This window comes from Escherichia sp. MOD1-EC5495 (assembly GCF_002965965.1).
GTDB lineage: Bacteria > Pseudomonadota > Gammaproteobacteria > Enterobacterales > Enterobacteriaceae > Escherichia > Escherichia ruysiae.
The window spans coordinates 1-51,604 of sequence record NZ_PTRI01000028.1 but is presented as its reverse complement, the minus strand read 5'-3'; the positions used below and the strand labels follow the sequence as shown (position 1 = coordinate 51,604).

Genomic DNA, 51,604 nt, shown 5'->3' with positions numbered 1-51,604 from the left:
CAGCGATACCCAGGGAATGCTGGGCATGAAATATCTCTTTTAATGCCACTTTGCCGCCCGTCACGTGCGGGTGGCACTCTTTTTAGATCAACGTTCTTTGTGATCGCGCTCGCATTCAGTCATTTTTACTATAAATATGATGAAGTTAATTCAGCTTATTTATGGATGAAATCACTATGGATCCTTTGCACGCCGTTTACCTGACCGTGGGACTGTTCGTCATCACATTTTTTAATCCAGGCGCAAATCTCTTTGTCGTGGTTCAAACCAGTCTGGCTTCCGGTCGTCGTGCGGGCGTACTCACCGGGCTTGGTGTGGCGCTGGGCGACGCCATCTATTCCGGGCTGGGATTGTTTGGGATGGCAACGCTCATTACCCAGTGTGAAGAGGTTTTCTCACTCATTAAAATCGTCGGCGGTGCTTATCTCTTATGGTTTGCCTGGAACAGTATGCGCCGACAATCAACACCACAGATGAGCGCGTTACAGCAGCCCCTTAGTGCCCCCTGGTATGTATTTTTCCGCCGTGGACTCATTACCGATCTCTCTAATCCACAAACAGTTTTATTTTTTATCAGTATCTTCTCAGTGACGTTAAGTGCAGAAACGCCGACCTGGGCGCGTTTAATGGCCTGGGCAGGGATCGTGTTCGCGTCTGTTATCTGGCGTGTATTTCTTAGTCAGGCGTTTTCTTTACCTGCCGTGCGTCGCGCATATGGACGTATGCAGCAGGTCGCCAGTCGGATTATTGGGATGATTATTGGTGTATTCGCGCTACGGCTGATTTATGAAGGGATGACGCGGCAATAAGCTGATGATTGGTAATTAATATGATTGAAAAGTTGGACCGCCATCGAGGCCTCGAACCCCGTACCATACAACAATCCTGGTTGTCGTCTGCTCTTCCTGATGAGCTAATGGCGGTTTTTTGATACGAACCTTACAGCATATTTTCTGTCAGGCCCTGGTGCGATGCATAAGATACAGAAAGTGCCCTACGCAAACATGACGGAATTATGATTTTTTTCATATGAATGTCAACTCATACATTCACAAAATATCTTTGTTGTTCATTAATAAAGCAATAACGAATCCCTGTCGATTTACTCGCCCGGTTATAGCGAAGACAACTCCGCACGCTTTTTTGAGTCTTAGCATCACCCATTGCATTCCCTACGCCTGCGGTGTACCCGCCAGCACCGCTTCAAAATCTGCGGCGGTCAGATCGGTTGCCCCTTTGAGCATATCTCTCGCCAATGCCCGGCGTCGGTTCAGTAATTCATCCAGCGTTTCTTCAAAAGTCATTAACTGGCTATCACGCACCGTCGGATAATAGACGTAAACATCTTTCTGCTGCCCGATACGGTAGGCCCGATCGGTCGCCTGATCTTCCTTCGCCGGATTCCAGCAACGGGTAAAGTGGATGACATGATTTGCTTTTTGGACATTGACGCCAAACCCAACCGCAATGGTGGATAAAATAATGACGTTAAAACCGGGCGTTGACTGAAATGCATCGATCAGGCTCTGACGATTTTGATCGCTGCCAGATTTGGTGCTGGTATCACCATTAATAATAAAAGGCTTAAAGCCAAAGTGCTGCGCAATCAGATGTTGCAGTTCTCGTTGAATATCGCGCAGTTCTGTAAAAATAATCACTTTGTCATCGGATGACTGGCGAATCGTATTTAATGTCTCCAGCAGCCATTTTACTTTCGGGGCATCGTTCCGTAAGCGCAAATCTGCACTGACGGAATAAGGCCATGCGCAAATAAGTTTCAGGCGATGCAGTAACCCCAGCATACCTGAGCCTCGTTGATCCAGCCCTTCGCTGATCTCCTGTTGGTTTTGCCAGCTTGCAACCGAGTGGGTATAGAGATCCCGTTGCAATGGCAGCATATTCAACTGTTTACAGCGTTGATCTTCAATCTTATCCGGCAGGTCTTTCGCCACTTCTTCTTTGGTGCGGCGCAGCGTCTGCGGTTCTATTAATTTACGTAGCGATTCGAGGACAGCATTATCATTCTGTTGCTCAATGGGGCGCAGATAATCTTTACCAAAATTATTTAAAGCCCCCAACAAACCAGGCTGAACGAAGTCAAATAAACACCACAGATCGACAAGGGTATTTTCGACTGGTGTCCCGGTACATGCGACTTTAAATTGTGCCTGAATGGCTTTTGCCGATTGGGTAATTAATGCCGCCGGATTTTTAATTTTCTGCGCTTCGTCGCACACCATTATGGACCAGGGTTGGCGAGCCAGCGAAAATTCCTGATCGCGCAACGTCTCATAGGTGGTAAGAACAATATGCGCGTCCCCCACCCAGTCACTTTGCAGTAAGTTCTTAATCCCCTTACTTTTAAGCGCCTGAGGAATGCTCTCTTTCGCGCATTTCTTCGCCTTAAGTTCATTACCGTAGAGTTTTAAAATCGACACCTGCTCGCGCAGGAAGAAATTCCCAACCTCACGCTCCCAGTTATCGAGTAACGACACCGGAGCAACAATCAGCGAAGGAGGCGCATCCGGGAAACGTTCACGGTGCCAGATGAGAAAAGTTAGAATCTGTAAGGTTTTACCCAGCCCCATATCGTCTGCCAGTAAACATCCCGCCGTCTCGGTTGGCGACTTTAGATACAACTGCTGGAGCCACGCTACCCCTTTACGCTGGTGTTCACGTAGCTGAATGGACGTTTTGAGGATCATCGGTAGTTCGACTTCTGCCTGATGTGCACCGAGCAAAGAATCCCGCCGTTGTTTAACATACAGCGCCTGCTCGATATTTTGTTCTATCAGCAGAACGGCGCGACTGACCGGCTCACTACTGACACCATCATTTGTTTCGCCATCGATTTTCTTTTTCCATTTATCGTGGAAAATTTCTGCTTCTTCACGGGGCAAAAGGTTGTCGTTCCAGGGCATGGCGACTTCCGGCGCATCCGTGGCTTTTGCCTCTTCCAGCCGCTCTTCCAGTTCCTGAAAATGTTGATGATTATCGAGATCCCAGCCAGAGAACATGGCCTCGCACATCTCTTGCGCAAGGTTCTCCGGAAGCCATTTTTCACTTTCACTTTTGACCAGATAAGGCGAACTTATTTTTTCAAATTCACCGATCCCGATAACCCGGTCGCTGTATTTGTTCAGATCGAGGACGTGGGAAAAATTCATTCCCGCCGCCTGGTGCTGCCAGTTTTCAAGCAACGCCTGATAACCTTGCAGTTCTTCCTGGCTGAATCTGGAAAGCTCCAGATCGTAACCCTGCCAGACTCCGGCGGGCAGTTGTGCCGCTAACTTTTGATCCAGTTCAGAGAGCAACGCCGCCAGTTCACCAGGTCGTTTAAAGATATAGGTTTCATCCGCCACAGATTGCTCAGTTCTGGGACTGAGAAGAAGCGTTACCGACGCAATTTGCCTGTTTTCATCAATCTGCGGTTCCAGGCGGAAATCATAAAAGTAGATCCCGGCGTCCTGTAAATTCTGCTCATAAACGTCAGGATCGAGCACCTGGCTCGCCTCTTCACCAATCCAGGTATAGGGGTTGCGAACAAATGAGAGCGCATCATCCCCCGCCACGCGACGCCCTGTAATAGCGTGCACGGAGGTCAGGACGTCTTTGACTTCAGGAGAAAGAATGACATGGTTTAAGACACCATCGTCCCCTAAAACACGGTAACGATCCTGCACCTGTTGCGTGCGGTCAAAACTCTGTAACCAGTTGGCAGGCTGCTCATCAAAAACAGGTTCAATTTCCAGCACCGGAGTATCCACCACCAGCGATTTCCGCAGTTTTAACTGCAACGATTCCGGCCTGATGACGATCGTTTTCGCGAGATAGTCATCCAGTTTTGCCCCTGCTTTTTTGGCCTGCCGCCGTATTTTGGCCCAACTGGTTTGGTTGACCGTTTCGCCCGGCGTCTGTCGCTGCTGCAACCTGAGTTGCTGTAGTGCGTCCAGAAGTTGCCAGTTCTCTTCACTTAACACAAAGGTGCCTTCCGCAGAGGAAAAGCTGGCGCCTGTGCAAGTTATCTCAACAGGGCGATAGTCGTCAGGCAGAGTCCATTTATCAATGAAAACGCGAAAAGTGTCATCGCTAATGCTTCCTGTTGCAGCAAGATGAGCCGTCAGATTGCGCTGTGGGGGAAAAGCGAAAATCGCCAGGCTGCTGGCATAGTCGTCATTTTTCCGGATGCGATAAAAATCATCCCAGCTAAGAAACCAGCAATCAGACCAGTGAGAAACATAATCTTCCTCATGAAGCTGTTCCAGGCATGAGGCGACAGGCCAGTTATCTTCGCTATCGGCAAGACTAAAGGGGAAAGCAAAACCCTCTTCTTTCATCACATACAACGGCACAAATGAAGCGGGTAGTGAGGTATTCTCTTTAATAAATTTACCCAACAATTTTTTGAACACTATTTGCTCCAGTAAGTAAATTTACCCAGCACCGGTTTAAACCCAAGGCTGAGTAATTTTTGTGCCGCTTCATGGTCAGGTTCATTGAACTGAATGTGGATTGCGCCCCCCAGCCCTCGTTTATCCATCACTTTGCAATCGACCGAACGAATAATCTCCCGGATTTGCTGTTCCCGGCCAGGGAGCTCTTTTTTGGCTTTTAACGAGGAGGCGATGATTTTGATTTGCTCTTCCCGGTCTGGCTTTGCATCACTGACTTCATGTTCAGGTAACGATGCAGGTTCAGGCCGACTCACGGTCTTTGACGCATTGAAACGAGAGATATCCAAAGTGACAGAGGACTGATTTATATCTTCCGCAACGTAATCAATACCCAGCTTACGAAGTTCTTCATCATATCGGCTCATCCACCCCTCAATTCGGTTGAGTGAGTAGAGAAATACCGGCGATAAATGCGGTAAACGCAACCGGACTTTACGGCGGTTATTCCGCTTATCTTTCAGATCATAATCAATATCAAGAATGCCGGTTTCCGGATTAAAGGGAGCATTCCCCATATGGTAGGCATACATCGCACCCACTTTCGAAAATTCGACAAACAGATAATCGCCAATGCGCATAATCATGGCATTGTTATCGCGTGAACCAGAACCTTGCAGGCGGCTTAATCGCCCTGCGTTTTTCGCCCTGAATTCAACATAATCGGCATCTTTGGATCGCAACGCATCTTCGCCCAGCACAATGCGCGTATAGCTCATTTGATTGGCAAAACGTAGCCAGTAGAACAGGCGCGCATGGTCAACATCCCGATTGCCTTTCAGCAATTCAAAGAACAGTTTCAGGTCGTCTTTGGCGAACCATCCTTGCACCATCAGTAATACGGGATTTTCAACGTGAACCTGCCAGCTTTTATTACGGCTGGTTAACTGTGGATTTCCCCAATATTCCAGGGCTAATTGCTTGAGTTCGAAATGCGTTTGATGTTTAAAAGCCGACTGATAATAACGGGTCAGCGTGGCTGCCAGAATATTATCTTTAAACCGCGTAAGCTGGCGGCTTAAGGCGATAAGAGAATGAATTTTCTGCTGAAAATCATCGTCAGTCAGGCAAAAAATCTCATTGACCAGGTGGTTAACAATTTTGCGCCATAACCAGCTGGTTTGCGGAATTTGCGCGACTTTCTCCAGCACCGAAATATCCGTGATTTCTCCACGCCCAAGCTGTTGTCCGAGAAGAAAACCTGCATTATCGGTAAAAATATCGCTATAGGTGTCAATGACCGACATCCAGGACATCTGACGCGGCGCACTCTCTTTTAGCTGTTGAAAGCCGCGAGCAATTTGCGTGCGTAGCTGAAGCCACTGTGGATTCTTTTCCGGCGTATCGCTGGAATGACCAAAGTAGCTGGTACATAACGCCAGCCATTCGCGGCGTGTTAACCGCTGCTGCGCAATTTTTTGTTCAATTTCAGCGATAATCCTCGCGAAGTTTGTTGCATCATCAATCAATGCAATTTCAAACAGATCGCCTTCTGCCACGTCATTAAGGCCAAAAAAAATCATCTTCCACTCGAAGGGCCCTGGCATCTCCCCCGCACGCAGTCGGGCAATGGCCTGACGGCGTTTCTCCAGAGGGGGAACCATCTGCACTGCACGAGCATCTACCTTCCTCTCAAGTTGCGCGATAACGCGCTGAAGATAGTGAAAAGCGTGACTTACCGTCGGCTGCACGTTCTGCTCCCGGTAGGGCAGCAAACGGGTTTTCAGTTTTTCAATAGCGGAAGTCATTACATGGCTCCCAACTGACAGGTTTCCTGACTAATGCCAGGAACAACATCCATGCTTTCGTCGTGCTTTTTGTCTTTCAGGCCAAAGAATTGCATCCGCAGTTCTACGCGACGGCTGGCTTCTTTACTCTCTTTCGCATTGTTGAACGAAACCCCGCCCGCCAGAAATAATTTGCGGATCTGGACTTGCTGTTCCGGGGTTATTTTTTGCTGTAGCGCGCTTCTGCTATCCAGCAAACTGCACATCACCCATTCCGAGCGTTGCAACGAAAGGTGCAAGTTATAGAGATAAGAACCGTCGGTATCCGTAAAACCTTCTATAACAATTTGCTTAAACCATTTTTTGCCTTCATCGCTATTTGCCGCCTCCAGCACTAACGGCACCACATCCTGTAGCGCCTGTAATCCTTCAGCGTTAAGCGCAAAGCGATTGTGCTCAAAACGCCCGGCTTCACCAAAGCTGATACGGTTGTCATGGCAGTCAACCTGAATCGTCTTGTTGAGATTTTTCGCCTGAAGCTCAAGTTTTTCACACAGGCGAGCGATATCATGCCCGCGCGATTTCTCCCCCGCTTCCGCCTGCTGGATCCGCTGCGTAACAGAGCTAAGTGACGCCACCATCACCACCAGAAACAGCACCATCATGGCGGTCATCAAGTCTGCATAGGAGATCCAGAAGGGTTTTTCCGCTTCATCGCTGCGCCGTTGCCTGCCATTAAATACCCGGTTAAACATCAGCCTGTTCCTTACGCGCGACGATGACGGAGTACTGTTTCCAGCGTATCCACGCTTTCACCGATAATCTCAACCGAAGAACTTAAGGCTCCCGCCGCTTTCGTCAGTTGCGTATCCATCTCTTGCAGTGAACGATTCAGGCCGTTTTCCACTCCGGTCGTAAAGGATTCAAAACTGGTTCCCATTACCTCGGCAATGTTATGCAGGAACTCCTGAGCCTCACGGTTATATTGTTGCAGGCGTTCAGAGTACGCCTTCAGATCGTCAACAAAACGGCTGCGCGATGATTGTTCATCATGGCTACGGTTAATCAGCGTTTCGAGTGCCGTTATGGCATTCGCCACGACTTCGCGGGTATTACGATAATCAGCAATCAATGCCCCCAACTCCGCGCTGGCACTGGAAAGCGTGCGTCCCGCCTGTTGCGTGCCATTGAGCACCTCGGCGGTCAACTGATTAGCCTCGGCGACACGATCGCCCGCAGCTTCAAAGCGGTCTGCAGCCACGCGCATTTTATCGGCTCCTGTTTGTATCTCTTCCAGATGGCGCGTGGTGTTTTTCGCCATCCGTTGCAGCAGCTCGCCTGAAGCCGATTGCTGTTCACGCAGCATCTGCATCAGCGACTCAACCTGACTTTCAAGCTGACCAATGATTCGCTGCGCTTCCTGTTGTAACGCACTCTGCGCTGATTGCTGTTGCTGACTGAGCGACTTCTGGCCTTCTTCCAGTTGTCCAAACAGGTTGCCAAGTTGGCTACCCAGGTGATCGATACCGCTGGTCATTTTTTCTCGCAGGGCATCCTGACCGGAATGCATGGTTTGCTGTAACGACGTCATAAACTGTTGTTGTTGCTCAGCCGCCGCCTGCTCACGTGCTTCGCTACGTGCCAGAAGCTGCTGAGTCTCTTCATGCAGCACGCGTTGCCCCTGTTCCTGAGTCTGGCTCATCTGTTTTTGCCCGGACTCCAGCTGGCTGAATACGCCCGCCAGGTTTTGCGTCAGCGTTTCGACACCTTTGCTCATATTGCCCATCAGCAGATTTTGCGCCTGATTTTGCTGCTGATTAAGTTGCTGCTGACCATTTTCCAGCTGTGCAAAGAGCGTCGCCATATGGCTGCCAAGCGTATCCACGGAAGCTGCCATTTTCTCCATGGTTTCATTTTGCCCTTGCTGAACACTGGACTGGATAGCCTCAATAAACGCGCGCATCTGTTCCGCCATCGCTTTTTCACGCGCTTCGCTGTCGGCAAAGATTTTTTCCAGTTGTTGCGCCATCCGTTCGCCCGCGCCTTCGCCTTCTGCGCCAATACGGGCAACGGACTCCTGCAAGCTGCGCAGCATCTCATTCATCCCTGCCTGCATCTCCTGCTGACCGCTTTTCATTTCACTTAACAGTTGAGAGATCAGTTGCGCGCTGCCCTGACGTGAGTCATCCCCGGCCTGACGCATATCCTGCAACAACGTTGAGAAGCCGCTTTGCATAGACTGAATGGCTTCCACTGAACGCCCCATCATCTCCTGCATGGTGGTGAACTGCTGACCAAAGGTGTTATCCATTTTGCTCATAAAGGCGGTCAGGACGTTCTCCAGCATCGACTGCACACGATGACTCTGATCGCCGGAGGCGGTTTGCACCACGCCAGCAATTTTATCCAGCGGATTTTTCAGGCTGGTTTCGATAGCGCCACTGACCTGTTCAGCAAACTGTTGGCCTGACTCGCGGTATGTTGTTGATAATGTCTCTGCCAGCTTTTGATTTTCCCGCATCTGGCTATCCACCAGATTTTGCAGCATTTCGCGCAGGTCAGTGACCAGACCATCCTTAAGTTGCCGCGCATGGGTGGTGTTTTCTTTAGTACTGGAAAGAAGTTGCGAAAGGTAATCTTCACCGACGCCGCCTTCAAAAAGCTGGTCAATGCTGGCGGTAAGGAGTTCAAGGTTTTTATAGCATTGCGCCAGTCGCCATTTTTCAAACATGGTGACCAGAATGGAAAACGTAATAGCAAACGCCGAACCTAAAAACGCATACAGAACGTCGCGTAAAAGGTTAGCAACGCTGGCGCTGACCTGCTCTGGCGTGCTGGGGTCAAAATGGTGCAAACCAATCATCAACCCCGAAAAGGTGCCGATGATCCCAATTCCGGTCAGGATGCCTGGAAGATGTTTAAACGCTTCCGTATAGAGAGGAATTTCGACTAATAACGGTTCCGTAAACCATGCTGACGCTGGAGCCGTTGAGCGAATGGCGCTAATTTTTTTTTGCCCGCTATTTTCATCAAACTCAAACTGGCGATGTAGAGACTCTTTAAATTCGCTCCAGGGGTGCGCAAAAAATTTATCAGAGAATAACGCGTCTAATTTTTCGAGTTGTTGTGCCGGTTTTTCATTGCCAAGTCCCCGAATTGCTTTCGCTTTTTGTTTAAAGCGCGCTGAAACCCTAAATGAAGGAATAGCGTAACGGACAATGAAACCCAACAACAAAACCCCAACCACAATAGCGACATAAATCGGCACATTTTCTGGATTAACAGAGGTTAACGTGTCGAGGAACGAAGTCAGCGAAAACATCTAAATACCTTGAGTGAAGGAAAAGAAATTTGCAGGGCAGAACATCACCAGCAAGGAAAAAAATCGCCCGCTCATTATAGGAAAAGTCTCGATTTTTACATCAATAAAACGTTATATATCTCACAAAAACATTGATCACACGCATACGTAAGAAATTTAAATCGCTTGGTGAAAATAATTCACAGAATTTATGCTTTATGCCACAAAGATTGGGGATTTTATTTTTTCGCCGCCAGACTTACGTATGAAACTTTTTCATGGGGCGCGCTGCTTCTAATAACGTCCAGTCACTATTCAACGAGACAATTAAATGAGTGAGATTGACATTAAGGGCGATGAAACGCTGGTTGCTCTGCTACTGAACGCCGACAAAAACGATATCGATCTGCTGATTGATTACATTACGCCAGACGGAAAATTTAATTTTTCCCAGTCTGACCGCGTTAAAAAGGCCTTGCGCGATGGTAAAAATAGCGAAGCTATTGATGAGGAGACATTGCGTTTGCTGATTCGCGAACTGCAACATTTTGGCGGTAACACCGTGATTAATCTGTTCCGAGGCAATGGCGTTAGCTATAGCGAAATTGTTGACGATGTCGCCAGCCATCTGAAAATTAAAGTCGCGAAAAATGCCCCGGTAAAAGAAAAAGAATCACTGATTATTGATGCCGTTTTCGCTTCATCCTGGAACAAAATGTCAGATGACGATCGCCGTCAGCTTCTCCGCGATATGGGAATTAACACCAGTATCAGCCTGGATAAGCTGTCACGTATGGAGCTGCCACTTTTGCAACGTGCGGCAATGGTAGCAAGCGGTCTGGCGCAGATCGCCACGGGGAAGGCACTACCGTTAATTGCGGGTCTGGGGATAGGTCGCGTGTTGGGCGTTCTCACCGGTCCTGTCGGGTTAGCCCTCACCGGCTTATATACCGCTTATGATATTTCCAACCCGGCGTTCCGAATCACCTTGCCCTGTGTGGTGCAAATTGCCTGGATTCGCTTAAAAAATTCCCGCCATCACCGTCTGAGCGAATCGGTATCATCAACGACAATTTCAACCGCAAACTATGACAATCGCTGGGTGTTTGAAAATGAAAAGTCGCAGCGCGTTTTAACTGTATCGTCTATCGCTTTAAATAAAATTACCCATCCCGACACTCTGGTACGGCATGACATTACTGAAATTTCACGGTTAGGCCCACTCTTACAGACGCTTCCTTCGCTCGCCACCGCCGCCCATATTGCCAGTCATCACTATATGGAAGTCATTATTGATGGCGCACTGGCGAAAGTGAAAGATGGCTCAGGATATCGTGGCTTCAGCCTCGGGGAAAAAGGGATTAAAGCGCACGCAGTTTTGCTGAACCCTGACAAACTGAATCAATTGGTCAATGCCGGCATATTACTGAATGTCGCCTCGGCGATACTGGCGCAAAAACATCTGGCAGATATCAGCAACAAACTAACGCAGATAATTGAAACTATTCGGGAGATTTCTGCATTCCAGAACAATGCCCGCAAATCTGAAATTGTCGGCGCTATTCAGTATTTACAGCAAATCACGCCTGTCGTCATTGAGGGGCAATCTTCGCCAGAAATACGGCAAATGCTTGAAGCTATCGAAAAGGATTTTTCAACACTCCAGGATCATCTGCTGACGGATATTGCCTTTGCTGGCGAGAAGGTAGCCTCTATAAATGACGGCAGTTTTTTCAGTAGCGCAACAATCACCAGTAAAATTCAGGCGCAACAAAAAATTATCGAAGAACGGACGATGGAGTGGGATTTAGCGATGAAGGTACGCGGGCAAGCATTGCATCTGGTCAGCCATAGTGAGGGTCAGACGATGCTGGTAGAGCGCCGCCAGCAGGCTATAGAACATCATTACGCGCAGTTCGATACGGTTATCAGCAAGGTAGAAAAACAATTACAGTCACGAATTGATAGCATCAGCGCCGTAGCGGAACAGGCGAATACCACCAGCGCCAATAAAGTCATTTTGCGAAAATGGTGCAACAACCGCCTAATGCCGCAAAAAGTTGCAATTAAGGAAGCTAGCCAGGCGTTCGACCAATTCCAGCAAAATATGCTGGACAAGCCGTTGCAGACCAGCCGCATGTTGGTGGAAATGAAAGACGGTAAACCAGTGAAGTGTTATGCGTTGCCGGATGCTTAAGGCGGCTCGCAATATTTGCGGTGTGGTTAGCGGTGTCATTCATAATTTCTCCGGCTCAGGAGAATCAAGGCTAACAACCCCGTATTCAGGCTGCCCCACTCCCTGGGGCTATAAATCTCTTACGACTCACCGTTGCAGACATTTCAAATGCATATCACTCTGCCACACTCCCCCACACCAGTTGCCCTTTATGGAACGTCGCCGTTCTCGGCGAGATACGCGCCACCGCCTCGGCAGAACAGGAGGCGTCCACCAGCACAAAGCTGGCGTCATCCTGCGCTTTGGGCCAGACGCGCTCGCCTTTTTCGTTGAGCGGCAATACATCGCCAGTGGCTAAAAACAGCGAGCGGGAGAGGTTCTGTTCGTTAGGACGAATATAGAGCTGCGCGTACAGATTGGCTTTTTCCAGCATGTCGCCCAGGCCGTAAGGCGACCAGTGGTCGATAACGCTGTCGGTGCCAGTCATGACTTTTACGCCTTTGTCGTGCAACTGTTTGAGCGGCATATGCAGCGTGCCAATCGGCACCGTCGAGGCGATTGAAATTTGCTGCGCCGCCATGCGGTGCGCCAGTTCATCTACCTGTTGCTCGTTGAGCGTTGCCAGCGCAAAGGCGTGGCTGATGGTCAGCTTGCCCTTCAGTTGCGGCGTTTTCTCTACCGTTTCAACCATATAATTGATGGCTGCCACGCCTGCCGGAGTGGTTTCGTGCAGGTGAATATCGACGCCTTTGTCGTAGTCCAGCGCAATCTGGAACATGGTGTCGAGGGATTTTTCCATCGCGCCATCAACACTGGTCGGGTCCAGCCCGCCGACGTAATGCGCCCCCGCCTGCATCGCTTCGCGCATCAAAGGCTCCGATTTCGACAGCAGCAAACCGTGCTGCGGGAAGGCGACAATTTCACACTCGAAGCCCGCCTGACGTCGCGCCAGCACCGCCTGCAAATTTTGCAGATTTTTCAGACCGGATACCGGTTCGATATTGCAGTGGCTGCGGGCAATGGTGGTGCCTTTCGACTGCAATAAATCGATCAGTTTTTCCGCCCGCTCCTGCGTGTAGGGTTGCAGCTCCGGCAGCATTTTTTGCTCGAGCTTAATCATGTCCTGGATAGTGGTGCCTGCCGGGCGATTGAGCGAGCGCCACGGCCCGCCGTAAAAGGTTTTGTCGAGATGAATATGCATGTCGCGGGTGGTGGGCAGCATCAACTTACCGCCAGCGTCATAGTGCGGCAGCGTGGCGTCCGGATGCTGCTTGTTCTCGCGCAGGGCAACAATTTTGCCGTCCTGAATTTCCACGGTCTGGCGCGCCGTGCGGGTCTGCACCGCTACGCCATTTTCGTAGTCAAAACCGGTTTCCAGCAGCACGTTGTCGAGATAGTAGTGCGGGTCAGTGATTTTCATGGTGTTATTCGCTTCGCAGTTTGTGGTGCCAGAAACCGCCGCATGGGCGAGCGGCACAGACGTACCAAACAGCGCGGCGGCGGTGACCATCTTACCGCTCTGGCTCAGAAACTCACGACGGCTATTGTTTTCTTTCATCTTACGTCCTTACGTTTTAATAATATGGGTGCCCGTTTCACCGCGCAGCGCCGCTGGCAGGCATTCCGGCGTGGTGATAATCACTTCTTTGCCGCCCTGTTCCAGGAATGTCAGACTGGCGATGATTTTTGGCAACATGCTGCCAGGTGGGAAATGCCCTTCCTGCATATAGCGGGTCATGGTGGCAATATCTACGCGATCCAGCGCCTGCTGCTGCGGTTTGCCAAAGTGAATACACACTTTTTCGACGCCGGTGGTGATCACCAGAATGTCGGCGTAAATTTCACGGGCCAGTAGCGCGGTAGAGAGATCTTTGTCAATAACCGCGTCCACGCTTTGGTAATCCCCCGCTTCGCTGCGCACCACCGGAATTCCGCCGCCGCCCGCACCAATCACAACAAAGCCTTGTTGGATCAGCGCCTTAATAGCAGGTGCTTCGACAATACGTTTCGGTTCCGGCGAGGCGACAACCCGGCGATAGCCCCGTCCGGCATCTTCAACAAAACGCCAGTCAGGGTTTGCCTTTTGTAATTCGTCACGCTGGCTTTCATTGAAGAATGCGCCAATGGGCTTGGTGGGATGAGTAAATCCCGGATCGTTTTTATCCACTTCCACCTGAGTCACCACGGTGACGGCTTTTTTCTCGCCGTGGCGCGCCAGCCGGTTGTTCAGCGCCTGTTGGATCAGATAGCCAATGCCGCCTTGCGTATCCGCCACACAGTTCGCCAGCGGCGTTAAGGGCAGCCCTTCGCGCTCGTGGGCAATCTCCGCACGGCGTAAATCCAGCCCGACCTGCGGCCCGTTACCGTGGGTCAGCACAATGTCGTAATCGGAAGCCAGCATTTCCAGCACCGTATCGGCGACGGCTTTCACCGCCTCCGCCTGATGCTCAATCGACTGGCTGGCGTTATCTTTGATAATGCTGTTGCCACCAATGGCAACGACCACAAGTTCTTTCATGTTGTTATGTCCGCTACAGAGGGTGATGGGGTTATGACCAACGCCAGACTGCCTGATGCGCTACGCTTATCAGGCCTGGAAATTCTTGCGCCACTTGTAGGCCGGATAAGGCGTTCACGCCGCATCCGGCATAAACACGCAGGTCAGACGCCGTAACGTTCGCACCAGCCAAGAATGGCTTTTTCGAAACAGGCGAATGGTGGATGCACAATGCCCGCGCCAATCATGCCGACGCCCGCATCTTTATGGGCGATGGCGGTGTTGATCACTGGCAGAATGCCGCTGCTGCCCACGCGGGTGATGTCGATTGCCGACGGCACGCCCATAAAACCGAGCAGCGGAATGGTGACGTTGGGGTTTTCGCCGAGGGTGATTTCACGCATCTGGCGGGAGAAATCGATAGCCTCTTCCACCGTGCCGCCCACCAGCGCGACGATTGCAGGCGCGGTCGCCATAGCAAATCCGCCAATACCGTAGGTTTCGGTGATGGCGCTGTCGCCGATATCCAGCCCCGAATCTTCCGGCTTATAACCGGCAAACATCGGGCCGATCACCTGCTGCGCCGGACCAGTAAACCACTGCCCTGGTAATCCGCTGACCCGCAGGCCGAACTCGACGCCGTTACGCGCCATCGTGGTCACCACGGTGCTGTATTCGATGCCGTGCGCCGCATCCATCGCCGCTTTACACATCGCCATCCACGTCGGGCCGGAGAAGTAATCGCTGCTGGCGACAAACTCAAACACTTCGCGCTGTTGCTCCACGGAATAACCTGCCTGAATAATCCCCGGCGTTAGCGCCTGAATCAGTAACGTCGTCCCGGCGTTATTGCGGTTATGGCATTCATCGCCCATATGCAGCGCCTGCGCCAGCATTAAGCGCAGATCGATTTCGCCGATAATTTTCATCGCGTCGCGCAACATTGGCCCCTGCACATCGCGCATCCAGTTGAGGCGGTCAATCACGCTCTGGTCGTTGGCACCCATACGCAAAATCTTCGCCATCTGCTCGCTCATATTGGTGTAAGCGAGGTTGCCGTAGGTTTTGTTTTTCACGATGTGCATAAACATCGAGGCAGAGGTAACGCCCGCCATCGAACCTACGCAGTCATGTTCGTGGCACGGCGAGAAGGTGATCTCCCCGGAGGCCGCCAGTTCAGCCGCCTCGTCGAGATCTTTCGCCAGCCCTTCGAACACCAGCGCCCCGGTGACCGCGCCTTTCATCGCGCCGCACATTTTTTCCCAGGTAACCGGCGGCCCGGCGTGAAGAATGGTTTTCGCCGTCATGCCCGGCACCACGTTAATCGCCTGATCAAAACCAATCAGCACCGGATGCGACTGAATAATGCGCTCCAGCGCCTGCTGGTTAGCGGCAGCGATTTTGTCTGCCAGCGGTGAATCGGCAATGTTGTCCAGCGCCTGCACCACCTGCATATTGCCCTGCCCCGGCGGCGTCCAGTCGAGTTGAGTCACTTCTACATGCTGCTTTTTCAGATCATCGCTAAACATGGCGATACCGACGTTAATAACGTTCAACGGTTGGCTAAACAGTGACTGGCTCATCAGGCTTCCTCCCCTTTGCAGATAAATTCACGCGCCAGCAATCCGGTATTGGTGCTGCTGCTCGCCAGAATCACGCCGGCATCAAGCAGCATCTGGCTTTGTTGTTCTAATGATGGCGTATCGAGATCGGTGCCCAACACATAGGCAAGAATGATCAACTCGCGCCCTTCGGCAGCGGCGATCGCTTTCGCTTCTTTGATCGCCTCGATAGTGGAGCCGACCGGATCTTCATGCGATCCAAATCCGAGCACAAAATCCATCACGATCACTGCCACTTCTGGATCGCGCGCTTCTTCGATCAACCGGCTGATGCGATTGGTGGGGTCAATCATTGGATGCGGCTTGCCGTTGGTGAAGTCGTCATCGCCAAAGTCGAGGAAGGTGTGTTTGATGCTGCGGTTGATATCTTTCAGGCGGAATTCAGGATCGGGCTGAATGTTACTGTAGACATCGCCGTGTTTTTCCATCACCACGAACATGGTTTCGTCACACAGCGTGCCGCCGCAGAACAGGCCACGAATGTACTTCTGCTGTGGTTGCAGACGCGCACGTACATCAGCAATTAACGGCTGGTTAAGCGTATGCAGGTCGAGATGTTCCTGTTTCACGCCGGAGAGCATCACCGCTTTCAGCGCCGCTTCTTTAGTGCCGCGAGCAAACTGTAACCCTGGTTCATCCACAGGCGTTTCGCCACGACCGAGGAAGCAGACCACTACCGGTTTACGGCAGCCGCGCGCGCGTTCCAGCACTTTGCGAGCCACCGCAGGCGCTGGCGGTTTAGAAATCAGCGCGATGATTTCAGTTTGCGGATCGTTTTCTAACATGCCGATGGCGTCGAGCATCATCAGGCCGCCAATTTTCTCGCTCAGGTCACGCCCGCCGGTGCCGATCAGTTGTGAAACGCCGCCGCCAAATTCATGAATGCGGACGCTCAGTTCCTGGCTGCCGGTGCCGGACGCGCCAATAATACCGATGTTGCCGCGACGCACGGCGTTACCAAAGCAGAGCGCCGCGCCGTTAATAATCGCCGTGCCGCAGTCTGGCCCCATCATCAGCAGCCCTTTTTCGTGAGCGAGCTGCTTGAGCGCCAGTTCATCTTCAACCGAGACGTTATCGGAGAACAGCATCACGTTGAGGTCGTTTTGCAGCGCCTGACGCGCTTCGCGAGCGGCAAACAAACCGTTGACCGAAATCACCGCCAGGTTACTTTCCGGGATATGCTTTTTGGCGCTGGCAAGGGTGGCATAGCGTGCTTCATGCGAGCCACTTTGCGCTTTGGTGTTGAACAGTTCTTCAATCTCCACCAGCAACTGCTCGTTGTCCGCGCCCGCTTTGCCGTTAATAACGATCATCAGGTCGCCGTTTTTCGCCTGCTCCAGCTCCGGCGTCAGCAGCCCTAAATTGTTCAGCACGCCTTTGTTCATTTCGGTCGCCATCGCCACAAATGCCTGCTCGACGCCGTCGAGTTTATTTGCACGCGTGGAGATGGACATCAGCGAGACAGAATCAAAATAGGTATTCGGTTTAATGACTATTTTAACTGACATAATTCCCTCCGTAGGTTTGGCTCAGTGCACAACCATCGGCCATGCCATACAGCATGTCGCAGCCGGAACTGGAGCCAATATGTTTAATTTTTTCTATTGCCTGAGTGGCGTTCTCAGGGATGTCATTAATGATGCCGTGGATAAAGTGATAAATATTTTCCCGACAGCGTTGTTGTAATGCGGCTTCCAGCGTTATGGCACTTAATAACGTGGTATTATTTCTGCCGCGTTGCAGACCGAGATAAAATTCCTCTTTGCATTTTTCTACCGGATGCCCGGAAATAAATAAAACAAGCACCAGACCTGTTAAATAATCATCGGCTGAAGGTGTCAGACCAATCCCTAACCCCATCATATTAGCGACCGCTGACGCGATATTTTGTTTATCGTTTAATGCCTGAATAACAGCACATCGCCTGATATGTAATTCTTTATTTAACGCCTGATAAAACGGATTATCACCGCGATAATTAAACAGGGTTTCATTTTCCCCCAGATGCTGATGAATAATGTCGTGCCACTGTTGCCAGGCGATAAGGTGAAAATTCTCAGCGGTCATTTGCAAGGTTGGGGACAGCCAACGCTGGCAACGACGCTTATCTATATGAATATATTTACCAATCGTAATTCCGTGCTCGTCAAACTGAACTTTTTCGCCATAATGGAACAGGCCATCAAAGTGAGTGAGTGCCAACCGACAACTGTTTGGCGCATTGTCGTATTCTTCACAAAGCAGCGTCAGCAACTGCTGGCGAGCCGGGAGTGCGATATTTACCGCTCTGGCAAAGACCTGTTCAACCTGTCCTTGCCCCCGCTGCGCCAGAAAATCCACATCCGCAGTTAGCGCCCACACACACCGTCTTTCTGGTGTGTCGATAGCAAGCCTCCCGGATTATGCACCTGCGGAAATCAGCAATTGCGCAATCTCTTCAAAACCGCGTTCCCGCGCCAGTTCCAGCGGCGTTTTGCCATATTTATCGGTCATGTGCGGGCTGGCCCCGTGTTCCAGCAATAACTGGACAATTGCCTGCTGTTTAATACCGCCATCATTAAGCACAATAGCTTCCAGTAGTGGTGTCCAGCCAACATGGTTGGTCTGGTTAACGTTAATTTCCGTATGCGCCAAAAGCTCTTTCACAATACTTAAATGACCTTTTTCACAGGCAGGCGTCAGGCCAACGCCGCCAAAGCGGGTTACGCAATTAAGATCGGGTTTAGCCGGTAAAATAATTCGTAACAGGGTTAAATCACCGGTCAGGCAGCTAATTAAAAAAGGGTTTGAACATATCTGATCTTGCTTATTAATATCCGCTCCGGCATCAATTAATGCCTGAACGCAAGCATATTGCTGATATAAACTTGCCAGCGTAATTGCCGTTTTCCCCTGACGATCGCAGGTATTAATATCGACACCCAGCGCAAGGCAGGTTTTTACTTTATCGATATCGCCCTGTTGTGCAGCCAATAAATAGTCGGCAGGCAGATTTTTTATACTCATTAACATTCCCCTGGTTTTTGTGGCTGTTTTCGATGAATTGAGAATAGCAACGAAATTCAGCTAAAAGAACCCGCTTAAATTTAATTCGCCGTATTTCGCCTTTTTGTTGAATGATGTTCAATAATCTTTTCGCAGTGTGCGGTAGTGCAATATTTGTCTCTTTCTCGCCATACCCTTTCACTCAATCCGGTTTTATTTCTCTATAGTCTGCACATGTAAGAGTAGCTATCGTCCATGTCTAACCAGAGGGGAACAAGATGAACGGACTCACGGCAACGGGTGTCACCGTCGGTATTTGTGCAGGGCTTTGGCAGTTAGTGTCTTCACATGTCGGGCTCTCTCAGGGATGGGAATTATTAGGAACGATTGGCTTCGTCGCCTTTTGCAGTTTTTATGCCGCAGGCGGCGGTAAATCGGGGTTTATCAGAAGTCTGGCGGTTAATTATTCCGGGATGGTGTGGGCGTTTTTCGCCGCGCTGGCTGCCGGCTGGCTGGCTTCTGTAAGTGGGCTTTCTGGATTCTGGGCAAGCGTGATTACTACCGTGCCCTTCTCGGCGGTGGTGGTCTGGCAAGGACGTTTCTGGTTACTGTCATTCATTCCCGGTGGCTTTCTCGGCATGACGCTATTTTTTGCCAGCGGGATGAACTGGACGGTAACGTTACTGGGTTTTCTGGCGGGTAACTGCGTGGGGATAATTTCCGAATATGGCGGACAAAAATTAAGCGAAGCGACGACTAAAAGCGACGGGTATTAAAAGTTATTCAAAAATGATTATCTATCTTTAATCGATACCTCTACAGTTATGCCTGGAGAAATTCATATTAGATAATGGCGGAAATGGTTTAATGAACTCAATTTTTACCGAAGAAAACCTGTTAGCGTTTACTACCGCTGCGCGTTTTGGCAGCTTCAGTAAAGCGGCAGAAGAGTTGGGTTTAACCACTTCCGCCATTAGCTACACCATCAAGCGAATGGAAACGGGGCTGGATGTGGTGCTGTTTACCCGCAATACCCGCAGCATTGAGTTAACGGAGTCCGGGCGTTATTTTTTCCGCAAAGCTACCGACCTGCTGAATGATTTTCACGCCATCAAACGCAGCATCGATACTATTTCACAGGGCATAGAAGCACGGGTTCGTATTTGTATTAATCAGCTACTTTATACCCCTAAACACACCGCACGCTTATTACAGGTGCTGAAAAAGCAGTTTCCTACCTGCCAGATAACCGTAACAACTGAAGTGTATAACGGCGTCTGGGATGCGATTATCAATAACCAGGCGAATATCGCCATCGGCGCACCCGACACGCTGCTGGACGGTGGCGGCATTGATTACACCGAGATTGGCGCGATTCGCTGGGCTTTTGCTATCGCCCCGGATCACCCGTTAGCCTTTGTACCGGAGCCAATCGCTGAAAGTCAGCTACGTCTCTACCCTAATATTATGGTGGAAGACACCGCGCATACGATTAATAAAAAGGTGGGCTGGTTGCTGCATGGGCAGGAGTCGATTCTGGTGCCAGATTTCAACACCAAATGTCAGTGTCAGATTCTGGGCGAAGGGATTGGTTTTTTGCCAGATTACATGGTTCGTGAAGCGATGGAACAATCACTGCTGGTTATCCGACAAATTCATAACCCACGCCAGGATTCACGCATGTTACTGGCAACCCAACACTCTGCCACCGGCCAGGTGACGCAGTGGATTAAAAAACAATTTATGCCTAAAGGGATATTAACGGAGATTTATCAGGATTTACTGCATCGGGAGAATTGATACCAGCCAACCTCCCGACGCACCCTGAATAGCGGCTTACATCAACCACCGGCTTTCATTACCCAGTCAGAGACAAATTTATTACCCGGAACCGGCGGAGAGTACAAATAGCCCTGCAAAAAGTGAACGCCTTTACCGATCATTAAGTCCGCCTGTTCCTGGGTTTCTACCCCTTCCGCCACGATACTCAAACCGGGCTTACGCGCCAGTTCGACAATATTGTCCACAATATGGCCGGAGATTTCGTCAACACTCGCCATTTGCACAAACGACTTGTCAATTTTAATAAAATCGACCGGAAACGCCTGCAAATAACGATAGGTTGCATAACCAGTACCAAAGTCATCCAGCGCAAAGGTAATGTTGTGCTGATGAAGGCTATCAAATATCGCTCTGGCTTCTGGCGTTACCGGAATGGGGTTACGTTCCGTCAGCTCAAGAACCAGCTTGATTTTATCGTTGCCTAATTTCTTGACCAGGTTCAGGCACTCTTTTTCAAATCCCGCAGCCAAAAAACAGCCCGCCGAGACGTTGATACCAATATGGAAATTGTCCGGCAACAAATGTTTTACCGGCAGCAGAATATCCGCAGTCTGTTTCATCAACTGGCGGGTCATTATGACAATAAGACCAGATGACTCCACCAGAGGAATAAACTGATCCGGCGGGATGATTCCCGTTTGCGGATGCTCCCAGCGAACAAGCACTTCACAGCCTGTCAGTACCCCTGTCTGTGCGCAGAAAACAGGTTGGATCCATGGTTTAAATTCATGGTTTTCCAGCGCCAGGCTGATGGCTTCAGGCGTGACAATATGGTGACAACGGTTGTCAGGGATATAAAATTTATTTGTATTACCTGTGGCAGTGACTACCTGTGGATGATATTGAAAAAAGATATCCCGCCAGAAGGTAATATCACTCTGAATACCGAGTTTTTCGTACAGTTGTTTCTTTTGATGTGAAATTGTTTTTGCGCTGCGGTTTCTATATTGTGATATTTCTGTAACCGACATCCCCTCCATCAGCAGCTTGAGTAAAAGCCGTTCTTTCTCGGACACAATACCAGGCAACGTCAGATTAACGGTTGCCCCGAACTCTTCAAGAAAAACACTCAAATCATGCGAAGCCATTTAACACACCTTGCTTAAATCATGTGCGCCAGCTAAATCCGCTTGTCTCCTTTCTGGCAGAAAAAGCTGACTGCAAGAAAATAATACAGAGAGTCGAATTGTCACTCATCCGACTCCCTCTCCTTTTACGAATTATTCAGTTCAGAATGACCACTTAACGCCAATCATCGCGGAGGTGTCATTATATCCCTTGTCCGCAACCTGAACGCCCACATTTCCCCAGACATTCAGGTTGGCATTTAGCTGTCCTTCCACCCCGGTTTTTATCTCGGCAATATTTCGGGCTCCATCCTGAGAGACTGACACGCCATCCATGCGAGTGCTGAAATCCTTACTGTTATGTAGCCAGTTCACTTCCATAAATGGCTGGAACTCGCGGGATTTACCTTCATCCATTTTATGGTGGCTTTTAAGCCAGGTTTTCACGCCCAGTCGGGTTTGAATGTTACCGTCTCCTTCGCTTCGCACCAGAGTACCGTTGCTTTCGCGATGCTTATCAGCTTTTACGCCCATCCAGGTAATCTGTGCTTGTGGCTGGATATACCATTCGTTCCGCGTTCCCTGGCTGCCATTAAATTCAGCTAATTTGTGCTTGTATCCAGCCTCCAGTGAAGCAGTAAATCCTTTTGATTTATAAGATTCGCTCTGTAAATCATCACCTTTCACTGTGTTATCAAACCAGCTGTACTGCGCCCAACTGTCGAGATACGCCCCGTTATGTGACTCATCATCCGCATACCAGGTCGCATATAACCCCGTGCTGTAACCATTTACGCTTGCTTTAGTTCGATAACCGGTGCGCGATGAGATAGTCTTGCTGTCACTGTTGCCGTAACCGGCCATGACGCCCAGACGCCAGCGGTCGTTGCCACTTATACTCCACTGCGCGATATCGCCCCCCAGTTGCAGAACATAGCGATTGCTTTGGGTTTTCAACTGACCACTTGCATCACGCCATTTGTTGTGCCCCCTTCATGACGCATCCACATGGTGGTTTGTTTCTGCTCACCCGTTACCAGATCGGTATAGTATGTGCTCCCCAGACGTTCATGCAGTCGGGAGGTAAACATTGTGTTTGCTGCCGCAAGGTTCGCGATGTAACCACCAGCCTCCGGGCGCAGGTCATTATCCAGATTCTGGTCAGGAACAGGCGTTGGCTCTGGCGTCGGATTCGGTGTCGGATTCGGCTCCGGATTCGGCTCCGGCTCCGGATTCGGCATCGGCTCTGGCTCCGGTTGCGGTTCAACTGACTCACCACCGCTGGTCAGATACCAGTTACCGCTGTTTGCCCCCTGACCACGTGCGAGAGTGTAGTCATACGCGCCCGCAACGATACGCCCCTCCTGAACAAACTCCCCCTCGGACTTACCACCTACATGGATAAGTTCGATACCGTTAAGGGTTTTAGCGCCTGTACCGCCAGCGTTATTCACCGTAACGGACGTCATGCCGCTGGTATCGCCCTCAACAACCAGTTTATCAGTCACTGAATCATCGCCATTCAGTACCGTATTCATAACCAGTTGACCGTTATTACCGTGGTAGTTCCCCTTCACCACTAACGCATTGCCCGCTTGCTGTCCTGACATCCCGGTCATCAGCGTGCCGTTGTTGGTCAAATTGCCACCCAGGCTGTAGCTCACAGGCACAGCCGCTCTTTTTTCACCGCTATTATTCAACACCAGGGTGCCGTTGTTCTCAACGTTTGCGCTACCCAATCCCTGCGCGTGACTTACCAGGACATGAGCTGAGTTAGCAATATTCATATTCGCCGTCAGACTGCTGTTATCGCCCGCGATATCCAGCGTGCCGCCCTGAACATTCAGCTTCCCGCTTCCCGTTAATGAACCGGTTGCAGTGCCCCCGTTGGCAAGAGTCAGAGTTCCGCCGTTTAAGTTCAACAGCGAATCGGCGCTACCATTGAGCGTACCCACAGTCTGGCTATGACCATTCATATCCATTTCAGTTTCTGCCGCCAGACGCAGTTCCTGGGTATTACCCAACACATTATCGTTATTCAGCAAGAGCGTCCCGCTACGCAGATCGGTAACACCGGTATAGTCGTTGTCTTTGTTAGAAAGCGATACAGTCTGGCCTTTCTGGCTGCTGAATGCCAGGTCACCATTACCGGTAATTTTTGCGCTGAGATCGGCGGCATTCTCACTTTCACCATTGGCACTCAGCACCAGCGCATCGCTGTCAGTAGCCTGCAAATCAAGCTGCGTCAGGCCATAGCCGATATACAGGCCGTCATTATTTACTCCACTCGTCAGACGATAGTCATAAGTGCCAACGGCAGCTTTTTTCCCATTCTGCTGAATATCACGTTGCGCACTGCTGGAGAGAGTTTGTCCATTTTTATCCTGCAATTGCAGATTGCCCGCATCCCCCAGCACCTCCGCACCTTGCGCATCAACCAGCAGAATGGCGCTGTTATCATCATCAACTTCAGTGAGCGATAATGCAGAGTCAATATCACGAGATACTGAGCTTACAACGTCGCGGTCGGCAACCTGAATAACCCCCTCGCCCCGTAGATCCAGCGTTTTGCTAACTTTGACGGTTCCTTCTGTCATCTGTGCATCAGTTGTCAGAGCACCAAAATCAACGGTTCCGCCGGAGAATCCCAGAGTGCTAATGGAGTGAGTACCATTACCCACCGTTATCTGACTTCCCTGACCCGCAGTGATCCCGCCTCTCTGCAGAAACTCAGCATTCTGTTCCAGGTTAAATGTCGTGTTCTGGAACGCCAGTGAACCCTGGAACCAGTCGGTGTAAGCAAACTCATCGAAGGAGAATGCATGATTCCCCATGTTTATTTCAACAATGCCTTTACCTTGAAGATCGTTATCAAATACCCAATCTTTGTTGGCATTAATTTGCAATTTGCCATCGACATCCAGATCCGCATTACCGATGTTCTTTTCTTCAGTAATAACAGCTACAGCATCGGAGGCAACATCAATATATCCGCTAAATGCATAATTATTACCGGTCAAAGCAACCGTCCCACTGTCGATACTGATTGTACCGTTGCCGGAGATCTTATTGGCAAAGGTCATGCTATCGTCAGCCTTCAGGTGTAATTTTCCGCGATTAGAGATATCTGCCGTGCCTATATTTTGAGTGATCCCCAAAGCTCCATTCTGGCCAATCGTTACTTTGCCACTAAATGCAGAATTGTCACCGGTTAAGTAAGTCGTGCCACTGAGCGCATTGATATTACCCAGGCCCTCACTACCACTGACAATGTTAGCGGAAATAATCGCGTTATCATCCGTGTGGTTTAATGTGATTTTCTTTTCGGATGTCGAAGCCCACACAAACTCAATTTTTTCGGCATCAATAATCCCTGCCGCTTTCGCATCACTCCCTTCCTGTGCACCTAACGCCAACTCCGAATTAGTGCTTAAACTAATTTTCGGTGCAGAAATTTTGCCGCCTTCTGAAACAGCAAGTGTGGTATCGGAGTTTTGATTATAATAGCCCAGACTAATTTGCTCACTGGCATTAACTTCACCACCGTTATTAACAGACAGGTACTGATCTCCGCCGTAACTGCTGTAAACGCCCATGAAGAAAGTTTTGGAATTTACCTGGCTGCCTTCGCCACTGACATTTCCCTGCGTATAAGTCAGACGACTGGTGCCCTTAACATGAATTTTGCCGCCGTTGGAGACATTAAAATAGCCGCGATCGTGCCAGGAGCCGGAGTTTGAGTCATAGAGATCATCAGCATACAATTCACTACCGGCATTTGAAACGTTTAGAAATCCCGTCCCTTTCAGCAGTACATCAAGCTGACCATTGATATACACTTTGCCTCCGGTGATATCCAACCCACCACCAGAATTGAGCGTAAAACGTGGACGAGAAGTGTCTGTAACGTCGATAACCAGATTAGCATTATCAGTAACCGTAATACGGTAATCGATGTTCTGATCGGCCTTGCCAAAATCAATAGTCTTGTCCTGGTTCACGGTGACATCACCAGAGAACGCCAAAGATGAATATAAACCTATCGCACTAATTAAAACGGCCCTTGCCTTCTTTCCTTTTATTCTACTTCCCAGCTCAGAGCAAACGCACCAACAGTTACGGGACCTGTTCCACTTTAGCCGATATATTTTATTCATGAGACTCTCCAGCAATGCATCCAGACAAAACCAAGCTCTCATACACCGAGGTGAATTAAATTCCGTACCTCGGACCATGAGAGATATAAAAATTCAAAAAGACTGCATAATATCGAAAACTGTATTATTCAGGCATACAGTTCAGAGGGTAATATAGGGCTAACTCTCCACTGGACACGTTTTACAAATTAACAACCGCAACATCATCCTTACATTAACTTCCAGTTTTGAACACAGGCGCATTATATGTATCTACGAATGCAGATCAACTCAAAATATAGTCCAAAGCAAAGCATTGAGACCCCATATTAATATAAGAAAAATTGGTAACACTAAATGAGTATATAAATATAAGACTTGTCTTATTAAAAATAATATACTGCTTTAGGACTGAATCCATTCAGCAAAAATATAACATCTTATTAAGAAAAGAAAAAATCTCAGCGGGATTTGACTGTTATTACAAGGAAAGCATCTGAATGCTGTAAATATATAAGCGTGGATTTTCACACTAAATCTTTACAACGTAAAACTATAATGACACAAACAGTCGACGTTCGGTTTATTTTTATCCACCAAACATAACACAAATGAACGGGTGTTTTAACTGCCTGTTTTTTCATCACTCTGGTATATGCGCTCCAGTTTCTGAACGCCCAGATAGAGCAGTTATTCCTTTCAATATGACAGCGCCATTCTGGATGTTCTTACCAGAATGGCCGCCAATCTCTCTCAACAATCCTCAATAATCAGGTACACCGCTTTCACCGGCCCGTGAACCCCAACAACTTTGATAAGCTCAATGTCCGCTGTTGAACTGGGGCCACTGATGATGTTAATGCAGGATGGCATACGTTCACCGGCCTGCGCTTTCTGGTGCAATTTTTCTGCCAGCTGCGCCACTCGGGGCAAAATAGTGCTTTTACGCAGGATAAAAATAGAGGACTCAGGTAGCAGACTCAATGAACGTCCGCGCTCGGCGGCGGAAAAAAGCACCACGCCTCCCGACTCTGTTAAGCCATATTCAGCATACACAACGCCAACTTTCGCCTGCTCCGCCAGAGCGATATTCTCGACACCTTTCGCCGGATCCCACACGACGGCATTGCATTCCTGCTGTAAACGCCCACAGATCCCCAGTTCCTTCAGTCGCTTGTCGCCACTGACCACGACCGACTGATCTCCCAGCTCTTTACACAAACGTAATGCCGCTTCTGCCGCCTGCGCCTCGCTGGTCAGTTCACAACGCGTCAACATGACATCGCTGGCAAACTGGATAAACGCATCACAGTGCTGCTGTTGGTTAAGTTCGGTAAGCCGCTCGTTAGCATAATTGTTAAGCGGCGCATCTGCTGCTTGCGGTTCAAGTCGCAGCGGACGACCCAGTGCCTGAGCAACGTTGTTCAAAAATTCGCTCCGATTATCCATTCTTTTTCTCCTGCGCCTTATGTTTCTTAAACCAGCTACGGAAACTCTCTCCGTCAGCTTCAGGAAGATCGCGTGCTTCCATCCAGTCGCTAATTGCGCCGATCCTGAGTGGTGTTTTGCCGCCATTGATAAACCAGCTTGCCGCATGGGCGCCAGCCATCATTCCGACTTTCCACAACCCCGGATGACTATTGGCATAAGCAAACATTTTGATCGCCCGTTGCTCTGCTTTTGCTGTTATCCCTTTTTCAGCCATCACCCGACGATGGCGTAAAATCAGTTTCGACAGCGGAATACGCACCGGGCAAACGCTGTCACAGGCTGTGCATAGAGAACAGGCGTAGGGCAGATCTTTAAAATCTTTATAGCCGCCAAGCAGTGGAGAAATCACCGCGCCGATTGGTCCTGGGTAAATAGAGCCATATCCGTGACCGCCAATATGGCGATATGCCGGGCAGGTATTCATACAGGCTCCGCAGCGAATACAGCGCAGCACATCACGAAATTCAGAGGCCAGCACCTCAGAGCGTCCGTTATCGACAATAACCAGATGAAACTCTTCAGGGCCATCAACGTGTCCCGCTTCGCGCGGCCCTGTCAGCCAGGTGTTATATCCCGTCAAACGCGCACCAACGGCACTGCGCGCCAGCATGGTGATCAATACATCAACCTCGGCAAACGTGGGGGCGATACGCTCCATACCCATCACCGCAATGTGCGTTTTCGGCAGCGTGGTACACATTCGCGCATTACCTTCATTAGTCACCAGACATACCGAACCGGTTTCTGCCACCGCGAAATTACAGCCGGTAATACCGATTTCAGCACTGAGGAAATCTTCGCGGATCTTTTGACGGATGAATAAGGTCATCGCTTCAGGCGTTTCCGGGCCATCATAGCCCAGACGTTCGTGTAGCACCCGGCGGATCTGGTGGCGATCTTTATGAATAGCCGGAACCACAACATGAGATGGCGGATCTTGATCCAGCTGGAGAATGTATTCCCCCAGATCGGTTTCAATCACCTGAATGCCAGCATCCTGCAACACATGGTTGACGCCAATCTCTTCGGTCACCATTGATTTAGACTTCACCACTTTCCGCGCATTTTTACGCTGGGCGATCTGCAAAATGTAGCGGGTAGCATCTTCTTTGGTTTTTGCAAAATAGACGTGACCGCCGTTTTGCGTCACTTTTTCTGAGAGCTGGTACAAATAAGCGTCAAGATTACTCAGAACATGATCACGTATCTGGGCAGCACGATCGCGCCACTCCTCCCAGTGCCCTAATTCATCAACCATTTTTTGCCGATTTGCACCAATACGCTGCTGCGCGTTTGCCACCGCTTTGCGCATAATCGGATCTTCAATTTGCTGACGGATGCGTGTCTTAAATTCTGTATTACTGGTTTTGATCGACATCTTTATATCCTCAGCGGCTCATCAGCACTTCAGCAATATGCATAACTTTGACTTTCTGCCCTTCTCGTTGTAATCGCCCACTAATGTTCAGCAGGCAACTCACGTCAGCGCCAATTAAATACTCAGGGCGGACTTCCATCAGGTGTGAAACCTTTTCTTTCACCATCTCGCCGGATATTTCGGCCATTTTGACCGAGAACGTGCCGCCAAACCCGCAGCAAGTATCCTGTTCGGCAAAGGGCAACAGCTCCAGTCCGCGCACATTTTTCAGCAGCGTAAGTGGCTCGTCCTTCACCCCTAACTTACGGGCCAGGCTGCAAGATGGGTGATACACCGCTCTCCCTTGCAAGCTGGCGCCTACATCCACTACCCCTAATTTATTAACAATAAAAGAGGTGAGATCCTGCATACGCGCGGCAACCTTTTCGGCACGTAATGCCCATTCAGGTTCATCCGCCAGATATGTCGGGTAACTTTTTACGGCATAAGTGCAGGAACCAGCCGGTGAAATAATGGGATCGTCGTTATCCTCCAGTGCGGCAATCAGATTTTTCATCCCTGGAATCGCTTCTTTGATATAACCACTATTGATCGCAGGCTGACCGCAGCATCCCTGTTTCTCCGGGAAATTTACGCGACAGCCGAGTTTTTCCAGTAGCAGCACGGAGTCTCGTGCCATCCTTGATTTCAGTGCATCACCAATACAGGTAACAAAGAAATTTACATTCACAACCAACACTCCATTACTTCATTTCTGTTTATGCCCGATGGCAACCACCCCTTCTGGGTTATCAATCATCAATAAAAATAGGGGCTCTTTTTTATTAGGTACTAAAATACAATTTCAAACTCATTTGTATGACAAAACAGATAATCCTTCATTCAATACCGGGATGCAATAACTAATTTTATTTCTTTCGGCGTCGCTCACATTTTTATAAAGACAACCTCTATCAATATGGGAGCGTAAATTTGATTTAAGTAGGTCACAAAGTTCATAAACCCAATCTTAAATACCTATTTAGAGCTACTCATTTCGGAGCTGTTAAAATATACACGCATCGTTATGAAAATCAAATTATTAACAATGGATATACAAATATTAACAACTGTAATTTTATTTTACTGAAGCGATTCAGTTTGCATTTTTTATTTTAATAATGAGCTAGCCTTGCTCGGAAAAATATATAAACAAGGTTGATAAATATAGTCAGGAATAGAAATGCACGGATATTTAATGTTTGCTATTGCACTCTCTCCTTTGCTCCTTATGGTATTTTTGATTCTGAAACTGAAGATGCCTGTTCATTATTCAGTACTGATATCACTGGCATTTACAGCTGTTTTATCTGTCCTGTTCTGGGACATGCCAATACAGAATCTGAAAGCCTCAGTGGGTTATGGCGCACTCAAAGGATTATGGCCGATCGTGATTGTGATCCTCGGTGCAATATTCAGTTATAACGTCATGCAGGCAACCAAAGCTCTGGATATTCTCCGCGATATTCTCGCCAGTATTAGCGAAGATAAGCGTATCCAGGTGCTCCTTATTTCATGGTGTTTTGGTGGTTTTCTTGAGGCTGCTGCCGGCTACGGTACTGCGGTCGCCATTCCTATTGGTATCCTCATCGCGTTGGGATTCAACCCACTGAAAGCCGCAATTGCTTCACTGGTTGCCAATACGGTGCCTACAGCGTTTGGGGCGGTTGGTATTCCGGTTTCAATCCTCGCCGAGCAGGTTAACCTGTCTGTTTACACCTTAGGTGGAACAATTATTCTGCAATTAGCGATTTTTAATCTCCTGCTGCCCTTTGTCATTATTTGTATTATTGGCGGCGGCATGAAAGCGATTCGCGGCGTATTCCTTATCACACTGCTATGTGGCATCGCGACACTTATTCCGCAATACTTTGTTGCCATCCATCTTGGTGCCGAATTGCCTGCTTTTGCTGGCAGCCTGGCTAGCCTTTTCGCTGTCGCGATTGCCAGCCGTCTGCGCAAAGGTGAAGTAGACCCAGAGTGGCGTATTGCAGCCAGCCATACCCGTGAAATGGCACCACGTTCGGCAAAGGTGCTGTTCCGGGTCGGTTCTATTTACCTGTTTATTTTTGTCTTTATTCTGCTGTGCTCACCGTTATTCCCAACGATAAAAGCAGCAGCATCTAAGCTGGCTTCAGTGCTACACTTTTCACTGGTCGATGGCGGGACCTTAGCGTTAAAAATAGAATGGCTCACAACGCCTGGAATGTTGATTATCTTTGCAACTATTCTCGGTGGTTTTATTCAGGGGGCATCAGCACGCGGTATGCTGGAAGTATTTATCAAAACCGTATTCCAGCTTAAAAATTCTATTATTGCGATTATGGCCATTGTCGCCATGGCAACAGTTATGGATCTCAGCGGCATTATTTCTACGCTGGCTCGGTCAATTGTCGATCTCACCGGAAGTTCATACGTCTTCCTCGCGCCGGTCATTGGTGCGCTGGGTACTTTTGTCACAGGCAGCGATACTAACTCGAATATTTTGTTTGGCAAACTGCAAACTATTGCAGCCAGTAAGTTGCATATCGATCCCAATTGGCTGGCGGCAGCGAATACTTCCGGTGCCACGGGAGGGAAAATGATTTCACCACAAAGTATTGCCATTGCCATTTCTGCCACAAAAATGGAAGGGCAAGCCAATCAAATAATGTCTGGCACTATGAAGTACTGCTGTGCCTACATCGCAATACTCGGCTTAAAAGTAGGTCTCTTTTACTTCTGGTTTATGCGATAAAGTGGTTTTCTTAACCATATGCTTTTATATGGATAAGGATGCACGCAACGATTAAGTAACAGAAATCTTGCCTTTAGAATGCCAGGATGTTCTTTATTTCTACCAGAACATCCTGCTGTTTTTCACCGCTACGCTGAGTATGACATGCTCTATTTTTATAACGGGTAATCTTATCCATACTTCGTTTATAAGCTAACCCCCTGAAGCTGTCTGACTCTTTCCCGATATTCTCCAGGAGTACAGCCAAACTCACGAACAAATGCCTTGTGAAAGGATGATTCACTGGCATAGCCTACTGACTCAGCGATCACCACGACGGGGAGCGTTTCCCTGGAAAACCGCTGAGCCGCTATTTGTAGCCGCAACTTTGTTAATACAGCCAGTGGCGTGGTTCCAGAAACATCACGAAAAAGTTGGGCAAAACTTGCCCTGGACATGTGAACGATGCTGGCCAGCGATTCGACTGTCCAGGGATGACCAGGCATTTCCAGCATTTGCTGAATCACCGCACCAAGGCGCGGATGAAGCAACAAACTAAGGATATTTTTCTCCGTATTAGCCTGTACGATCCATCCACGCACGGCGAGTGTAAAGAGTGTGGCGCATACCTGGCTGCACAGAGCATCCGCTCCCGGCATTGCCGCTCTTGATTCCTGTTGTAGAAAAGGAATCGCCTCCCTCAGCCAGTTAAACTCCACGCTGTCACTTTCCGGTGCCAAAAACAGAGCTTCCGGCAAAGAGGTTAAAAAATAACGCGCCGAACGTTGCAGCCGAAGAGTGCCGCACACAATACAGGTCGATTCATTTTCAATGTGACTCAGGCGATGAGCTGAATTTTGTGGTAGCAGAACCACATTCCCAGGGCGCAATGTAAAGGTCTGCCCCGCCGGCATTTCCAGTTTCGCCGAACCTTGTGTTAACACATGCCAACGAATAACCGATAGTTCCCCCGCAACATGTGGAAGCTGCCAGTCACTTCCTAACTCGCAATTTTTATCGATCGTTCCTTGTGGAGCGTTAAGCATCAACAAACGGCTAAGGGCATCCATATCAGACTCCTGAGTAGTTTTTTGATTATAGACAGCAATAATCTTATATAAGCCTTAAGCCAATATCATCAATTAGTTAATCATCATCGTTATATTGTGACTCTGATTAAAAAACAACGAACATCAGACGATAAGACAAAATATCAAGCGTTGTGAAGAAGTGTTATTTACGAATTTACGTCTATAGTCATTACGTCAAATGAATACGTTTCGACAGGAAATTATCATGAATAAATATCAGGCAGTTATTATTGGTTTTGGTAAGGCAGGAAAAACATTAGCCGTCACGCTGGCTAAAGCGGGTTGGCGTGTGGCTCTCATAGAACAATCGAATGCAATGTATGGCGGGACATGTATTAATATCGGCTGCATCCCAACCAAAACATTGGTTCATGATGCACAACAGCACACAGATTTTTCCCATGCCATGCAGCGTAAAGATGAAGTCGTCAATTTTTTACGCAATAAGAATTTCCATAATCTTGCGGATATGCCCAATATCGACGTGATCGTCGGGCAAGCGGAGTTTATCAATAATCATATTCTGCGTATTCATCGACCTGAGGGAAATCTGGAGATTCATGGTGAGAAAATTTTTATTAATACCGGCGCACAAACTGTTGTTCCGCCAGTTCAAGGAATAACCACGACACCTGGCGTCTATGACAGTACCGGATTACTTAACCTGAAGGAATTACCCGAACATTTGGGCATTTTAGGCGGGGGATATATTGGCGTTGAGTTCGCCTCTATGCTCGCTAATTTTGGCAGTAAGGTGACTATTTTTGAAGCAGCGCCTCTATTTTTACCTCGGGAAGATCGGGATATTGCTGATAATATCGCAACTATTTTACGTGAGCAGGGAGTGGATATTATCCTCAACGCCCATGTGCAGCGTATCAGCCACGATAAAAATAAAGTACAAGTGCATACCGGACACGCTCAACTGGCGGTGGATGTCCTGTTAATTGCTTCCGGTCGCCAGCCTGCTACCGCCTCGTTAAAACCAGAAAATGCCGGGGTTGCGGTGAACGAGCGCGGGGCAATTGTCGTTGACAAGCGATTACATACCACCGCAGACAATATTTGGGCGATGGGAGATGTTACCGGCGGGCTGCAGTTTACTTATATTTCACTGGATGATTACCGCATTGTGCGCGATGAGTTACTGGGAGAAGGCAAACGTAATACTGATGATCGGAAAAATGTGCCTTATTCCGTATTCATGACTCCTCCACTGTCTCGGGTTGGTATGACAGAAGAACAAGCCAGAGAGTGTGGTGCAGATATTCAGGTGGTTACATTGCCTGTAGCGGCAATTCCACGCGCCAGAGTGATGAACGATACCCGTGGGGTATTAAAAGCGATTATCGATAATAAAACCCAGCGCATATTAGGGGCATCACTGCTATGTGTTGACTCCCACGAGATGATCAATATTGTGAAAATGGCGATGGATGCCGGATTGCCTTATAGCGTATTACGCGATCAGATTTTTACTCATCCGTCGATGAGCGAATCACTCAATGATCTATTTTCATTAGTCAAATAAACCCAAAATCAGACGCCAGGACAAATCTTCTGGCGTCTCAGAGAAAACAACTTTATTAATTTTTGCTTATTCTATAACTTCTTAATCACTCCATTGATGGTATTTTATATGTTTAAAAAAACTGTTTTATTTGCAACGCTATTATCTGGCGTTATGGCTTTTTCCACCAATGCAGATGACAAAATAGTCCTGAAACATGTCAGCGTCTCGTCAGTATCAGCCTCACCGACCGTTCTTGAGGATGCCATTGCTGATATCGCCAGAAAACATGACGCATCATCATGGAAAATCACCTCCATGCGGATTGATAACAACTCAACCGCGACGGCAGTATTGTATAAATAAGGATGTTGATAATGGAAAAATACCTGCACCTGTTAAGTCGGGGAGATAAAATTGGCCTGACATTGATTCGTCTGAGTATTGCGATTGTTTTTATGTGGATTGGGTTATTAAAGTTTGTCCCTTACGAGGCCGACAGCATTACACCATTCGTCGCGAACAGTCCGCTAATGTCGTTCTTCTATGAACATCCAGAAGAATATAAACAGTATCTGACTCACGAAGGCGAATATAAACCGGAAGCCCGGACATGGCAAATTGCTAATAATACCTATGGTTTTTCCAATGGCCTTGGCGTCGTGGAGGTGATGATTGCTCTGCTGGTGTTGGCAAATCCTGTTAACCGGTGGTTGGGTTTATTGGGTGCATTAATGTCATTTGCCACACCGCTGGTAACACTCTCATTTTTAATCACCACTCCTGAAGCCTGGGTGCCGGCTCTGGGGGATGCTCATCATGGTTTTCCTTATTTATCGGGAGCCGGTCGTCTGGTGTTGAAAGATACCCTGATGCTGGCTGGCGCAGTCATGATAATGGCTGATTCGGCTCGGGAAATCCTTAAGCAACGAAGTAATGAGTCGTGTTCAGATTTTAAAATTTAACTCTTTATAATCAGAACAGAATCTGTTGTTTAATTTTTCAGGCGTCAGTTTTCCCTTTGTACAGGTAAGACTGACGCTATTTTTATGCTCAATGTTTCCTTGTTTAAGGTTGGGGCTTACCATATCTCTCACGCTAACATATAAACAGATATCTTTTTTCCGCAATGAGAGGCAGAGAGTGGCACGAGAAAATCTTAATGATTTAATGACATTCATCGTTGTTGCGCGTGAAAAGAGTTTCACCAGGGCTGCTGCTCAATTGGGGATATCACAATCGGCTTTGAGTCACAGTATGCGCACCCTTGAATCTCGTCTGGGTATGAAACTCCTCACGCGCACCACCCGCAGCATATCGCTAACGGATGTAGGGCAATCAATGCTTGATGAGCTGGGGCCTTATATTGATGGGATTCAGGGAACATTGCAGCAACTAAAAGATCTCAATAAGAAGCCTGCTGGAACCGTTCGAATATCCACATCCGATTATGCTATCAGGTCAGTCATCTGGCCAAAACTTGAGCCATTACTAAAAGAATATCCGGATATAAATCTGGAATTAATTGATGATTATACTTTAACGGATATTGTATCTGGTCGATTCGATGCAGGAACTCGCCTGGGAGAACAGATATCCAGCGGTATGATCTCTGTACGTATTGGTCCCGACGTGCGCTTTGCTGTTGTCGGTTCGCCAGCATATTTTTCTCAGCACCCTTTGCCAAAGCATCCAGATGACCTTATTAGTCATAACTGCATTAATCTTCGTTTTCCAACGCATGGCAATCTGTATGCGTGGGAGTTTGAAAAAGAAGGAAAAAGCCTGAATGTCAAAGTCAGCGGTCAACTGGTGTTTAGCCGTATCTATCAAAATTTGCAGGCGGCGTTAGAGGGCTACGGCCTGGCGCATGTTCCACGCGATATTGCGGAAAAATACATCGCCAGCGGCGAACTGATCAGTGTACTTGAAGACTGGTGTCCTTATTGGGATGGTTATTATATTTATTACCCGGAAAACAGAAATCACTCAAAAGCATTCCAGCTGGTTGTTGATGCGCTACGCCATCATAAAAAAAACTGAACATCAGGCAAACAAAAGCCAGGGCTATTGCAAGACTCTGGCTTTTTAATATAAAAATGTCTGTTAGTGCTCAGCGCAAATTCCTGCTCTCAAACACATTTTTGGTTCCATTATTGAAAACCTTTCTTGTGAGTTGCTGGAAAATATACAGCAGCTCTGCGCTGAATTATTCCGTTACTCAGCATTCAGTGAAGCCATGTCAATAACAAAACGATGTGCCATATCCCCTTTTGCAAGGCGAGCAAATGCATCGTTTATCTGATCAATATTGATCATTTCACATTCGGGATAAATATTATGCTTCGCGCAGAAATCCAGCACTTCCTGTGTTTCTGCAATACCGCCGATGAGTGAGCCAGCAACACGGCGACGCCCCATAATCAGAGGGATCGTTGACGGTTCTTCCATTGGCCCAACCTGTCCAACAATAACTAATGAACCATCAATATCTAACAATGGGGTGTAGATATTCAGGTCGTGTTTAACGGGAACCGTATCGATAATCAAATCGAATGCACAGGCTGACATCTGTAATGCCTCTGGGTCTGAAGACGGCAGAATGCCTTTTGCACCGAGCAATTTTGCGTCTGCTTCTTTGCTTTTAGTCCGGCTAATCACAGTAACGTCAGCCCCCATCGCGACAGCCAGTTTCACAGCCATATGACCTAAACCGCCTAACCCAATAACGCCCACACGGCTGCCAGGACCAACATTCCAGGTACGTAATGGTGAGAACGTGGTAATTCCGGCACAGAGAATCGGCGCAGTTTTGGCTAAATCCATATTTTCAGGGATCCGCAGTACAAATTCTTCACGTACCACAATATGTTTGGAGTAGCCTCCCTGAGTAATTTCGCCGCTAATCCGATCCTTAGCACCGTAGGTTGGCGTCATCCCGTGGCGGCAATACTGTTCTTCACCTTGTTCACACTGGTCGCAATGCATACAGCTATCGACCATACAGCCAACGGCAACATGATCGCCTACTTGATATTTTTTAACCCCCTGCCCCACTGCTCTCACGATACCGACAATTTCGTGCCCCGGAATTAACGGATAAGGCTGAGGCCCCCAGTCACCATTAACTGTATGTAAATCTGAGTGACAAACGCCACAATAAAGAATTTCGATGGCAATATCATTGTCACGTAACTCACGACGTTTAAAATGATAAGGAACCAGTTTTGCATCGGAAGAGAGTGCGGCATAACCGATAGTTTTCATAAAGTGCCTCTTCATTATGAAATGATTGATAATTTAAGAATCATATTCTTAAATCGCTGGTTAAAACCCATATTGTCTGAATTTGCTATTTTATAAAACAAAGCCTGTAAGATCAGATAAAAACGTCATCATCCAAATAATATAGCTCAACAAATACTAAAATCAGTCATGTATTTTTACGCCAAGACAACCACGAACAAATTCTGGATTAAAATGTTTTACGGATTCACCAACATAGCCTAAATCAAGCGAGCTAATTTGCTCCATTTCTGCCTCTGTCAGTGAAAAATCCCAAATGGCGAAGTTCTCTTCAATACGCTGTTGATGAGTTGATTTCGGGATAACGACCACGCCACGTTGAATATTCCAGCGCAATATCACCTGAGAAATCGTTTTTTGGTGGGCATCAGCAATACTCTGAAGCATTTTGTTTTCAAACGGCTTATGTCTTCCGCCGCCTAACGGAGCCCAGGCTTCAGGTTGCACATTATAGTGTTTCATGGTTGCCAGCGCCTCTGGTTGTGCAAAATAGGGATGCAGCTCAACCTGGTTCACCATTGGCTTTATTCTGACTGTCTCACAAAAATTTGCTAATACATGAGGATAGAAATTGGAAACACCAATCGCTTTCAGTTTGCCCTCGTCATAAGCCGCTTCCAGGGCTCGCCACGCACTGAAATAATCACGCATCGCCTGGTGCAATAAATAGAGGTCAAAATATTCAAGTCCCGATTTTTTTAACGATGCTTCAATTCCTGCTTTTGCCGTATCCTGATTAACCATATCCTGCACCCACAGTTTTGAAGTAATAAATAACTCCTCACGAGTACAGAATCCTTCCGAAATAGCTTCACGAACGGCATCACCGACAGCATCTTCATTACCGTATACCGCAGCCGTGTCGATAAGACGATAACCTGTTCGGATAGCACTCAACACCGACTGTTTACACTCTTCTTTATCGGTAACCTGAAAAACCCCAAAACCGATCATCGGCATTTTAAGATTGTTACTTAATACAGAGAATTCCACAGTAAGCACCTCCATCATGTATGAATCATTATTCTAAGTTAAAATACGACTCTCGATTAGTATGTAAATCTCGATTTCACTTATGCAAATAATTCATCAATAAAATAGACCTGCACGATAACAGTGCTACTCACCAGCATTAAGGCAGATTAATGAATTTTGTTCATAGCCCCTGACAAATCTCGCCGTCTAATTGAATAACTCTCTTTACGGTATGCTTTCCATAAACAATAACGGAAGGATAACACCATGCAAACTGTAAGACTGAACAACGGTATTGAAATGCCCTTGCTGGGTTTTGGTGTATTTCAGATGACCGATGCCACCGAATGCGAAAGAGCGGTCATTGACGCTATTGATACTGGTTATCGACTGATTGACACCGCCGCCTCATATCAGAATGAAACTCAGGTCGGGAATGCGCTGAAACAAAGCGGTATTGCGCGTAACGAACTCTTTGTCACAACGAAACTCTGGTTGCAGGATACCAGTTACGAAGGAGCCAAAGCCCAGTTCGAACGCTCTCTGAATCGGCTGCAACTTGATTACGTTGACCTGTATTTGATTCATCAGCCTTACGGCGATGTCCACGGAGCCTGGCGTGCCATGGAAGAGCTGCACCAGGCCGGTAAAATTCGCGCGATTGGCGTCAGTAACTTCCACCCTGACCGACTGGCTGACCTTATCGCCTTTAATAAAGTGGTTCCTGCGGTCAATCAGATTGAAGTTAACCCCTTCAACCAGCAACTTCATGCCGTTCCGTGGATGCAAAGCCGTGGCATTCAGCCAGAAGCCTGGGCACCGTTTGCGGAAGGTAAAAATGGTCTGTTCCAGCATCCCCTGTTAACGGCAATTGGCGAGAAGTATGGCAAAAGCGTGGGCCAGGTTGTTCTGCGCTGGATCTACCAACGAGGCATTGTTTCACTGGCAAAATCAGTGCGCAAAGAACGCATGGAAGAGAACATCAACATTCTAGATTTTGAACTCAGTCCTGAAGATATGCTGCAAATTACTGCCCTGGATACCGCAACCAGCGCGTTCTTCTCTCACCGCGACCCGGCGATGGTGGAATGGCTGGCTGGCCGCAAACTTGATGTTTAAGCCGCGATAAAAGAGGTATTCATTCAATGCAAAAACGTTATCTGGGTAAATCCGGGCTAGATGTCTCCGCTCTTGGGCTAGGTTGTATGGGCTTAAGCCACGGCTACGGCCCGGCAACAGATACCCGTCAGGCTGTCGAACTCATTCGTGCTGCGGTTGAACGCGGCGTCACCTTCTTCGATACCGCCGAAGTGTATGGTCCGTATCTGAATGAAGAAGTGGTCGGTGAAGCCTTAAAACCGTTTCGTGACCGCGTGGTGATTGCGACTAAATTTGGTTTTACCTTCGGCGATGATAATAAGCAGCAGATTCTAAACAGCCGCCCGGAACATATCCGTGAAGCCGTTGAAGGATCATTACGCCGCCTTAAGACGGATGTTATTGACCTGCTGTATCAACACCGTGTCGATCCGGATGTCCCGATTGAAGATGTTGCAGGAACGGTAAAAGACCTAATCGCAGAAGGTAAGGTCAAACATTTCGGCTTGTCAGAAGCGGGGGCACAAACCATTCGTCGTGCCCATGCAGTACAACCAGTCACCGCCCTGCAAAGCGAATATTCCATGTGGTGGCGTGAACCTGAACAGGAAATCCTGCCGTTGCTGGAGGAACTGGGGATTGGTTTTGTACCATTCAGCCCACTAGGTAAAGGTTTCCTGACAGGGGCGATTAAGCCGGGAACAACTTTCGGTAAGGATGATTACCGTAGCACCGTACCGCGTTTCGCTGCACAAGCCATTGAAGCTAATGAAAAACTGGTCACTTTGTTAGGTGAACTGGCTGCGGAGAAAGGGGTAACCTCTGCACAAATCGCACTGGCATGGCTGTTAGCACAAAAGCCGTGGATTGTACCCATCCCTGGCACCACTAAACTGCACCGGCTGGAGGAAAACCTGGCCGCTGTCAACATCGTTCTTTCGCAGAATGATACGCAGCAGATAACCCAGGCACTGGAAACGATTAAAATCGTCGGTGAACGTTACTCGCCTGAGCATCAGGCTCGCGTAGGCCGTTAATGCTCAAACGGAGCCACAGTAAAATGCGGCTCCGTTATTCTGCGTAGCGAAGTGCATCGATCATCAGCGCAAAAGCAGGTGGGTGCTGCTTACGGCTTGGATAGTAAAGGTAATATCCGGGAAAAGTTGGACACCACTCCTGTAAAACCTGAATAAGCTCGCCTGACTTTATATGATCCTGAACCGCGTTTTCGGGAACACAGGCGATACCAAATCCTGATAATGCTGCATCAATTCTTTCTGGCAGCAAATTGAACGTCAGTTGCCCATCAACTCTGACCCGTAACGGTTTCCCTTCTCGCTCAAACTCCCAGTGATAAAGTCCACCGGCAGTTGGCAGACGCATATTGATGCAGCGATGATTTTGTAGCTCGTGAGGCGTTCCAGGCGCAGGGTTTGTAGCGAAATAAGACGGTGCCCCCACCACAGCCATTCGCATATCTGGTCCAATCCTCACGGCAATCATATCCTTATCTATACTTTCGCCCAGCCGTACTCCCGCATCAAAGCGACCTTCGACAATATCGACAAAACCGTTATCCACCACCAGTTCGACATTGATTTCGGGATACTCTCTGAGAAAGGGTTTTAGCTTCGGCCAGATCAGACTGCGCGCGGCATGTTCCCCGGCAGATAACCGAATATTCCCGGAGGGCGTGCCGTCCCGTTGAATCAGTGATTCCAGTTCCTGTTCAAGTTCGTCAATACGAGGTTCAAGACAGGCGATTATTCTCTCCCCCGCTTCTGTGGGAGCCACGCTGCGAGTCGTTCGGGTTAAGAGGCGGATATTTAACCTTTCCTCCAGAGCCTTAATCGCATGGCTGAGAGCTGACTGAGAAACACCGAGTTTGCCCGCTGCTTTGGTAAAACTTCGCTCCCTTGCCACCACAAGAAAGATTTGCAGTTCGTTGAAGTTTTCTTTGAGCATTAGCGATTTCCTTGTAGAAGCATTCCCTTCAAAACGCACTTATGAAGGGTGTTCATAGATACAATCATTTTAGCTGTATTATATGCTTCCCCTGCGCCAATCAACGCCAGAATTGGTCACTCATGAGAGCAGACGCATCCCCGGATCTGATTTCAGGTGACGTATATCGATGACTTTGCTGTCATGAGTGATGGCTGATGTAATACATATTTTCTAATTTGTGATACACCTCAAAAAATTGGTTGACCAAACTCGTTATCTATATAAGAGGCGCTTATGAGGTGCGCTCTTTTTTAAAGCGAGGAAGTACCAATGAAAGAGAATAAAGTACAGCAAATAAGTCATAAACTGATTAATATTGTTGTTTTTGTTGCAGTTGTAGAATATGCCTATTTATTCCTCCATTTCTACTAATAACGTCATAAAACAATTCACTTACGTGATATTTAAAATATGCTTCCTCTCCCTGCTTTTCAAGCTGTTCAGAGGCGTAAGAAAAAGTGTTGATTATGAATTCGACGGTTTAACAATATCTGTCTGACTGGCAACATAATCATCTGTGATTAATGCTGGTCTATTGATTACGCCAGCATTAACCTCTTAAGGATGTATTATTTCTGCTCATTTACAGACCGCGTAAGAGAGAGTAAATAAAACAGTGACCAATATTATTTTAGCACTGCAAACCGAAGCATCGGTAAAATTAGCAAAACAACTGGCGCAGCAGGTTTGAATAGAGTCATTTGTCAGGCATTCCATTGCCATAACAATGACAATTTTGAATCAATATACATGCATCCTGGTAATATTTTACAAATTATACCATTTGCTTTATGAGGCGTTATTTTTACTGACAGGTGTTAACTTTGCTATCATATAAACTCTGTTCTTAAAAAGCACCCCCAGAATTTCATATGATTTCCCTTGTTTTTCTGCCTGTAGAGAAATCTCTTTCTCAGCACTGCCAATGGTTGAACCGACGGCAGTAATAGTTTTGGCGACGCTACTGAAGGACAATAAAGACAGAGCAGCAATGACAATTAAAGAATATGTAGTATTCATGGTTATTATCCTGATAACTGAGAGCATGAGTTTTTATATGCAAAGGAATTAAACAAGTTTCAGTTTATTCCCTGATAAAATCATTTACTGCAATTAAACCTCTATCTCCCTCGGGGTGAGAATGCATAATTTAATGTATCTTGCTATGCAAGACAGGGGTATATAAACTTTCCTCCCGATATATTTAATAAAACGGGAATGTAAACATTAACGTTATCCTTCAGTTTGCAGACGCAGTGGGTCTGATGGTAATTTCAGTTGTATCAACGCTTTCAGGAGATTCAATAATATGCCTTACTGCGCGGGCTATATCTGCGGGTTGAAGAGCAACAGAACGGTAAGCGTCCATTGCCTTCATGGTTTCCACATGGGTAATGGTTGACGCCAGTTCGCTTTCTACAACGCCAGGATTTACGCAGGTCACGCGTATTTTCGAACTTTCCTGCCGTAAACCATCAGAAATAGCCCGCACAGCAAACTTAGTTGCACAATAGACTGCCCCAGTGGGCACGACAGAAAGAGCACCAATAGAACCAAGATTGATGATCTGACCGGAACCCTGTGCTTCCATCACCGGAAGTACGGCGCCAATTCCCCAAAGCACGCCCTTGATATTCACGTCAATAGTGAGCTCCCATTCATCCTGTTTTCCTGCTGCAAGCGGTGAAAGCGGCATAACACCCGCATTATTAATAAGGACATCAACCCGGCCCCAGCTATCCAGCGCAGCTTGCACAAAGCCGCTCATGGACTGTCGGTCTGTGACATCCAACTCCCGCGCTTTAGCAATACCGCCTGCGCGACAGATTTCTGCTGCAATGGCTTCGATCCGCTCAAGTCTGCGTGCTCCCAGTAAAACCTTCGCACCTGTCGTTCCCAACTCTCTGGCAATACCTTCCCCAATACCACTTGATGCACCGGTGATTAATATGACCTTATCCATTACGTTCTCCTTCAAATGTGTTCGGAGAGATAATAGAACTTTATGATTGGTTCCAGTATCCTGCTTTCAATGTACTCAGTGGTTAGCAGCATTAAACAATGAAAATCGATCTTAATCTTTTACCCATTTTTATCGCGGTAGCAGAAGAGAGTAATTTCAGTAAAGCCGCCGCACGGCTGGGCGTTACCCGTTCAGCGGTCAGTCAGGGAATAAGACGGCTTGAGGATACTTTCGGAACCATGCTTGTAATGCGGACCACGCGCTCAGTTAATTTGACGGAAGCAGGAGAACGGCTGCACAAATCACTGTCATTACCTTTATCCGGTATTGAGGCGGCGTTCGAAGAAATGGTTTCTGACCATATGCCACGTGGACTTCTCAGAATCGCGGTGACGTCGATAGCTGAAGAATTTCTTTCAGGTCCGCTACTCGCTTCGTTTGCAGCCGCCAATCCAGCCGTTACGCTTGATATTGTTGTCACGGATGAGGAATTCGATATCGTAGCCGCAGGTTACGATGCTGGCGTAAGGCTCGGAGAAGTCATTGAAAAAGATATGATTGCTGTTCCCCTTACCGCCAGGCAACGTGAAATGGTGGTTGCCTCTCCCTCCTATCTCGCAGCCAACAGCATACCTGTTCATCCGCGTGAACTTGTGAATCATAAGTGTATCGGCTGGCGTCAATCCCCGGATGTTGCGCCCTATCGCTGGCCATTTGAAGAAAACGGGAGAGCTTTCGACCTTGCGATTGAACCGCAGATTACAACGAATGATCTGCGTCTGATGTTAAAGCTGGCTCTTGCCGGCGGAGGCATAACAATTGCCACTCAGGAAACTTTCAGGCCGTATATTGAAAGTGGTAAGCTCGTATCTCTGCTCGATGACTTTCTTCCACAATTCCCTGGCTTCTATCTGTATTTCCCTCAGCGTCGCAATATTGCACCAAAGCTCCGCGCTCTGATTGACCACGTCAAGGAATGGCGACAACAATTGGCTTAAATATCTGCACCTGTACTGCCTCATGTTAGAGCAGTATTTTGATAAATTGTGTGAGTTGCAATTTGATATGTCCGAGTCTCGTCATGTTGCTGTACCGAACAGTGCCCCAATGACCAGGCGTCATGGGTTACGGATGATAAATAAAGACATTTTTACTCACCTGCCGCTTTCGTCTACAGACAGCACGAACATCATCAACCTTGAATGACAACAAATAGATATGCAGCGCGGGTAGCATGAATAAACCCTGAAGATCGTAAATCAAACTGCGCTATTGGACGTAATTATGAGTCGCAATGTCCCAAATACGGCACAAGAGGAGAACGTGGTTTACGTAAATGTGAGGTAACTTATTGATTTAAATGGTGCCGATAATAGGAGTAAAACACTCGATTAATCTCGTGTTAATGCCATCACCTGCGACCATTACTAATTGATTGAATCTTATAGAAAAAATCATCATTTTCTATGCGTTACAATCAATTTTCACATTACAAACGCTCCGACACTTTAGCCGGGGAGTTTATGAGATACAAGCCCAATCAATACATAATCTGTGATTCTTACGGTAACTACTATTTAAGGATCACGCTGCCTGTGTATATGCAGCCCTTTTTTGAAGGAAAAAGGACGTTTGTCAGGAGTCTGCATACAAGTAACCTTCGTGTTGCACGTAGAAAGCGTGATCAGATTGCAGATGAATACCATTGCTTACGCGAGAGTGTCGCTCCTGTAAACAGCACAATAGAGAACACGCTGGAGCTGTTACGCAGTAAGGCTAAATACGCCAAAACAGCTACCAGAATGCAAGATACAGCGTATTCGTGTCCGTCATTGCTTAAAATTCTTGAAATCTACCTGACAATTAACAGCACGAAGAAGAAGCCAGCCACTTTAGCTAAGGCAAGAAAAGCGGTAGAGATGTTTCTCTCCTACCGTAAAAAGCCTGATATTGCATTGCAAGATGTGAGCCGCACCACTGTTACAGGCTGGATTGAACACATGCAAAAAACCCTTTCACAACAATCAATTGCAAATTATATCAGCCCAATGGCCCAGCTATGGGAGTTAGCTTCATCACGTTACCACGATGCGCCAGAAAGGGCGCTCTCCCCCTGGCGAGGGCATAGGCTTGATGTGGCACAAAGTAGAGAGAGCTACGAGGCATTTTCTAACAAAGAGCTATTGCAGGTGTTGCAAGTATTTTCCGGTAATTCAGCAGAAAACAAAGAAATGATGGCTTTGTGTCTTATCGGTTTATATACAGGTATGCGGATCAATGAGATAGCAAGTCTCACAATAGACGATGTGAAAGAGATCGAAGGTGTGCTGTGTTTTGAAATCACACAGGGAAAAACGAAAGCTGCGGCACGTGTTGTGCCTGTGCATAGCCTTATCACTCCGTTGGTGTTGTCGCTGCGTGAAAAGCCTCATAATGGCTTTTTGTTCTATCACGCCAGCATTACAGAGCGTGCTGATGGTAAACGCTCTACGTGGCACACGCAGAGATTTACAAGAGCTAAACGAAAGGCTTTAGGGGAAAAGGGAACAGAAAGGAAGGTGTTTCATTCTCTGAGACACGGAGTAGCACAGCTTCTTGATCGAAATCAAATTCCAGAAGACAGGATCGCCCTTCTCCTGGGCCATACACGCGGTAATACAGAGACATTCCGCACATATAGCAAGAATGCAGCTTCTCCAGTAGAGCTTAAAAACTATATTGAGCTTCTACGCTACCCTGAAATAGAGAAAGGCTTATCAATCAATAAAAAATCAAATTTAAGGCGTAAAACAACGCCATAGACGCAATAAAGAGGCTTCAACATAGATTGGTAGCCTCTTTTACAATTACATCGTTACAGAGCGTTTTAGAGGCATTTACGGCTATTCCTGTTTAAAGGCAGGAGTAATAGTGTCTTCACCTTCACTACTTGATTTTTCAGTGTTAACACGTTTTTTCATATTAGCCCCGATGTTCTTAGATGGCTGTGTTTTGATAGCTACAGTGTTTACAGTGCCATAAGAAACTAATCTGATTTGTTCAAAGCTAAGATCAAATACCAGAGATTCGCTTGCCTCTTCTGTGTATTCGATGCCTGTTAAAACAACGTTCTCAAAAGTTTTATTTTCTGTAACAAGAAGAAAAGGCTGTCTACTGTCCATAATCTGATTCAGGTAGTCGATAGCTAATGATCTTCTGTTCCCGTTCACCCCTGCACTCTTTAACAAGCCAGGATCGCTTTTAATCGGTGTTTCAGTGATCCTTCCTTTAAGAGAAAACTTATTGTTTTTAATTTGAACGTGATCAGACACAGTAGCACCATTTTCTACGGGGTAGCTTGTAACATCTGCCGAACGTCTCACGTTCACATCGTCAACACTGTCAAAGGCCAGTGCCATATAATTTTCATAAACGTCATTGCCAGAAGATGCCAGCCCACTGGTAACAATAGCAAAACCATTCTCCCCTTTCACAGTAGAGGCAGAGTTATTTGTGTTTTTTGTAGAGTTTATATCTTGTTCTGCTTTGTAAACAGCCTGAACGTGTTGTTCTGGGGAGTTTGCTGCACGTATGGTTAAAATCCCGGCGGTCGCCATAATAATAAATTTCCTTGTAATGTTATGGCGGGAATTACCCGCCGTTGGATTGTCCTGATAAGCTGGTTAATGTTAATGATTTCAAGAAGCTATCCCGACTTGCTCTCGCTGTAAAATCCACATAATCGCTTAATCTTGATGTGTCTGAATTAATAGTAAGAGGAACTTCTGTTACCACTTCAAATGTAGGATTCAGATTAAACACAGGAGATAAATTATAAGCCGGAGTTGTCATTGCAAGATTATTTAAAGCACCCTGTTTGAGATTGGTTATCGGTGCTTCGCTGACTGACATTTTTACATCTGACACAGAAGAAGCATTATCATCGAAAAGCAATCCCTTAATAGTGTTAAAGAGAGAATGACTATTATCAGGTGTAGTTGTTGCAGTGCCAGCGCCTTTATATTGGTCAGGAACGAGATTAGAAAGATGCTGTTTCATTCCATCATTGCTTAATGGCGGTGCATCACCTAAATTTTTCTGAACAGCATCTGTCTTATCATCATTACGATTAAACCAGTTTACAATCTTCATAATAGCTTCAAAGAGACTTCCTGTAGCTTCTCCCAGCTTTGTAAAATACGGAGTGAGATTAGAAAGGTTTTTCATAAACTCTTCCGTTACTTTTGGATCAAGAGATTTCATAAAGCCGTCTACAAATGCTACTTGCCTTGCATCAGAAAGCTGTGAAAGCTGTCTGTTTAGTTCTCTGAATTTAACGATAGATTCTTGCTGTGTTTCTGTTAGCCATTTTCCAGAGGCTTTTTGCTGATTAATACTTTCTTGTACATCTTTAACGGAACGTTGCCAATATTTTGACGTAAGCATCAAATCATCGCCCAGGTCTTCTAAACGTTGTCCAATTTGGGAGTCTGAAAACCCTTTTTTCATCATTCCATTAACAGCCTTAGAAATTAATCCGGCTGGATTATCAGCAAATTTTTTAAGGTCGCTTTTGTTAATAACACCGATGTTTAGAAGTTCATTAATAGCGTTATCACCGCCTTTCCATTCAGATTTTCCGGTTTTCTTGTCTTTCACCAATTCAGCTTCACTGTAGGATTTTGCGGCACGTTCCCTAACATCTTTCATCTGATCCAGGTATTTCCTAGCCCCTTGATCTCCCATCATAGAGTCAACGCCGTTTCTATACGCCCATTCTGTAATATTATACATCTGGTTAACGTCTACACCGCCAAGCCTTGCACGTTGGATTAATTCTCCTTGTGTCTCTGCGTTAGCGAAGCTATTAGCCATAAATTCAGCGGTTTTGCTTACAGCCATCACGCCAGCAGCAGCCGTAGCGCCTCCAAATAACAGAGCGCCCATAGTGGCGGAATTCCCTGATCCTCCCTTAACGGGGGCTAATTGAGCTTTTCTGTTGCCATTAATCTTACGTTGTTGCTGTTGTAGGCGTTTCATTTGGCTGTTCATACGTGCAAGCGAGATAGCCCCTTGCTCATATTGTTTTGCTATCTCTCTAGCCTGTGCAATAGCTTTATATTGTTCCGCTACAGAAAGGCGGTGCATTGCACTGATAGAGCTTGACACATCAAGGAGTTTTAATTCTGCTTTCTCTTTACGTGCTGCTATTTGTGCCTGTTGCCTTGCCTGTGCTCTTGCTGCGGCAGCTTGTGCTCTTTGATTCTGTTTTTCTGCTTTAGCTTTCTGTTGAGCAATCTTGTCTACTTCACTTTGTGCTTTCTTATAGCCTTTAGTGACAGTATCAAATCTTAATTTAGCTGGCTTGATATTCTCTGCGAATTCCTTTAAGCCTGTAATAGAGTCTTTCGCTTTTTTTAAGCTGTCTTTATCTACACTAAATGTTACTGTGTTCTTAATTTTAGAAGTGTTAATTTCTAACATTTAAAATCCCCTTATTAATCATTTACCACCTTCTTTACTTAAGAAATGGTGTAGAGCCTGATCAATACTCTCGTTTAATCTGAACATACGGGCTTTTACGCCTTCATAGGGAACATCCAAGAGAGAACATAGATATTTCAGATTTAACAAGCCTCTAGAATCATTAGCATCTAAATGTACGTGTACACCATTTTTTGATTTCAAAATCACTTCCATATTTTAATCACCTCTCAAAATTTAAAAATAAATAAATAAAAAAAGGCGAAGCGTGAATACACGCCACGCCTCTAATACACGTTAAAATATTATTTAACAGTGATTTGAACGGAGAAGCCAACGCCGTGGTTTACAACCATCTGGCTATTCTCTGTAACAACGTTAACAGCATCACCACGAGAAGATTCATAGCTATAGCTATACACCTCAGCAGGAGCGGCATTAATCAGTTCAAAGGTGCTGGAAGCTGCCCCGTAGATGTTCTGATATACGTTAGAGCCTTTAGCAAACTTAGGAACCGCTACAGCGTCTGCGGTCATATGTGCAAGATGTAGCGGATCTACCAGTTTAACAACATCAATGTTAGTTCCTGGAATAGTGAACGCTGTCACCCCTGGCAGCAGGTCACGACGCTGATACACAACGTTCCCCTCTTCCAGTGGGCTTACATACTGGAATGCGTTTGCCATACCCGCAGAGAATCGAATTGCAGAGAAGGCTTCCGGCTTACAGAAAACAACAATACGCTCTACAGCAGCCGCCTGGCTTTGTGCTTTCTCGATAATGTCAGTAGCAATCTGATCAAATTCTTTAAAAATCTTCGTGGTGTCAGTGCTGGAAGCGTTCACAGTGGCTTTCATAGCTGATACGTTAAACAGCTTGCCCCACTCAATTAACACATCATCAGTTTTAGGCGTGTAAGTTTTGCCAGAGAACAAAGAAGCCGCCAGCACGCTCTCTTTAGTGCGCTGATACGCTACGTGGTGTTTAGCGATATATTCCGCATAAATATCAGTGAGTGTTTCCTGAAAATCAGTGCCAGGCTTACGCTTGCCTTGAACATCAGAAGGACGGATCACATCTTCACGCAGGAAGTAAGGGATTTCAATCAGCCATTCTTTACCTTGTTCTCGCTTAGTAACGTTGTGTTCAGAAGAGAAACGAGAGGTTTCTTTGTTAAAGAGAGATTCGTTGCTTTCGACAAGCTGGGAAACAGCTACTTTATGAGAACTAACGCCCACCGGATCAGTAAAATCAAGAGTAGAAAGCAGATAATTTCTAGTGCTATGCGCAGAGAACAAAGGAGCTAAATCAACGTAATCATTACCTAGAATCATTTATTATTATTCCTTTTATTAAGAAGTGAAAACCGTATTAAAGCCTTCAAGCTGAAAGCCTTTTTTAATTAATGCTGTTTTTGCTGCTTCACTTACAGCATTCAGCGCATCAGCTTTGATGCATACAAGCCCAGCATTGCTACGTAAAACATCTACAGGCTTGTTTTCTCCAGCCGTTACAAATTCACTCATAACAACATAGATATCATCTCCTGATTCATATTTAGCGCCCGTGCTGGTGATCAAGTCGCCGCATTCAACATCAGCAGGAAGAGAAGCAAAAACCTTGTTTTCTACAGAGGCAAACGGATCAGTACAATAACTTACAATATCTGTGAAAGTCTTTCGATTTCGACCTGGAAACAGAGTGTCTAAATCAATAATCATTTAGTAATCTCCTTAGCTTTTAATTTGATTAATTCATTAAGGGAAGGTGTAGACGGAGAAGAAGGAGAAAAATATTTTTCAACACTTCGTTCCACTTCTTCGACAGAACACCCAGCGTATTTAGCTACCATTTCGGTAATTTGTGGATTAATTTTCAGCATTTCATCTTTATACTTGATGATTTGCTCTTTATCATTTAAGAACAACATTTATATAAACCTTGTTACCTTGTTTAAAGTAAGAAATACAACTTTTAAGTTGCATAACGGGCAAAATAAAAGGCAGCATTTAAAGCCGCCTTTTATTAACTCATACCTATGTAATTACCCTATGTTATGCATACTCCAAGATGTATGCATAACAAAGGAAAAAAGAGGTAATAATGACACTTAAGGAGGAGGAGAAGCGGGGAGCGGAGATTTACTCCCCTTTAATGACAGGAAGAATTTTTAATATCGAACCAATAAAGGAAAAATAATCACCCCTATATAATTATATTAACATACAATAGATGAAATGTCAAGATATTTTACAACTTTTTTGTTGCTTTTTTTATTCTTCTGTGATAGTAGCGCCTAAGCGTTGAGCTAGTTCAACAAGTCCGTCTCCTACATAGCGAACGTCCGAGTAAATACCTTCTATCCAGTTTGATAGCTCCCATATCTGATCCGCTGTCAGATATGCGTTCTCACTCTTACAGAGCATCTCTACACGCTTAGAGAGGTGCTCAAAGGCATTCACAGCTAAATCCCAGTGTTTAAACGCCTCATTTAGTGCCGCTGGCGTGTTTTCTTTGTATGCTTCAAGTTCAGCGCGGTTTAAAGGCAGGAGGTAATCATCCTCATAATAATTAATTAGTGAATAAATTGTGTCATACGTGTTTTTGTTCATATTAAAAGTCTCCATAGTGATCAGCATTATCTAAAATTTGGTCAGGAACTAAATTATTTAGGCCATTGGTGGCGAGATAACCGACGTAGTGATTATTGGATTTGCCCCTATATTTCCAGACACCTGTTATCACTTAACCCATTACTGGCCT

The 51,604-nt window shown here is 47.0% G+C and carries 42 protein-coding genes and 1 pseudogene; 15 read left to right on the top strand and 28 right to left on the bottom strand.

Annotated features, from left to right (window positions below; genetic code table 11):
- Together BEG40_RS22005 and BEG40_RS19170 are read left to right on the top strand one after the other, a co-directional pair.
- Nucleotides 1–204: hypothetical protein (locus tag BEG40_RS22005; protein ID WP_206748364.1), on the top strand; the 204-nt coding region annotated here is incomplete at its 5' end.
- Nucleotides 177–809 (top strand): LysE family transporter, encoded by a 633-nt coding sequence (locus BEG40_RS19170; protein WP_000371334.1) that lies wholly within the window; start codon nt 177–179, stop codon nt 807–809. The genes BEG40_RS22005 and BEG40_RS19170, both read left to right, overlap by 28 nt.
- A gap of 363 nt (nt 810–1,172) precedes the next feature.
- Here the strand turns inward: BEG40_RS19170 and zorD are convergent, their stop codons facing one another.
- The 4 genes from zorD to zorA1 are packed head-to-tail and all read right to left on the bottom strand — an operon-like array spanning nt 1,173 to nt 9,500.
- Entirely contained in the window at nt 1,173–4,412 is a 3,240-nt protein-coding gene (gene zorD, locus BEG40_RS19165; RefSeq protein WP_105285956.1) for a type I Zorya anti-phage system protein ZorD, read from the bottom strand.
- Complete coding sequence (gene zorC, locus BEG40_RS19160) at nt 4,412–6,199, bottom strand: type I Zorya anti-phage system protein ZorC (RefSeq protein ID WP_105285955.1); 1,788 nt, start codon at nt 6,197–6,199, stop codon at nt 4,412–4,414. The genes zorD and zorC overlap by 1 nt, the downstream gene beginning before the upstream one ends.
- The gene (gene zorB1, locus BEG40_RS19155; RefSeq protein ID WP_000483325.1) at nt 6,199–6,933 is read right to left on the bottom strand and encodes a type I Zorya anti-phage system protein ZorB1; all 735 of its coding nucleotides are present in this window, start codon (nt 6,931–6,933) and stop codon (nt 6,199–6,201) included. Before zorB1 ends, zorC begins: the two co-directional genes overlap by 1 nt.
- A gap of 11 nt (nt 6,934–6,944) precedes the next feature.
- Nucleotides 6,945–9,500, bottom strand: coding sequence for a type I Zorya anti-phage system protein ZorA1 (gene zorA1, locus BEG40_RS19150; RefSeq protein WP_000492262.1), 2,556 nt, complete (start codon nt 9,498–9,500; stop codon nt 6,945–6,947).
- A gap of 310 nt (nt 9,501–9,810) precedes the next feature.
- Here zorA1 and BEG40_RS19145 point away from each other — a divergent pair, with 310 nt between their 5' ends.
- Nucleotides 9,811–11,676 (top strand): YaaW family protein, encoded by a 1,866-nt coding sequence (locus BEG40_RS19145; protein ID WP_105285954.1) that lies wholly within the window; start codon nt 9,811–9,813, stop codon nt 11,674–11,676.
- Between the two features lie 154 nt (nt 11,677–11,830).
- Here the strand turns inward: BEG40_RS19145 and BEG40_RS19140 are convergent, their stop codons facing one another.
- From BEG40_RS19140 to BEG40_RS19115, 6 genes are all read right to left on the bottom strand, one after another.
- Nucleotides 11,831–13,213, bottom strand: coding sequence for an amidohydrolase family protein (locus BEG40_RS19140; protein WP_105285953.1), 1,383 nt, complete (start codon nt 13,211–13,213; stop codon nt 11,831–11,833).
- Nucleotides 13,214–13,222: 9 nt separating this feature from the next.
- Nucleotides 13,223–14,173, bottom strand: a complete 951-nt coding sequence (locus tag BEG40_RS19135) for a carbamate kinase family protein (protein ID WP_105285952.1) — start codon at nt 14,171–14,173, stop codon at nt 13,223–13,225.
- Between the two features lie 143 nt (nt 14,174–14,316).
- Nucleotides 14,317–15,735, bottom strand: coding sequence for a YlbE family protein (locus BEG40_RS19130; RefSeq protein WP_105285951.1), 1,419 nt, complete (start codon nt 15,733–15,735; stop codon nt 14,317–14,319).
- Complete coding sequence (gene fdrA / locus BEG40_RS19125; protein WP_105285950.1) at nt 15,735–17,282, bottom strand: acyl-CoA synthetase FdrA; 1,548 nt, start codon at nt 17,280–17,282, stop codon at nt 15,735–15,737. The genes BEG40_RS19130 and fdrA overlap by 1 nt, the downstream gene beginning before the upstream one ends.
- Nucleotides 17,272–18,135, bottom strand: coding sequence for an oxamate carbamoyltransferase subunit AllH family protein (locus BEG40_RS19120; protein ID WP_105285949.1), 864 nt, complete (start codon nt 18,133–18,135; stop codon nt 17,272–17,274). Before BEG40_RS19120 ends, fdrA begins: the two co-directional genes overlap by 11 nt.
- A 39-nt stretch (nt 18,136–18,174) precedes the next feature.
- The gene (locus BEG40_RS19115; protein ID WP_105285948.1) at nt 18,175–18,780 is read right to left on the bottom strand and encodes an ankyrin repeat domain-containing protein; all 606 of its coding nucleotides are present in this window, start codon (nt 18,778–18,780) and stop codon (nt 18,175–18,177) included.
- 257 nt (nt 18,781–19,037) lie between these two features.
- Here BEG40_RS19115 and BEG40_RS19105 point away from each other — a divergent pair, with 257 nt between their 5' ends.
- Nucleotides 19,038–19,535, top strand: a complete 498-nt coding sequence (locus BEG40_RS19105) for a DUF1097 domain-containing protein (protein WP_105285946.1) — start codon at nt 19,038–19,040, stop codon at nt 19,533–19,535.
- 91 nt (nt 19,536–19,626) lie between these two features.
- Nucleotides 19,627–20,559, top strand: a complete 933-nt coding sequence (locus tag BEG40_RS19100) for a LysR substrate-binding domain-containing protein (RefSeq protein WP_001084385.1) — start codon at nt 19,627–19,629, stop codon at nt 20,557–20,559.
- Nucleotides 20,560–20,600: 41 nt separating this feature from the next.
- Here the strand turns inward: BEG40_RS19100 and BEG40_RS19095 are convergent, their stop codons facing one another.
- The 5 genes and pseudogenes from BEG40_RS19095 to BEG40_RS19075 form a co-directional block, all read right to left on the bottom strand.
- On the bottom strand, nt 20,601–21,689 hold the full coding sequence (locus tag BEG40_RS19095) for an EAL domain-containing protein (protein ID WP_105285945.1): 1,089 nt from the start codon (nt 21,687–21,689) through the stop codon (nt 20,601–20,603).
- 141 nt (nt 21,690–21,830) lie between these two features.
- Nucleotides 21,831–25,825, bottom strand: a pseudogene (locus tag BEG40_RS19090) (autotransporter outer membrane beta-barrel domain-containing protein).
- Nucleotides 25,826–26,557: 732 nt separating this feature from the next.
- Entirely contained in the window at nt 26,558–27,253 is a 696-nt protein-coding gene (locus BEG40_RS19085) for a LutC/YkgG family protein (RefSeq protein WP_105285944.1), read from the bottom strand.
- Complete coding sequence (locus BEG40_RS19080; RefSeq protein ID WP_000023936.1) at nt 27,246–28,673, bottom strand: LutB/LldF family L-lactate oxidation iron-sulfur protein; 1,428 nt, start codon at nt 28,671–28,673, stop codon at nt 27,246–27,248. The genes BEG40_RS19085 and BEG40_RS19080 overlap by 8 nt, the downstream gene beginning before the upstream one ends.
- Before the next feature lie 10 nt (nt 28,674–28,683).
- Complete coding sequence (locus tag BEG40_RS19075) at nt 28,684–29,403, bottom strand: (Fe-S)-binding protein (protein WP_001102103.1); 720 nt, start codon at nt 29,401–29,403, stop codon at nt 28,684–28,686.
- Between the two features lie 492 nt (nt 29,404–29,895).
- Here BEG40_RS19075 and BEG40_RS19070 point away from each other — a divergent pair, with 492 nt between their 5' ends.
- Entirely contained in the window at nt 29,896–31,449 is a 1,554-nt protein-coding gene (locus tag BEG40_RS19070) for an L-lactate permease (protein ID WP_105285943.1), read from the top strand.
- Between the two features lie 185 nt (nt 31,450–31,634).
- Here BEG40_RS19070 and rclR read toward each other — a convergent pair whose 3' ends face one another.
- The gene (rclR, locus tag BEG40_RS19065) at nt 31,635–32,498 is read right to left on the bottom strand and encodes a reactive chlorine-specific transcriptional regulator RclR (protein WP_105285942.1); all 864 of its coding nucleotides are present in this window, start codon (nt 32,496–32,498) and stop codon (nt 31,635–31,637) included.
- Nucleotides 32,499–32,724: 226 nt separating this feature from the next.
- Between rclR and rclA the strand changes: the two genes are divergently transcribed.
- The 4 genes from rclA to BEG40_RS19045 all read left to right on the top strand — a co-directional run bounded on the left by rclA (nt 32,725) and on the right by BEG40_RS19045 (nt 36,072).
- Nucleotides 32,725–34,050 carry a reactive chlorine resistance oxidoreductase RclA gene (gene rclA / locus BEG40_RS19060; RefSeq protein WP_105285941.1) on the top strand — a complete coding sequence of 442 codons (1,326 nt, stop codon included), beginning with the start codon at nt 32,725–32,727 and terminating at the stop codon, nt 34,048–34,050.
- 108 nt (nt 34,051–34,158) lie between these two features.
- The gene (gene rclB, locus BEG40_RS19055; protein WP_000475159.1) at nt 34,159–34,395 is read left to right on the top strand and encodes a reactive chlorine resistance periplasmic protein RclB; all 237 of its coding nucleotides are present in this window, start codon (nt 34,159–34,161) and stop codon (nt 34,393–34,395) included.
- An 11-nt stretch (nt 34,396–34,406) separates the two neighbouring features.
- A complete protein-coding gene (gene rclC / locus BEG40_RS19050; RefSeq protein WP_010350402.1) occupies nt 34,407–34,994 on the top strand; it encodes a reactive chlorine species resistance protein RclC in 588 nt (195 codons plus the stop codon).
- 178 nt (nt 34,995–35,172) lie between these two features.
- Entirely contained in the window at nt 35,173–36,072 is a 900-nt protein-coding gene (locus tag BEG40_RS19045) for a LysR family transcriptional regulator (RefSeq protein ID WP_105285940.1), read from the top strand.
- Between the two features lie 174 nt (nt 36,073–36,246).
- Here the strand turns inward: BEG40_RS19045 and BEG40_RS19040 are convergent, their stop codons facing one another.
- A complete protein-coding gene (locus BEG40_RS19040; protein ID WP_000848743.1) occupies nt 36,247–37,296 on the bottom strand; it encodes an NAD(P)-dependent alcohol dehydrogenase in 1,050 nt (349 codons plus the stop codon).
- A 162-nt stretch (nt 37,297–37,458) separates the two neighbouring features.
- Entirely contained in the window at nt 37,459–38,328 is an 870-nt protein-coding gene (locus tag BEG40_RS19035; protein WP_123058479.1) for an aldo/keto reductase, read from the bottom strand.
- Between the two features lie 249 nt (nt 38,329–38,577).
- Here BEG40_RS19035 and BEG40_RS19030 point away from each other — a divergent pair, with 249 nt between their 5' ends.
- On the top strand, nt 38,578–39,429 hold the full coding sequence (locus tag BEG40_RS19030) for an aldo/keto reductase (protein ID WP_105285939.1): 852 nt from the start codon (nt 38,578–38,580) through the stop codon (nt 39,427–39,429).
- Between the two features lie 26 nt (nt 39,430–39,455).
- Nucleotides 39,456–40,445, top strand: a complete 990-nt coding sequence (locus tag BEG40_RS19025; protein ID WP_021550284.1) for an aldo/keto reductase — start codon at nt 39,456–39,458, stop codon at nt 40,443–40,445.
- A 34-nt stretch (nt 40,446–40,479) separates the two neighbouring features.
- Here the strand turns inward: BEG40_RS19025 and BEG40_RS19020 are convergent, their stop codons facing one another.
- Nucleotides 40,480–41,373 (bottom strand): LysR family transcriptional regulator, encoded by an 894-nt coding sequence (locus tag BEG40_RS19020; protein WP_010344526.1) that lies wholly within the window; start codon nt 41,371–41,373, stop codon nt 40,480–40,482.
- A 312-nt stretch (nt 41,374–41,685) separates the two neighbouring features.
- On the opposite strand from BEG40_RS19020, the gene ykgR reads away from it, so the two are divergent.
- Nucleotides 41,686–41,787, top strand: coding sequence for a small membrane protein YkgR (ykgR, locus tag BEG40_RS19015; protein ID WP_000662260.1), 102 nt, complete (start codon nt 41,686–41,688; stop codon nt 41,785–41,787).
- Between the two features lie 417 nt (nt 41,788–42,204).
- Here ykgR and BEG40_RS19010 read toward each other — a convergent pair whose 3' ends face one another.
- Both BEG40_RS19010 and BEG40_RS19005 read right to left on the bottom strand, forming a co-directional pair.
- On the bottom strand, nt 42,205–42,462 hold the full coding sequence (locus BEG40_RS19010) for a hypothetical protein (RefSeq protein ID WP_105285938.1): 258 nt from the start codon (nt 42,460–42,462) through the stop codon (nt 42,205–42,207).
- Between the two features lie 193 nt (nt 42,463–42,655).
- Nucleotides 42,656–43,378 carry an SDR family oxidoreductase gene (locus BEG40_RS19005; protein WP_105285937.1) on the bottom strand — a complete coding sequence of 241 codons (723 nt, stop codon included), beginning with the start codon at nt 43,376–43,378 and terminating at the stop codon, nt 42,656–42,658.
- Nucleotides 43,379–43,476: 98 nt separating this feature from the next.
- Between BEG40_RS19005 and BEG40_RS19000 the strand changes: the two genes are divergently transcribed.
- Nucleotides 43,477–44,376: a LysR family transcriptional regulator gene (locus BEG40_RS19000; RefSeq protein ID WP_000687186.1), complete on the top strand. Its 900-nt coding sequence runs from the start codon at nt 43,477–43,479 to the stop codon at nt 44,374–44,376.
- Between the two features lie 525 nt (nt 44,377–44,901).
- Nucleotides 44,902–46,179 carry a tyrosine-type recombinase/integrase gene (locus tag BEG40_RS18990; RefSeq protein WP_195747791.1) on the top strand — a complete coding sequence of 426 codons (1,278 nt, stop codon included), beginning with the start codon at nt 44,902–44,904 and terminating at the stop codon, nt 46,177–46,179.
- 81 nt (nt 46,180–46,260) lie between these two features.
- Here BEG40_RS18990 and BEG40_RS18985 read toward each other — a convergent pair whose 3' ends face one another.
- From BEG40_RS18985 to BEG40_RS18955, 7 genes are all read right to left on the bottom strand, one after another.
- On the bottom strand, nt 46,261–46,974 hold the full coding sequence (locus BEG40_RS18985) for a phage baseplate protein (protein ID WP_085437222.1): 714 nt from the start codon (nt 46,972–46,974) through the stop codon (nt 46,261–46,263).
- Nucleotides 46,975–47,008: 34 nt separating this feature from the next.
- The gene (locus BEG40_RS18980) at nt 47,009–48,841 is read right to left on the bottom strand and encodes a hypothetical protein (protein WP_097290775.1); all 1,833 of its coding nucleotides are present in this window, start codon (nt 48,839–48,841) and stop codon (nt 47,009–47,011) included.
- 18 nt (nt 48,842–48,859) lie between these two features.
- A complete protein-coding gene (locus tag BEG40_RS18975) occupies nt 48,860–49,057 on the bottom strand; it encodes a hypothetical protein (RefSeq protein WP_001350140.1) in 198 nt (65 codons plus the stop codon).
- Nucleotides 49,058–49,146: 89 nt separating this feature from the next.
- Nucleotides 49,147–50,175 (bottom strand): major capsid protein, encoded by a 1,029-nt coding sequence (locus BEG40_RS18970; RefSeq protein ID WP_001695362.1) that lies wholly within the window; start codon nt 50,173–50,175, stop codon nt 49,147–49,149.
- 18 nt (nt 50,176–50,193) lie between these two features.
- Nucleotides 50,194–50,562: a hypothetical protein gene (locus BEG40_RS18965; protein WP_046076967.1), complete on the bottom strand. Its 369-nt coding sequence runs from the start codon at nt 50,560–50,562 to the stop codon at nt 50,194–50,196.
- The gene (locus BEG40_RS18960; protein ID WP_046076966.1) at nt 50,559–50,771 is read right to left on the bottom strand and encodes a hypothetical protein; all 213 of its coding nucleotides are present in this window, start codon (nt 50,769–50,771) and stop codon (nt 50,559–50,561) included. The genes BEG40_RS18965 and BEG40_RS18960 overlap by 4 nt, the downstream gene beginning before the upstream one ends.
- 343 nt (nt 50,772–51,114) lie before the next feature.
- A complete protein-coding gene (locus tag BEG40_RS18955) occupies nt 51,115–51,453 on the bottom strand; it encodes a hypothetical protein (protein WP_046076965.1) in 339 nt (112 codons plus the stop codon).
- Nucleotides 51,454–51,604 lie beyond the last annotated feature (151 nt).

Bases quoted from the DNA above. Each gene is read 5' to 3' on its own strand.
- BEG40_RS19170 (WP_000371334.1), top strand. From the start codon at position 177: ATGGATCCTTTGCACGCCGTTTACCTGACCGTGGGACTGTTCGTCATC.
- zorC (WP_105285955.1), bottom strand. From the start codon at position 6,199: ATGACTTCCGCTATTGAAAAACTGAAAACCCGTTTGCTGCCCTACCGG.
- zorB1 (WP_000483325.1), bottom strand. From the start codon at position 6,933: ATGTTTAACCGGGTATTTAATGGCAGGCAACGGCGCAGCGATGAAGCG.
- zorA1 (WP_000492262.1), bottom strand. From the start codon at position 9,500: ATGTTTTCGCTGACTTCGTTCCTCGACACGTTAACCTCTGTTAATCCA.
- BEG40_RS19145 (WP_105285954.1), top strand. From the start codon at position 9,811: ATGAGTGAGATTGACATTAAGGGCGATGAAACGCTGGTTGCTCTGCTA.
- BEG40_RS19140 (WP_105285953.1), bottom strand. From the start codon at position 13,213: ATGAAAGAAAACAATAGCCGTCGTGAGTTTCTGAGCCAGAGCGGTAAG.
- BEG40_RS19135 (WP_105285952.1), bottom strand. From the start codon at position 14,173: ATGAAAGAACTTGTGGTCGTTGCCATTGGTGGCAACAGCATTATCAAA.
- BEG40_RS19130 (WP_105285951.1), bottom strand. From the start codon at position 15,735: ATGAGCCAGTCACTGTTTAGCCAACCGTTGAACGTTATTAACGTCGGT.
- fdrA (WP_105285950.1), bottom strand. From the start codon at position 17,282: ATGTCAGTTAAAATAGTCATTAAACCGAATACCTATTTTGATTCTGTC.
- BEG40_RS19115 (WP_105285948.1), bottom strand. From the start codon at position 18,780: ATGAGTATAAAAAATCTGCCTGCCGACTATTTATTGGCTGCACAACAG.
- BEG40_RS19105 (WP_105285946.1), top strand. From the start codon at position 19,038: ATGAACGGACTCACGGCAACGGGTGTCACCGTCGGTATTTGTGCAGGG.
- BEG40_RS19100 (WP_001084385.1), top strand. From the start codon at position 19,627: ATGAACTCAATTTTTACCGAAGAAAACCTGTTAGCGTTTACTACCGCT.
- BEG40_RS19095 (WP_105285945.1), bottom strand. From the start codon at position 21,689: ATGGCTTCGCATGATTTGAGTGTTTTTCTTGAAGAGTTCGGGGCAACC.
- BEG40_RS19085 (WP_105285944.1), bottom strand. From the start codon at position 27,253: ATGGATAATCGGAGCGAATTTTTGAACAACGTTGCTCAGGCACTGGGT.
- BEG40_RS19080 (WP_000023936.1), bottom strand. From the start codon at position 28,673: ATGTCGATCAAAACCAGTAATACAGAATTTAAGACACGCATCCGTCAG.
- BEG40_RS19070 (WP_105285943.1), top strand. From the start codon at position 29,896: ATGCACGGATATTTAATGTTTGCTATTGCACTCTCTCCTTTGCTCCTT.
- rclR (WP_105285942.1), bottom strand. From the start codon at position 32,498: ATGGATGCCCTTAGCCGTTTGTTGATGCTTAACGCTCCACAAGGAACG.
- rclA (WP_105285941.1), top strand. From the start codon at position 32,725: ATGAATAAATATCAGGCAGTTATTATTGGTTTTGGTAAGGCAGGAAAA.
- rclB (WP_000475159.1), top strand. From the start codon at position 34,159: ATGTTTAAAAAAACTGTTTTATTTGCAACGCTATTATCTGGCGTTATG.
- rclC (WP_010350402.1), top strand. From the start codon at position 34,407: ATGGAAAAATACCTGCACCTGTTAAGTCGGGGAGATAAAATTGGCCTG.
- BEG40_RS19040 (WP_000848743.1), bottom strand. From the start codon at position 37,296: ATGAAAACTATCGGTTATGCCGCACTCTCTTCCGATGCAAAACTGGTT.
- BEG40_RS19030 (WP_105285939.1), top strand. From the start codon at position 38,578: ATGCAAACTGTAAGACTGAACAACGGTATTGAAATGCCCTTGCTGGGT.
- BEG40_RS19025 (WP_021550284.1), top strand. From the start codon at position 39,456: ATGCAAAAACGTTATCTGGGTAAATCCGGGCTAGATGTCTCCGCTCTT.
- BEG40_RS19020 (WP_010344526.1), bottom strand. From the start codon at position 41,373: ATGCTCAAAGAAAACTTCAACGAACTGCAAATCTTTCTTGTGGTGGCA.
- ykgR (WP_000662260.1), top strand. From the start codon at position 41,686: ATGAAAGAGAATAAAGTACAGCAAATAAGTCATAAACTGATTAATATT.
- BEG40_RS19010 (WP_105285938.1), bottom strand. From the start codon at position 42,462: ATGCTCTCAGTTATCAGGATAATAACCATGAATACTACATATTCTTTA.
- BEG40_RS19005 (WP_105285937.1), bottom strand. From the start codon at position 43,378: ATGGATAAGGTCATATTAATCACCGGTGCATCAAGTGGTATTGGGGAA.
- BEG40_RS19000 (WP_000687186.1), top strand. From the start codon at position 43,477: ATGAAAATCGATCTTAATCTTTTACCCATTTTTATCGCGGTAGCAGAA.
- BEG40_RS18990 (WP_195747791.1), top strand. From the start codon at position 44,902: ATGAGATACAAGCCCAATCAATACATAATCTGTGATTCTTACGGTAAC.
- BEG40_RS18985 (WP_085437222.1), bottom strand. From the start codon at position 46,974: ATGGCGACCGCCGGGATTTTAACCATACGTGCAGCAAACTCCCCAGAA.
- BEG40_RS18980 (WP_097290775.1), bottom strand. From the start codon at position 48,841: ATGTTAGAAATTAACACTTCTAAAATTAAGAACACAGTAACATTTAGT.
- BEG40_RS18975 (WP_001350140.1), bottom strand. From the start codon at position 49,057: ATGGAAGTGATTTTGAAATCAAAAAATGGTGTACACGTACATTTAGAT.
- BEG40_RS18970 (WP_001695362.1), bottom strand. From the start codon at position 50,175: ATGATTCTAGGTAATGATTACGTTGATTTAGCTCCTTTGTTCTCTGCG.
- BEG40_RS18965 (WP_046076967.1), bottom strand. From the start codon at position 50,562: ATGATTATTGATTTAGACACTCTGTTTCCAGGTCGAAATCGAAAGACT.
- BEG40_RS18960 (WP_046076966.1), bottom strand. From the start codon at position 50,771: ATGTTGTTCTTAAATGATAAAGAGCAAATCATCAAGTATAAAGATGAA.
- BEG40_RS18955 (WP_046076965.1), bottom strand. From the start codon at position 51,453: ATGAACAAAAACACGTATGACACAATTTATTCACTAATTAATTATTAT.